The sequence below is a fragment of the Streptomyces sp. WAC06614 genome, from assembly GCF_003949795.1.
In the GTDB taxonomy this organism is placed as follows: Bacteria; Actinomycetota; Actinomycetes; order Streptomycetales; family Streptomycetaceae; genus Streptomyces.
This window is the reverse complement of sequence record NZ_RPRY01000017.1, coordinates 1-47,825: the sequence shown is the minus strand read 5'-3', so window position 1 is coordinate 47,825 and position 47,825 is coordinate 1. Positions and strand designations below refer to the sequence as shown.

At 74.3% G+C, this 47,825-nt stretch carries 43 protein-coding genes; 18 read left to right on the top strand and 25 right to left on the bottom strand.

Features of this window, described 5'->3' with window-relative positions:
• Nucleotides 1–119 precede the first annotated feature (119 nt).
• From EF918_RS04230 to EF918_RS04220, 3 genes are all read left to right on the top strand, one after another.
• On the top strand, nt 120–938 hold the full coding sequence (locus EF918_RS04230) for an IclR family transcriptional regulator (RefSeq protein WP_125640853.1): 819 nt from the start codon (nt 120–122) through the stop codon (nt 936–938).
• Between the two features lie 129 nt (nt 939–1,067).
• A complete protein-coding gene (locus tag EF918_RS04225) occupies nt 1,068–2,753 on the top strand; it encodes a sigma-70 family RNA polymerase sigma factor (protein ID WP_125640850.1) in 1,686 nt (561 codons plus the stop codon).
• Nucleotides 2,754–2,872: 119 nt separating this feature from the next.
• Nucleotides 2,873–5,344 (top strand): DEAD/DEAH box helicase, encoded by a 2,472-nt coding sequence (locus EF918_RS04220; protein ID WP_125640847.1) that lies wholly within the window; start codon nt 2,873–2,875, stop codon nt 5,342–5,344.
• Here the strand turns inward: EF918_RS04220 and EF918_RS04215 are convergent.
• On the bottom strand, nt 5,313–6,704 hold the full coding sequence (locus EF918_RS04215; RefSeq protein WP_125640844.1) for a glutamate decarboxylase: 1,392 nt from the start codon (nt 6,702–6,704) through the stop codon (nt 5,313–5,315). The two genes, EF918_RS04220 and EF918_RS04215, sit on opposite strands and share 32 nt — an antisense overlap.
• A 259-nt stretch (nt 6,705–6,963) precedes the next feature.
• Between EF918_RS04215 and EF918_RS04210 the strand changes: the two genes are divergently transcribed.
• Together EF918_RS04210 and EF918_RS04205 are read left to right on the top strand one after the other, a co-directional pair.
• Entirely contained in the window at nt 6,964–7,350 is a 387-nt protein-coding gene (locus EF918_RS04210) for a tyrosinase cofactor (RefSeq protein WP_125640841.1), read from the top strand.
• Nucleotides 7,347–8,192, top strand: a complete 846-nt coding sequence (locus EF918_RS04205; RefSeq protein ID WP_125640838.1) for a tyrosinase family protein — start codon at nt 7,347–7,349, stop codon at nt 8,190–8,192. Before EF918_RS04210 ends, EF918_RS04205 begins: the two co-directional genes overlap by 4 nt.
• Here the strand turns inward: EF918_RS04205 and EF918_RS04200 are convergent.
• Both EF918_RS04200 and EF918_RS04195 read right to left on the bottom strand, forming a co-directional pair.
• Entirely contained in the window at nt 8,150–8,854 is a 705-nt protein-coding gene (locus EF918_RS04200; RefSeq protein WP_125640834.1) for a response regulator, read from the bottom strand. The two genes, EF918_RS04205 and EF918_RS04200, sit on opposite strands and share 43 nt — an antisense overlap.
• Nucleotides 8,851–10,440, bottom strand: coding sequence for a sensor histidine kinase (locus tag EF918_RS04195; RefSeq protein ID WP_125640831.1), 1,590 nt, complete (start codon nt 10,438–10,440; stop codon nt 8,851–8,853). Before EF918_RS04195 ends, EF918_RS04200 begins: the two co-directional genes overlap by 4 nt.
• 106 nt (nt 10,441–10,546) lie before the next feature.
• Between EF918_RS04195 and EF918_RS04190 the strand changes: the two genes are divergently transcribed.
• Together EF918_RS04190 and EF918_RS04185 are read left to right on the top strand one after the other, a co-directional pair.
• On the top strand, nt 10,547–11,908 hold the full coding sequence (locus EF918_RS04190; RefSeq protein WP_260609753.1) for a cation:dicarboxylase symporter family transporter: 1,362 nt from the start codon (nt 10,547–10,549) through the stop codon (nt 11,906–11,908).
• A gap of 463 nt (nt 11,909–12,371) precedes the next feature.
• On the top strand, nt 12,372–14,147 hold the full coding sequence (locus EF918_RS04185; RefSeq protein WP_125640825.1) for a S8 family serine peptidase: 1,776 nt from the start codon (nt 12,372–12,374) through the stop codon (nt 14,145–14,147).
• Between the two features lie 102 nt (nt 14,148–14,249).
• Here EF918_RS04185 and EF918_RS04180 read toward each other — a convergent pair whose 3' ends face one another.
• Together EF918_RS04180 and EF918_RS04175 are read right to left on the bottom strand one after the other, a co-directional pair.
• Nucleotides 14,250–14,930 carry a (2Fe-2S)-binding protein gene (locus EF918_RS04180; RefSeq protein ID WP_260609752.1) on the bottom strand — a complete coding sequence of 227 codons (681 nt, stop codon included), beginning with the start codon at nt 14,928–14,930 and terminating at the stop codon, nt 14,250–14,252.
• A gap of 120 nt (nt 14,931–15,050) precedes the next feature.
• Nucleotides 15,051–16,307 carry an MFS transporter gene (locus EF918_RS04175; RefSeq protein WP_125640818.1) on the bottom strand — a complete coding sequence of 419 codons (1,257 nt, stop codon included), beginning with the start codon at nt 16,305–16,307 and terminating at the stop codon, nt 15,051–15,053.
• Nucleotides 16,308–16,739: 432 nt separating this feature from the next.
• On the opposite strand from EF918_RS04175, the gene EF918_RS04170 reads away from it, so the two are divergent.
• Entirely contained in the window at nt 16,740–17,423 is a 684-nt protein-coding gene (locus tag EF918_RS04170; RefSeq protein ID WP_125640815.1) for a GNAT family N-acetyltransferase, read from the top strand.
• Nucleotides 17,424–17,501: 78 nt separating this feature from the next.
• On the opposite strand, the gene EF918_RS04165 is transcribed toward EF918_RS04170, so the two are convergent.
• From EF918_RS04165 to EF918_RS04155, 3 genes are read right to left on the bottom strand one after another with little or no spacing between them, the layout of a single operon-like run.
• The gene (locus EF918_RS04165) at nt 17,502–18,530 is read right to left on the bottom strand and encodes a TolB-like translocation protein (RefSeq protein WP_125640812.1); all 1,029 of its coding nucleotides are present in this window, start codon (nt 18,528–18,530) and stop codon (nt 17,502–17,504) included.
• 30 nt (nt 18,531–18,560) lie between these two features.
• On the bottom strand, nt 18,561–19,922 hold the full coding sequence (locus EF918_RS04160; protein WP_125640809.1) for an MFS transporter: 1,362 nt from the start codon (nt 19,920–19,922) through the stop codon (nt 18,561–18,563).
• A gap of 2 nt (nt 19,923–19,924) precedes the next feature.
• Complete coding sequence (locus tag EF918_RS04155; protein ID WP_125640806.1) at nt 19,925–20,818, bottom strand: alkaline phosphatase family protein; 894 nt, start codon at nt 20,816–20,818, stop codon at nt 19,925–19,927.
• 288 nt (nt 20,819–21,106) lie between these two features.
• Between EF918_RS04155 and EF918_RS04150 the strand changes: the two genes are divergently transcribed.
• Nucleotides 21,107–22,339: an alpha/beta hydrolase-fold protein gene (locus tag EF918_RS04150; RefSeq protein WP_312847808.1), complete on the top strand. Its 1,233-nt coding sequence runs from the start codon at nt 21,107–21,109 to the stop codon at nt 22,337–22,339.
• On the opposite strand, the gene EF918_RS04145 is transcribed toward EF918_RS04150, so the two are convergent.
• Nucleotides 22,314–23,789 (bottom strand): carboxylesterase/lipase family protein, encoded by a 1,476-nt coding sequence (locus EF918_RS04145; protein WP_125640803.1) that lies wholly within the window; start codon nt 23,787–23,789, stop codon nt 22,314–22,316. The two genes, EF918_RS04150 and EF918_RS04145, sit on opposite strands and share 26 nt — an antisense overlap.
• A 75-nt stretch (nt 23,790–23,864) precedes the next feature.
• Here EF918_RS04145 and EF918_RS04140 point away from each other — a divergent pair, with 75 nt between their 5' ends.
• Nucleotides 23,865–24,188, top strand: coding sequence for a hypothetical protein (locus EF918_RS04140; protein ID WP_125640800.1), 324 nt, complete (start codon nt 23,865–23,867; stop codon nt 24,186–24,188).
• A 170-nt stretch (nt 24,189–24,358) separates the two neighbouring features.
• Nucleotides 24,359–24,634, top strand: coding sequence for a chaplin (locus tag EF918_RS04135; RefSeq protein ID WP_125640796.1), 276 nt, complete (start codon nt 24,359–24,361; stop codon nt 24,632–24,634).
• Between the two features lie 91 nt (nt 24,635–24,725).
• Here the strand turns inward: EF918_RS04135 and EF918_RS04130 are convergent, their stop codons facing one another.
• From EF918_RS04130 to EF918_RS04105, 6 genes are all read right to left on the bottom strand, one after another.
• Nucleotides 24,726–25,589, bottom strand: a complete 864-nt coding sequence (locus EF918_RS04130) for a tyrosinase family protein (protein WP_125640793.1) — start codon at nt 25,587–25,589, stop codon at nt 24,726–24,728.
• 12 nt (nt 25,590–25,601) lie between these two features.
• Nucleotides 25,602–25,964 carry a tyrosinase family oxidase copper chaperone gene (locus EF918_RS04125; protein WP_125640790.1) on the bottom strand — a complete coding sequence of 121 codons (363 nt, stop codon included), beginning with the start codon at nt 25,962–25,964 and terminating at the stop codon, nt 25,602–25,604.
• Between the two features lie 62 nt (nt 25,965–26,026).
• The gene (locus EF918_RS04120; protein ID WP_125640786.1) at nt 26,027–26,578 is read right to left on the bottom strand and encodes a GNAT family N-acetyltransferase; all 552 of its coding nucleotides are present in this window, start codon (nt 26,576–26,578) and stop codon (nt 26,027–26,029) included.
• Nucleotides 26,579–26,756: 178 nt separating this feature from the next.
• Entirely contained in the window at nt 26,757–27,860 is a 1,104-nt protein-coding gene (locus EF918_RS04115) for an acyl-CoA dehydrogenase family protein (protein WP_125640783.1), read from the bottom strand.
• Nucleotides 27,857–29,050 (bottom strand): acyl-CoA dehydrogenase family protein, encoded by a 1,194-nt coding sequence (locus EF918_RS04110; RefSeq protein WP_125640780.1) that lies wholly within the window; start codon nt 29,048–29,050, stop codon nt 27,857–27,859. Before EF918_RS04110 ends, EF918_RS04115 begins: the two co-directional genes overlap by 4 nt.
• Nucleotides 29,047–30,036, bottom strand: a complete 990-nt coding sequence (locus tag EF918_RS04105; protein ID WP_125640777.1) for an NADPH:quinone oxidoreductase family protein — start codon at nt 30,034–30,036, stop codon at nt 29,047–29,049. Before EF918_RS04105 ends, EF918_RS04110 begins: the two co-directional genes overlap by 4 nt.
• Before the next feature lie 192 nt (nt 30,037–30,228).
• Between EF918_RS04105 and EF918_RS04100 the strand changes: the two genes are divergently transcribed.
• Together EF918_RS04100 and EF918_RS04095 are read left to right on the top strand one after the other, a co-directional pair.
• Complete coding sequence (locus EF918_RS04100) at nt 30,229–31,401, top strand: hypothetical protein (RefSeq protein ID WP_125640774.1); 1,173 nt, start codon at nt 30,229–30,231, stop codon at nt 31,399–31,401.
• 45 nt (nt 31,402–31,446) lie between these two features.
• Complete coding sequence (locus EF918_RS04095; protein WP_125640771.1) at nt 31,447–32,400, top strand: SDR family oxidoreductase; 954 nt, start codon at nt 31,447–31,449, stop codon at nt 32,398–32,400.
• Here the strand turns inward: EF918_RS04095 and EF918_RS04090 are convergent.
• Together EF918_RS04090 and EF918_RS04085 are read right to left on the bottom strand one after the other, a co-directional pair.
• On the bottom strand, nt 32,387–33,220 hold the full coding sequence (locus tag EF918_RS04090; RefSeq protein WP_125640768.1) for an enoyl-CoA hydratase/isomerase family protein: 834 nt from the start codon (nt 33,218–33,220) through the stop codon (nt 32,387–32,389). The genes EF918_RS04095 and EF918_RS04090 overlap by 14 nt on opposite strands.
• A 54-nt stretch (nt 33,221–33,274) precedes the next feature.
• Nucleotides 33,275–34,027 carry a PIG-L deacetylase family protein gene (locus EF918_RS04085; RefSeq protein WP_125640765.1) on the bottom strand — a complete coding sequence of 251 codons (753 nt, stop codon included), beginning with the start codon at nt 34,025–34,027 and terminating at the stop codon, nt 33,275–33,277.
• A 67-nt stretch (nt 34,028–34,094) separates the two neighbouring features.
• On the opposite strand from EF918_RS04085, the gene EF918_RS04080 reads away from it, so the two are divergent.
• Entirely contained in the window at nt 34,095–34,868 is a 774-nt protein-coding gene (locus EF918_RS04080) for an MBL fold metallo-hydrolase (protein ID WP_312847807.1), read from the top strand.
• 207 nt (nt 34,869–35,075) lie between these two features.
• Here the strand turns inward: EF918_RS04080 and EF918_RS04075 are convergent, their stop codons facing one another.
• Nucleotides 35,076–36,161: an S-(hydroxymethyl)mycothiol dehydrogenase gene (locus EF918_RS04075; RefSeq protein WP_125640759.1), complete on the bottom strand. Its 1,086-nt coding sequence runs from the start codon at nt 36,159–36,161 to the stop codon at nt 35,076–35,078.
• A gap of 89 nt (nt 36,162–36,250) precedes the next feature.
• On the bottom strand, nt 36,251–37,180 hold the full coding sequence (locus EF918_RS04070) for a LysR family transcriptional regulator (RefSeq protein WP_125640756.1): 930 nt from the start codon (nt 37,178–37,180) through the stop codon (nt 36,251–36,253).
• A gap of 71 nt (nt 37,181–37,251) precedes the next feature.
• Between EF918_RS04070 and EF918_RS04065 the strand changes: the two genes are divergently transcribed.
• Nucleotides 37,252–38,307, top strand: coding sequence for a dihydrodipicolinate synthase family protein (locus EF918_RS04065; RefSeq protein ID WP_125640753.1), 1,056 nt, complete (start codon nt 37,252–37,254; stop codon nt 38,305–38,307).
• A 336-nt stretch (nt 38,308–38,643) separates the two neighbouring features.
• Nucleotides 38,644–39,411: a transglycosylase SLT domain-containing protein gene (locus EF918_RS04060; RefSeq protein WP_125640750.1), complete on the top strand. Its 768-nt coding sequence runs from the start codon at nt 38,644–38,646 to the stop codon at nt 39,409–39,411.
• Nucleotides 39,412–39,490: 79 nt separating this feature from the next.
• On the opposite strand, the gene EF918_RS04055 is transcribed toward EF918_RS04060, so the two are convergent.
• A complete protein-coding gene (locus EF918_RS04055) occupies nt 39,491–41,113 on the bottom strand; it encodes a peptide-N4-asparagine amidase (protein ID WP_125640745.1) in 1,623 nt (540 codons plus the stop codon).
• A gap of 121 nt (nt 41,114–41,234) precedes the next feature.
• Between EF918_RS04055 and EF918_RS04050 the strand changes: the two genes are divergently transcribed.
• Nucleotides 41,235–42,527, top strand: a complete 1,293-nt coding sequence (locus tag EF918_RS04050; RefSeq protein WP_125640742.1) for a cytochrome P450 — start codon at nt 41,235–41,237, stop codon at nt 42,525–42,527.
• Here the strand turns inward: EF918_RS04050 and EF918_RS04045 are convergent.
• From EF918_RS04045 to EF918_RS04035, 3 genes are all read right to left on the bottom strand, one after another.
• The gene (locus tag EF918_RS04045; RefSeq protein ID WP_125640739.1) at nt 42,506–43,177 is read right to left on the bottom strand and encodes an HAD family acid phosphatase; all 672 of its coding nucleotides are present in this window, start codon (nt 43,175–43,177) and stop codon (nt 42,506–42,508) included. The genes EF918_RS04050 and EF918_RS04045 overlap by 22 nt on opposite strands.
• A gap of 206 nt (nt 43,178–43,383) precedes the next feature.
• Nucleotides 43,384–43,773 carry a VOC family protein gene (locus tag EF918_RS04040; RefSeq protein ID WP_125640736.1) on the bottom strand — a complete coding sequence of 130 codons (390 nt, stop codon included), beginning with the start codon at nt 43,771–43,773 and terminating at the stop codon, nt 43,384–43,386.
• Between the two features lie 48 nt (nt 43,774–43,821).
• On the bottom strand, nt 43,822–44,883 hold the full coding sequence (locus tag EF918_RS04035; protein WP_125640733.1) for an alkene reductase: 1,062 nt from the start codon (nt 44,881–44,883) through the stop codon (nt 43,822–43,824).
• A gap of 194 nt (nt 44,884–45,077) precedes the next feature.
• On the opposite strand from EF918_RS04035, the gene EF918_RS04030 reads away from it, so the two are divergent.
• Nucleotides 45,078–45,599 carry a MarR family winged helix-turn-helix transcriptional regulator gene (locus EF918_RS04030; RefSeq protein ID WP_125640730.1) on the top strand — a complete coding sequence of 174 codons (522 nt, stop codon included), beginning with the start codon at nt 45,078–45,080 and terminating at the stop codon, nt 45,597–45,599.
• 13 nt (nt 45,600–45,612) lie between these two features.
• Here EF918_RS04030 and EF918_RS04025 read toward each other — a convergent pair whose 3' ends face one another.
• Together EF918_RS04025 and EF918_RS04020 are read right to left on the bottom strand one after the other, a co-directional pair.
• Nucleotides 45,613–47,256 carry a glycoside hydrolase family 20 protein gene (locus tag EF918_RS04025; protein WP_125640727.1) on the bottom strand — a complete coding sequence of 548 codons (1,644 nt, stop codon included), beginning with the start codon at nt 47,254–47,256 and terminating at the stop codon, nt 45,613–45,615.
• A 75-nt stretch (nt 47,257–47,331) separates the two neighbouring features.
• On the bottom strand, nt 47,332–47,787 hold the full coding sequence (locus EF918_RS04020) for a heme-binding protein (protein WP_125640724.1): 456 nt from the start codon (nt 47,785–47,787) through the stop codon (nt 47,332–47,334).
• Nucleotides 47,788–47,825 lie beyond the last annotated feature (38 nt).

Sequence of the window (47,825 nt, the reverse complement as noted above, 5' to 3'; positions counted from 1 at the left end):
GCCCCGACCGGTCGACACCACCAGGACCCCACCCCTTCCCACCCCAGCCGTTCCACGTAGTGGAACTCTGTATCGTGTACCGGAACATCCGACCCGACCTTACCCACAAGGGAGTTCGCATGGCAGAGCCCCGGAGCGGCCGGACCTCGGCCGCCGGTACGGCGCTGGAGAAGTCGCTGCGGGTCCTGGAGGCCGTGGCGGCGCCCGGCGGCCCGCACCGGCTGACCGAGGTGACGGCGACGGCCGGGGTCCCCCGGTCGAGCACCCACCGCATCCTGGCCGCGCTGGCCGAACAGGACTACGTCCGCCCCGCCGGGGACGGTCGGTACGGGGTGGGCCCGCGGCTGCGGACCTTGGCGGCGCTGGTGGTCGGCGGCGAACCCCCGAGCGTCGAACGGATCCTGGACGAGCTGCGCGAGCACACCGGCCAGACCGTTCACCTGGCGCTGTACGGCGGCCCGAGCCCGAGCCCGGGCCCCGGCAGCCCCGGCAGCCCCGGCGGCATCAGCCCCGGCAGCATCACGTACGTGCACAAGCGCGAGAGCGACCAGCCGTTCCGCACCGCCTCCCGCGTCGGCATGCGGATGCCGCTGCACACCACGGCGATCGGCAAGAGCGTCCTGGCCGCCCTGCCGCCCGAGGAGGCCCACGAGCTGCTCGCGGCCGGTCCGCTGCCCCGCCGCACGCCGAACTCCCTGGCCACCGTGCCGGAGCTGGTGGCGGAGCTGGCCGCCGTACGGGAGCGGGGGTTCGCCGTGGACGACGAGGAGAACGAGCCCACGATCCGCTGCCTGGGCGCCGCCGTGCTGGACCCCGCGGGCCGGCCGGTCGGCGGGGTGAGCGTCACCACGGTCACGTTCCTGGTCCCGCGCGAGCAGCTGGAGACCTATGCGCCGGCCGTCCGCCAGGCCGCGCGGGCCTTGGCCCCCCTGCTCTGAGCGACCCCCGCCGGGCCCGTACGAAAAACTTGTCGAAGAATCGGTCCACGAAAGTGTTATCGGATCCCGGCTCGACGGTCTCCCAGGTATTGGGCATCATCGACCGGCGGCACGGACAGGGATCATCACATGAGTACAGACCACACGGCAGGGCTCGTCGCGGCGGCCCGGGCGGGCGACGCCCGCGCCCAGGACGAGCTCGTGGCGGCGCACCTGCCGCTCGTCTACAACATCGTCGGACGCGCCCTGAACGGCTCGGTCGACGTGGACGACGTGGTGCAGGACACGATGCTGCGGGCGCTGGACGGCCTGGGCTCCCTGCGCGCGGACGAGAGCTTCCGGTCCTGGCTGGTCGCGATCGCGATGAACCGGGTACGGGCGCACTGGCAGTCCCGGCAGCCCTACGCCGACGGCGGTCTGGACGAGGCGAGCGAGCTGGCCGACCCGGGGGCCGACTTCGTCGACCTGACCGTCGTCCGGCTGCAGCTCGCCGGTCAGCGGCGCGAGACCGCCCGTGCCACGCGCTGGCTGGAGCCCGACGACCGGGCCCTGCTGTCACTGTGGTGGCTGGAGTGCGCCGGGGAGCTGACCCGGGCGGAGGTGGCCCGGGCGCTGGAGCTGCCGGTGCAGCACACGGCGGTGCGGGTGCAGCGGATGAAGGCGCAGCTGGAGTCGGCCCGGGTGGTCGAGCGGGCGCTGGAGGCCAACCCGCCCTGCGCGGAGCTGCGGTCGGTGCTGGGCACGTGGGACGGCCGCCCGTCGGCGCTGTGGCGCAAGCGAATAGCCCGGCACGCCCGGGAGTGCCTGCGCTGCTCGGGGCTGTGGAACGGGCTGATGCCGGCCGAGGGCCTGCTCGCCGGGCTGGCGCTGGTGCCGGTCTCGGCGGCGCTGCTGGCGGGCATCCGTTCGGCCACCGCGCTCGCCCCGGCGGGCGCGGCGTACCCGGCGGACGGCTATGTCGCCGACGGCGGTACGGGCTTCGCCGACGCGGCCACGCAGCTCTCCCCGGTCGTGGCGGCGGGCGGACCGGCCCGGCACCGGGCCGGGGACGCGGCCAGGGACGCGGCCGGCGGGCCGGCCGGTGGCCCCGGGGGCAGCCGCGGGGCGCTGCGCAAGCGGCGGCAGACCCGGCGGCGGGCGGTCGGCGGCGCCGTGGTCGCGGTGTGCGTGGCGGGCGGTGGGCTGTTCTACCTGAGCACCCGGCCCGGCGACCACGGGCCGCAGGCCTCGAAGGGCGCCCAGGCCTCCCCGGTGGCGGCCCTGGACGCGTCGGGGTCCGCGATGCCCTCCGCGCCGGCCTCGCCGTCCGCGTCGGCGTCGCCCTCGGCGTCCGCGTCCCCCTCGGCCTCCGCCTCGCCGTCGGCGAGCCCGTCGAAGAGCCCGAGCCCGAGCCGTACCGCGACCTCCAAGGCGCCGGCTCCGGCGCCGGCCCCGCCGGGTCTGGCGGGCGAGGTCATCGCGCTGGTGAACAAGGAGCGGGCGGCGGCCGGTTGCGGGCCGCTGAAGGAGGACCCGCAGCTGCGGTCGGCCGCGCAGAAGCACTCGGACGACATGGCCTCCCGGAACTTCTTCGACCACACCAACCCCGACGGCGCCAGCCCGGGCGACCGCACCACGGCCGCCGGCTACCGCTGGTCGACGTACGGCGAGAACATCGCGCGCGGGCAGCAGTCGGCGGCGTCCGTGATGGACTCGTGGATGAACAGCTCGGGGCACCGGGCCAACATCCTCAACTGCTCCTTCAAGGACATCGGCGTCGGTATCCACCAGGGCGCGGGCGGCCCGTGGTGGACGCAGAACTTCGGCGCCCGCTGAGACCCGGCCGCGACGACACGCCGCACGACATGCCGCACCACCCGCGCGGATGCTTCAAAATGGTCAGAAGATAGCGGCTGGAGCCGAACGGGCTGATCAGAGCGGGTGGAGCGGCGCACATGCGGAAGAAGGAGCTCCGACCCCATCAGCGGGAGGCCGTGGACGCCGCGGTCCGGGCGCTCCAGCTCCCGCCCGGCGGGCGGGTGCCCGAGGCCGGACTGCGGACCCAGGTGATCATGGCCACGGGTTCCGGCAAGTCGCTGGTGGCGGTGCGCTGCGCGGAGGAGCTGAAGGCCGGGCGGGTGCTGGTCCTGGTGCCCTCGCTGGACCTGCTGGTGCAGACGGTGACGGCCTGGCGGGAGGGCGGCCGGGCCGGGCGGACGGTCGCCGTGTGCTCGCTGCGCGGGGAGGAGGTGGGGGTCGCGGCCACCACCGATCCCGCGGAGCTGGTCGGCTGGTGCCGTGCGGTGGAGCGGGTGACGGTGGTCGCCACCTATGCCTCGCTGGGCCTGGGCATCCTCGAACGGGCCCACCGGGCCGGGCTGCCCGGCTGGGACCTGATCGTGGTCGACGAGGCGCACCGCACCTCCGGCCGGATCGGCAAGCCGTGGGCGGTGGTGCACGACAACACCCGGATCCCGGCCGTCCGCCGGCTGTACATGACCGCGACGCCGCGGGTGTGGCAGGACGGCGAGGAGGAGGGGTCCGCCAAGGGGCACGGCGGGCTGGTGGCCTCCATGGAGGACGATCCGGCGGGCCCGTTCGGCGCCCGCTGCTACACCCTGTCGCTGTCGGAGGCGATCGACCGCGGCATCTGCGCGCCGTACCGGGTGGTGTGCGTGGACGTGACGGACCCGGGGTTCCAGGCGGCGCTGCTGCTGGGCGCCGACGGCCGTTCGGACGCGGTGCGCGGGGCCCGGCTGGCCGCCCTCCAGGCGGCGCTGGTGAAGGCCGCAGCGGAGCAGGGGTTCACCCGGACGCTGGTCTTCCACCACCTGACCAAGGAGGCAGAGGCGTTCGCGGCGGGACTTCCGGCGGTGGCGGAGCGGCTGCGGGCCGCGCAGCGTGCACCGCAGCCGGAGTACCCGCGGACGGTGTGGGCGGACTGGCTGTCCGGGCAGCACTCGGCGGCCCACCGGCGCCGGGTGCTGGAGGCGTTCGCGGCGGACCGGATCGCCGACAAGGCGTTCCTGGGCAGTGTCCGGGTCCTGGGCGAGGGCGTGGACACCAAGGAGTGCGACTCCGTGTACTGGGCCGACGTCCGCGGGTCGATGCCCGACCTGGTGCAGGCCGTGGGACGGGCGCTGCGCATCCGGCCGGGCGAGGGGAAGGTCGCCTCGCTGGTGGTGCCGGTGCTGCTGGGACCCGGGGAGAGCCCGGAGACGATGCTGACCTCGCGGGCGTACGGGTCCCTGGCCCGGCTGCTGGAGGCGCTGCGCGCGCACGACACCCGGATCGTGGAGTCGCTGGCCCAGCCGCAGGCCCCCAGTACGACGCCCAAACCGGCGGCCGGGACCTCGCGGGGGGCCGGCGGGGGGATCAGTACGGCGGCGCAGGGGCTGCTGAGCTTCTCCGTGCCGCGGGACCCGGCGCTGCTGGCCTCGTTCATCCGGCTGCGGGTGCTCAACCCGGAGACGGCGCACTGGCGGCGCGGGGTGGAGGCGGCCCGGATCTACGCGGCCGTGGCCGGGGACCTGAAGGTGCCGTTCGGGTTCAAGGTGCCCGCGGGCGGGGAGCCGTGGCCGCCGGGTCTGGCCCGGTTCCCGCTCGGTCAGTGGATCGCCGACGCCCGGCGTGCCCACCGCCGCGGGCGGCTGGGTGCGGAGCGGGTGGCGCAGCTGGACGCGCTGGGGATGGTGTGGAGCCATTTCGACGTGGCGTTCCGGGACGGGCTGGCGGCGGCCCGCGCCTGGGCGGACGCGCACGGGCACCTGCTGCCGCCGGCGGACGCCACCTGGGAGGGGGCCCCGGTGGGGGTGTGGGTGAAGAACCAGCGGGCCGCCGCCCGCCGGCAGGGGCCGGGGGCGTTGCCGCAGGAGCGCCGGGAGGCGCTGGAGGAGATCGACCCGTCGTGGTGTCCGTCCTGGGAGATCTCCTGGCAGCGCGCGTTCCATCTGACCCGGGTGCATCTGGACGCGGGCGGGCGGCTGCCCGCGCCGGGGGAGGTGGTCGTCCAGGGCGAGGACCTGGGCGCCTGGCTCCGGTCCCAGCGGCTGGGCTGGGACCGGCTGGGCTGGGCGCAGCGGTGGCTGCTGGAGCACACCTTGGGCCTGGCGCCGGCGGCCGCGGAGGAACGGCCCCGGCCGCGGCGCAGCCATGCGGACGCGTGGGCGGCGGGGCTGGCGGCGGCCCGGGCGTTCCACGCGCGCGAAGGGCATCTGAGGGTGCCGCGCGGGCACGTGGAGGCGGTCGGCGGTGAGCCGGTGCGACTCGGCTCGTGGATCGCGAACCAGCGGGCCCGCGCCGCCGCCCTGACGCCCGAGCGCCGTGCCGCCCTGGAGGAGCTCGGCATGCGGTGGTCGGTGCCGGCCCCGGCCCGGGGGCCGGGTCGCCGGGGCGTCAGTGGTGGAATCCCGAGCGCGAGGCGCTGACCGGGGACGGCGGAGCCGGGTTGGCCTTGAAGTGCTCCAGGGCCCGGCGCATGTCCTCCACCAGCAGGGCGATCTGGTCCAGGGTGACCCCGTGGCGGACCAGCACCCGCTGGACGACGGTCCCCTCCTGGTCCGGCGGCATGGGGTACGAGGGGACCTGCCAGCCCCGCATCCGCAGCCGGTCGGAGAGGTCGTAGAGGCTGAAGTCGGCGCCGGCGGGGTCGGTGAGGGTCCAGCACACGGCGGGCAGGGCGCCCTGGCCGTCGTAGAGGAGGGTGAAGGGGCCCATCCCCGCGATCTCGCCGGCGAGGTACTGGGCGGTGTCGGCGCAGCTCTGCTGGACGCGCCGGTACCCGCCGCGGCCGAGGCGGAGGAAGAGGTAGTACTGGGCGATCACCTCGCCGCCGGGGCGGGAGAAGTTCAGGGCGAAGGTGGGCATGTCGCCGCCGAGGTAGTCCACGTGGAAGACGAGGTCCTCGGGCAGGTGCTCGGCGGAGCGCCAGACGATCCAGCCGACGCCGAGCGGGGCGAGCCCGTACTTGTGGCCGGAGGTATTGACCGAGACCACGCGCGGGAGCCGGAAGTCCCAGACCACGTCGGGGTGGAGGAAGGGGGCGACGAAGCCGCCGCTGGCGGCGTCGACGTGCAGCGGGACGTCCCAGCCGTGCTCGGCCTGGATCCGGTCGAGGGCGGCGGAGAGTTCGGCGACCGGCTCGTAGACGCAGGTGTAGGTGACGCCGAGGATGGCGACCACGCCGATGGTGTTCTCGTCGACGTAGGCGTCGAGCTGGTGGGGGCGCAAGCCCGTGGCGCCCGGCTCCAGGGGGACCTGGCGCAGCTCGACGTCGAAGTAGCGGGCGAACTTCTCCCAGCAGACCTGCACCGGCCCGCACACCAGGTTGGGGCGGTCGGTGGACTTGCCCTCGGCCCGGCGGCGGGCCCGCCAGCGCCACTTCAGGGCGAGTCCGCCGAGCATCGCGGCCTCGCTGGAGCCGGTGGTGGAGCAGCCGGTGGCGGCGCCGGGCGGCGCGTTCCAGAGGTCGGCGAGGATGCTGACGCAGCGGGCCTCGATCTCGGCCGTCTGCGGGTACTCGTCCTTGTCGATCATGTTCTTGTCGAGGCACTCGTTCATCAGCCGGTGGACCTCGTCGTCCGACCAGGTGGTGCAGAAGGTGGCGAGGTTCTGGGCCGCGTTGCCGTCGAGGAGCAGTTCGTTGTGGAGCAGCGAATAGACGACCTCGGCGGGCGAGTGATCGTCCGGCATCCGGTGCTTGGGGAGGACCTGGCCGCTGAGCGGGGTGGCGAACACGTCGATGTCGAGGTCGCCCGTGCCGGTGTCCTTCGTCTCATGGAGAGCCATATTCCGGACTATAGGTGACATAGAACCAGACAGCGGGACGTACACCTTCCGGTCGTGTCCACAGGGTGAGCACGCCCACCCCCACCCCGACGGGTGAAAAATTTTTGCGTCGAATAGACTGACGACGAAAGATCTTCCCGTCCGGGCCACTGGAGCCGGCCCGGACGGGAAGATCGACAATCTTGTTCTATGCGCAACTTATCCCTACATGTCGGAATATCGACCTGGGTTGCCGCCTGCGCTGATACCCCTTCGGCCCATGAACAAGATCACCCGCCGCCGGGCGTTGGGGACGACCGCCGGTGCGCTCACCGTCCTCGGCCTCGCCGGCACCGCCGCCCACGCGGCCACCGCACCGACCGCGCAGACCGCGATATCCGACGGCGCCCTGGACGAGGTCTACCAGGGCCGCCGGATCCGGATCGTGCCCGCCCAGGGTGGTGGCCACCACGGCGGCCACCACTCCCCCGGCACCGCCACGGTCCTCATCGACGGCCGCGAGCTGCACGTCATGCGCAACGCCGACGGCAGCTTCATCAGCGTCGTCAACCACTACGAGACCTTCCCCGACCTGCCCTCGCTCGCCCGCGCCGCGGTGCGCGAGCTCCAGGGGTCGGCGCTGCTCCCGTTCGGGGGTGCGGCATGACCGTCCGCAAGAACCAGGCGTCGCTGTCCCCCGAGGAGAAGCGGACCTTCGTCCATGCGCTGCTGGAACTCAAGCGCACGGGCGCCTACGACCGCTTCGTCACCACCCACAACGGCTTCATCATGAGCGACACCGACTCCGGCGACCGGGTCGGCCACCGCTCCCCCTCCTTCCTCCCCTGGCACCGCCGCTTCCTCATCGAGTTCGAACAGGCCCTGCAGAAGGTCGACCCGAAGGTCTCCCTGCCCTACTGGGACTGGACCACGGACCGGACGGCCCGCGCCTCCCTGTGGGCCGCCGACTTCCTCGGCGGCACGGGACGGGCCCGCGACGGCCAGGTGACCGAGGGCCCGTTCGCCTACGGCAGCGGCAAATGGAACATCAACGTCCGCGTCGACGGCCGCTCCTACCTGCGCCGCGCCCTCGGCGAGGGCGTCGCCCAGCTGCCCACCAAGGCCGAGGTGGAGACGGTCCTGGCCATGCCCGTGTACGACACGGCCCCGTGGAACAGCGCCTCCGGCGGCTTCCGCAACCACCTGGAGGGCTGGCGCGGCGCCAACCTCCACAACCGGGTGCACGTCTGGGTCGGCGGCCAGATGGCCACCGGGGTCTCCCCCAACGACCCGGTGTTCTGGATGCACCACGCCTACGTCGACAAGCTCTGGGCCGAGTGGCAGGCGCGGCACCCGCAGGCGACGTACCTGCCGGGCGGCGGCACGCCGGACGTGGTCGACCTGCACGACGTGATGCGGCCGTGGAACGACGTCACCCCGGCCGACATGCTCGACCACCGCAAGTACTACACCTTCGACACCGAACCGGCCGCCGCCAGCCAGCGGTAGTGCAGTTCGGGGCGGCCCACCTGGCCGTACCGCGGCGTCCGGTCCGCACGGCCGGTGTCCACCAGGTGCTCCAGGTAGCGGCGGGCGGTGATCCGGGAGATCCCGGCCGCCTCCGCCGCACCGGCCGCCGTCAGGCCCTCGGGCGCCGACCTCAGCAGGGCGGCGACCCGGTCGAGGGTCGGGGCGCTGAGCCCCTTGGGCAGCTCCGCCGGGCGGGGCGCGCGCAGGGCGGCCAACGCCCGGTCCACGTCGTCCTGGCCCGCCGCCTCCCCCGCCGTCGCACGGAACTCCGCGTACCGCAGGAGCCGTTCGCGCAGGGTGGGGAAGGCGAAGGGCTTCAGGACGTACTGGACCACGCCGAGCGAGACGCTCTCGCGGACCACGGCCAGGTCCCGGGCCGAGGTCACCACGATCACGTCCACGGGATGCCCCGAGGCCCGCAGCCCGCGGGCGAAGCGCAGCCCGTTGCCGTCGGGCAGGCCGAGGTCGAGCAGCAGCAGGTCGACCGGGGTGCGGTCCAGCACCCGGGCGGCCTCGCCGAGCGAGTGGACGGCCCCGACGGCGGTGAACCCGGGCACCCGGCCGACGTAGAGGGCGTGCGCGGCGGCCGCCACCGGGTCGTCCTCGACCACGAGGACCCGCACCTCGGGCGCGGCGCTCATCCGGTCACCTCCCGGCGCAGCGGCAGTCGTACGGTGAACTCCGCGCCGCCGCCCGGAACCTCGGCAGCGGCCACGGTGCCGCCGTGCCGGTGGACGGCCTGGCGGACCAGCGCGAGGCCCAGGCCCCGCCCCTCACCCTTGCCCGACCAGCCGCGCCGGAACACGTCCTCGCCGGCCGGCAGGCCGGGCCCGTTGTCGGCGACCCGCAGCAGCAGCTCCCCGCCGTCCGGGCGGGCGGTGACGGCGATCCGGGCGCCCGGTACCCCGGTCAGGGCGTCCACCGCGTTGTCGATGAGGTTGCCCAGCACCGTGACCAGGTCCCGGGCGGGCGGAGTCGGGCACCCCTCGGCCAGGCTGCGGCTGTCCGGGGTGACGACCAGTTCGACGCCCCGCTCGTGGGCCTGGGCCGCCTTGCCCAGCAGCAGCGCCGCCAGCACCGGTTCGCCCACGGCGGCGACCACCTGGTCGGCCAGGGTCTGGGCGAGCTCCAGTTCGGCGGTGGCGAAGGCCACGGCCTCGTCGGCGCGGCCGAGTTCGATGAGCGAGACCACGGTGTGCAGCCGGTTGGCCGCCTCGTGGGCCTGGGAGCGCAGGGCCTGGGTGAAGCCCCGCTCATGGTCCAGCTCGCCGGTCAGCGCCTGGAGTTCGGTGTGGTCGCGCAGGGTGACCACGGTGCCGCGCCGGCCGCCGCCCGCCACGGGGGCGCTGTTGAGCACCAGCACCCGGTCGGCGGTCAGGTGCACCTCGTCCACCCGCGGCCGGTCGGCGAGCAGCGCCCCGGTCAGCGGCGCGGGCAGGCCCAGGTCGGCGACGCCCGTGCCGCGCACGCCCTCGGCGGGCAGGCCCAGCAGTTCGCGGCCGGCGTCGTTGATGAGGGTGACCCGGCGCCGGCCGTCGAGCATGAGCAGGCCCTCGCGCACGGCGTGCAGGGCGGCCTGGTGGTAGTCGTACATGCGGCTGAGCTCGGTGGCGTTCATGCCGTGGGTGTGCCGGCGCAGCCGGGCGTTGACCACGTAGGTGCCGATGCCGCCGAGCGCCAGGGCGCCGACGGCGACCCACACCAGCGCGGTGAGCTGCCCGGCCAGCCGGTCGCTGATCGCGCGCACGGTGATCCCGGCGCTGACCAGGCCGACGATCCGCCCGTCGGCGTCGCGCAGCGGGGTGACCACGCGGATGGACGGCCCCAGGGTGCCGGTGTACGTCTCGCCGAAGGTCTCCCCGCGCAGGGCGCGTGCGGTGGTGCCCATGTAGTGCTCGCCGATCCGGCGGGGATCGGGGTGGGTCCAGCGGCGCCCGTCGGTGTCCATGATCGTGACGAAGTCGACGCCGGAGCCGCGGCGGACCTGTTCCGCGTACGGCTGGAGGGCGACCGAGGGGTCCGCGGTGCGCACGGCCTCGCGGACGGAGGGCGAGTCGGCGACCGCGTGGGCGACGGCGCCGGCCTGGCGCTGGGCGGCCTCCTCCGCCTGCCGGCGGGCGGTCGCGTACGCGAAGACGGCGCACCCGGCGACCACCACCGCGACCAGCACCACCTGCATGGCGAAGAGCTGGCCGGCGAGGCTGCGCGGACGAGGCAAGCGGAACATGTCGGTCAGTGTGCACCGGTGTGTGAACTCAATGAACGCAAGGGTGACCGGGGTCACAGGCCTGCGTCATGGTCTCCCGGAACGACTTCACCACCCGGGAGGCACAGTGGCCGCCAGGCGCGACAGAACCCACTATCTCTACATCGCGGTCATCGCCGCGGTGCTGCTCGGCATCATCACGGGGTTCGCCGCTCCCGGGACCGCCGTGGAGCTGAAGCCGCTGGGGACCGGCTTCGTCAACCTCATCAAGATGATGATCTCGCCCGTGATCTTCTGCACGATCGTGCTGGGGGTGGGCTCGGTCCGCAAGGCCGCCAAGGTGGGCGCCGTCGGCGGGCTGGCCCTCGGCTACTTCATGGTCATGTCCACGGTCGCGCTGGCGATCGGCCTGCTGGTGGGCAACCTGCTGGAGCCCGGCAGCGGGCTGCACCTGACCGAGGCCGCGGCGAAGGCGGGCGCGGCCCAGGCCAAGGCCGGCGGGGCCGAGTCCACCACCGAGTTCCTGCTGGGGGTCGTCCCGAAGACCCTGGTGTCGGCCTTCACCGAGGGCCAGGTGCTCCAGACGCTGCTGGTGGCGCTGCTGTGCGGGTTCGCGCTCCAGGCGATGGGGGCGGCCGGGGAGCCGGTGCTCCGCGGGATCGGGCACGTGCAGAAGCTGGTGTTCCGCGTGCTGGCGATGATCATGTGGGCCGCACCGGTGGGTGCGTTCGGCGCGATCGCGGCGCTGGTCGGGGCGACCGGCGTGGACGCGCTGAAGTCCCTGGCCGTGATCATGATCGGCTTCTACACCACCTGTCTGCTGTTCGTCTTCCTCGTGCTCGGCACCCTGCTGCGGGTGTGCACCGGGGTGAGCATCTTCGCCCTGCTGCGCTACCTGGGCCGGGAGTTCCTGCTGATCCTGTCCACCTCGTCGTCCGAATCGGCGCTGCCGCGGCTGATCGCGAAGATGGAGCACCTGGGCGTCTCCAAGCCGGTCACCGGCATCACGGTGCCGACCGGGTACTCGTTCAACCTCGACGGGACCGCGATCTACCTCACGATGGCCTCGCTGTTCGTCGCCGAGGCCATGGACAAGCCACTGTCCCTGGGGGAGCAGGCCTCGCTGCTGGTGTTCATGATCATCGCGTCCAAGGGTGCGGCGGGCGTCACCGGCGCGGGCCTGGCCACGCTGGCCGGCGGACTCCAGTCCCACCGCCCCGAACTGGTCGACGGAGTGGGCCTGATCGTGGGCATCGACCGGTTCATGAGCGAGGCGCGCGCGCTGACCAACTTCGCGGGCAACGCGGTGGCGACCGTCCTGGTGGGCACCTGGACCAAGGAGTTCGACAAGGCGCGGGCCGCCGAGGTGCTCGCCGGGCGGCTGCCGTTCGACGAGACCACGCTGGTGGACGACGGCCACGGCGAGGCCCCCGCGGCGCCGGTGCCGGCCCAGCCGGCGGACGGCAAGGACACCGTCCCGGCGGCCTGACCCCGTATCACCCGAGACGCTCCGCCGCCCGGCCGGCCCACCCACCCGGCCCCGGCGGAGCCCGCCGCACCGCCCGCTCGCGAGGGGCGGAGCGGCGGGAACCGGCGGGCCGGGGCACGCCCCCATGGTGCCCTGCCCGCCCGGCCCGGGCCCGGCGGCCGACCCTCCCGGCTGCCGGGCCTCTTCGGTCGCGCCTCTTCGGTCGTGTCTCTTCGGTCGCGTCTCTGGCCGTTGTGCCCCGCCCGGCTCCGCAGCCGCTCCGAGGAGCGGACAGCGAGGGTCGATTTTCGGCCACATCACCGATAACCGAGGTGCGCCGAAAGGTACTTCCCTCCCCCGGTCCGTGTCTGACATCTTGCGTCCACCACTCGTTTCGTACGCCCCGGTAGGTGTCACCAGCACCACCGGGGCCTCGGAGGACGCATTGATACCCCACATATCGGGCCGACCCCGACGTGTCCTGGTGACGGCCGCCGCCCTCGGCGCCGCGCTGACGTTCGCCTCTCCGTCGGCGTTCGCCACCGCCGGACCGACGAACCACTCCGCGAAGGCCCCCCGGGCCGCCGCACTCGCCACCACCGCCGACGCCGCTGCTGCCGCTTCCCAGAGTGCGACCTGGGCCGCCGGCACCCGCGCCTACCTGGTGATCACCGCCCCCGGTGACACCTCCGCCGTGCGGGCGGCCGTGGCCGCCAACGGCGGTTCGGTCTTCTCGTACTTCGACGCCATCGGCGTCATCGTGGCCCATTCCACCTCCAGCTCCTTCGCCGCCACCCTGCGCGGCGTCAGCGGGGTGCAGAAGGTGGGCGCCACCCGTACCTCGGACGTTCCGGCCGACGCCTACAACCCGGCGCTGCCGAACAACCCGGCCCAGGCGGCCCCGCCGACCACCGAGCCGGTCCGCTCCGACATGAGCCAGATCAAGGCCGACCAGGCCTGGGCCGTCAACCCCGGTTCGGCGTCGGTCAAGGTCGGCATCCTCGACACCGGCGTCGACGACCAGCACCAGGACCTCGCACCGAACTTCAACGCGGCCGACTCCGTCTCCTGCGCCTACGGCAAGCCCGACACCCGCCCCGGCGCCTGGCGCGACGTCGACGAGCACGGCACGCACGTGGCCGGCACCGTCGCCGCCGCCAAGAACGGCAAGGGCGCGGTCGGCGTGGCCCCGGGCGTGAAGATCTCCTCGGTCCGCATCGCCGAGCCGGGCACCACGCTGTTCTTCCCCGAGAACACCATCTGCGGTCTCGTCTGGGCCGGTGACCACGGCTTCAAGGTGACCAACAACAGCTACTACACGGACCCGTGGCAGTTCGTCTGCCCGAACGACCTGGACCAGGCCGCCATCCTCGAAGGCGTCGGCCGCGCCCAGCAGTACGCCGACGGCAAGGGCTCGCTCCAGGTCGCCGCGGCCGGCAACGAGAACTACAACCTGGCCGCCAAGACCACCGACTCGGCGAGCCCGAACGACTCGACGCCGGTCACCCGCACCGTCACCAACGACTGCAAGGACATCCCGGCCGAGCTGCCGGGCGTCGTGACGGTGGCGGCCAACGGGACCAACGGCACCTCGAAGGCCTCGTTCTCCAACTTCGGCCGCGACATCATCGAGGTCTCCGCCCCCGGCGAGTCGGTCTACAGCACCGTCCCCGGCGGCAAGTACGCCTCGCTGAGCGGTACGTCGATGGCCTCGCCGCACGTCGCGGGCGTGGCGGCGCTGCTCGCCAGCGCCAACCCCGGGTACACCCCGGCGGACATCCGCGCCAAGCTGGCGCAGCAGGCCACCGACCTGGCCTGCCCGGCGGACAGCCGCTGCACCGGTACGACCGCCAACAACAGCTTCTTCGGCGAGGGCCGGGTCGACGCGCTGAAGGCGGTCGGGACCACCCCGCCGCCCGGGAAGTTCTTCGAGAACCTGACGGACGTCACCGTCAACGACAACGCCACCGCCGAGAGCGCGATCACCGTCAGCGGGGTCACCGGCAACGCGCCGGCCGCGCTCAAGGTCGGCGTGGACATCAAGCACACCTACATCGGTGACCTGAAGGTCGACCTGGTGGCGCCGGACGGCACCGTCTACACCCTGCACAACCGCAGCGGCGGCAGCACCGACAACATCGTCCAGACCTACTCGGTGGACGCCTCGTCCGAGGTGGCCAACGGGACCTGGAAGCTGCGCGTGAACGACAACGCCAGCGCGGACACCGGCAAGATCGACTCCTGGAACCTCACCTTCTGAGGATCCGGTCCGTCGTCGCGGGCCCTTCGGTGAGCGGCACGACCGCTCACCGAAGGGCCCGTTCTCTTGGACATCCGGTCACCCGGTCGTCCGGTCGTCCGGTCACCGCGTCCGCAGGACGCAGTCCCCGCACAGGCCGCCCCCGGTCGGCACCCGGTAGTACAGGCAGCAGCTTCGGCGCACGAAGGCCACGCCCAGGCCCTCCTCGTGCACGAACGTGCCCGTGCCCGCCAGGGGACCGTCGTCGGCCAGCAGCCCGGCGACCACCGGCACCGGCGGGTACGGCGGACCGGGCAGCCGGCCCATCAGCACCCGCAGCGCCCCGACGAGGGCGGAGGCGGCGTTCCCGCGCAGGATCCGCGGCGAGAGCCCGAACCGGTCCCGCACCGCCCGGTCCAGCACGGCCAGGTTCCCGTCGAGCACCGTCCGCGCGAGCTCCCCGCCCGGCAGGGCGACCGGCTCCGGCAGCCACAGCTGGAGCGACCCGGCGGGCGGCAGCCGCCACCGGACCCGGTCGGGCGCGAGGTCCGGGACCTGCCCGGACAGCACCGCGCAGCCGAGCCCCAGGGACCACATCCGGGAGGCGATCCCGAGCTGCGCGGTCGAGGCGGCCACCCGCGGGTCCGCGCTGCCCAGCCGCCGCCCGACCTCGGCGACGTATCCGCCGAGCCCCTCCCCGTACAGCTCGCCGAGCGGCCGGAACCCGTCCCCCGGCGGCCGGTCCCCCACCGGCACGTCGAAGAACGGCCCCACCCGCGCCAGCTCCCGCAGCACCTCCCGCACGTCAGGCTCCTTATCCGTGCGGGCCCGCGGAGCGGGCCGTCTCGCGTGCGACATCCATGGGTGGATCATCTCAGGCGCCGTTCCGGGGGCTCCCGTGCTCCAAGGCCCTGCCCGCCGGGGTCAGGGGGCGCTCTGCGTCAGAGGCGTCGAGGACGGTTCGGGGGCAGGTGATGCCTGGCTGGTGCGTTCGGCCCAGCGGACGGCCGGGCCCATCGCCCAGGAGGCCGCCAGCAGCAGGCCGCCCAGCAGGAGCCAACCGGGGATGCCCCACAGCAGCAGCAGGGAGGTCAGCAGGAGGGGCCCGAGGGTGCGGGCGACCGGGACGCCGGTGCCGAAGAAGCCCTGGTACTGGCCGATCTTCTCGGCCGGGGCGAGCGAGAAGCTGATCTGCCAGGACCCCGCCGACTGCCGCATCTCGCCGATCAGCTGGAGCACGGCGCCGACGACCAGGGCCGCCCCGGCGGCCCAGGCCGCCGTGGGGAGCGCCGACAGGGCGAAGACCACGCAGGAGGCGGCCATCACCAGTCCGGAGCTCCAGACGGCCGCCCGGGCCGTCCGCAGGTCGGTCACGGGGCGGGCGGTACGGACCTGGAAGAGCATCACCCCGACCGTGTTGAGCACGAACAGCGCTGAGACCAGCCAGCCGGGCGCCTGCGTGCGCTCCACGATCCACAGCGGGATCGCCAGGCTGAGCAGCGGCATCCGCAGCAGCAGGACCGCGTTCAGCACGGTGACCAGCGCGTACGGCCGGTCCCGCAGCACGGCCAGGCGCGGCTCGCCGGCCGCCGGCCGCTCCACCGGGGCCACCACGGGCAGCCGCAGCAGCACCGCGGCGCACACCAGGAAGCTCACCGCGTCCAGGGCGAACACGGCGCGGTAGGCGCCTGCGGTGTCGGCGCTGAGGGCGAGCCCGCCGAGGGTGGCGCCCAGGGCCAGCCCCGCGTTCAGCAGGGACTGCAGGTGCGCCAGCACCCCGGTGCGTTCCCGGGGCTCCACCAGCCCCGCCAGCAGCGCCTGCCGGGCGGCGGCGAGCCCGCACTGGGCGGTGGCGTACAGGCAGGCGGCGAGCAGGAACGGCCAGAAGGACCGGATGACGAGGAACGAGGCCACGGCCGCGGCCGTGGACAGGGCGAGCAGCACCGAGGTGCCGCGCGGCCCGCGGCGGTCGGCGAACGCGCCCAGGGGCACCCCGGCGACCGAGCCGACGGCCCAGGCGACGGTCAGGCCGAGGCCGATCTGGGCGGGCGAGAGGCCGACCACCCGGGTGAAATAGAGGGCCGAACACACGTAGTACGCACCGTCACCGACGGAGTTGCTCAGCTGCGCGGCAGCCAGTCGGCGCGGTGCTCCGGGCGGGGGCAGGATGCGTGACGTCATCGCACCATGAGAACAGTCACGGTGGCCCGTCCGGCAGGTCCAATCGGCGCCGGTCCGGTTGGGCCAATTCCCCCGTGCCCCCGCCCCTCGTCGACGATGCCTGATCGTAGTACATCATCGCAGGTCAGGAGGGGTGGAACGGGGTCCTGGGAAGGGCCCCGGACGGCGGTGCGGAGCGGTCCGCGAGGTGCGCGGAGCGCCGGGTCCGTGAACCATGAGCTCTCCCGGCTCGTACTCCTGGTCGAGGCCGCCGGAAAACAGTGTCGCGCCATACCTGTCAAGGGGGTTCATCGGATCCCGGTAACGAGCTACATTGAGCCACTCATCGCGTTCACCTGACCGCCCGTTGCCTTTCATTCGTGTTTTGCCCACGCAGCGACGTCCGGGGCGCAGACTGTGCCACCACCCATCTTCCGAAGGACCGAAGGCTCCGTGCCCGTACCCGTACTCCTCGCCGGCCGCTTCGTGCGGCTCGAGCCCCTCGCCCCCCACCACACCGAGGCCCTGGCCGTGGCCGGGGCCGAGGATCGTACGACTTACGCCTTCACCCCCGTACCCCACGGTGTGGAGGCGGCCCTCGAGTACATCGACCGCGCCCTCGCCGATCAGGCGGCGGGCCGCTCGCTGCCGTTCGCCATCGTCAGACGGCGGGACGGGCGGGTGGTCGGTTCCACCCGGTTCCTGGAACTGGACTATTGGCAGGGCCCGCTGGTCTGGCCTTCCGTGCCCGGCGTCCCGTACGGCGATCCGCTGACCGCGATCCCCGACGCCGCCGAGATCGGCAACACCTGGCTCTCGCCGGCGGCCCAGGGCACCGGGATCAACACCGAGGCGAAGCTGCTCATGCTGCGCCACGCCTTCGAGACCTGGGGCGTGCGGCGCATCTCACTGCGCGCGGACGCCCGGAACACCCGCTCGCGGGTGGCCATGGAGAAGCTGGGCTTCACCAGTGAAGGGGTCCGCCGGGCCCATTCGCGGGGCCTGGACGGTGTGGTCCGCAGCACGGCCTTCTACTCGATCCTCGACGAGGAGTGGCCGACCGTGCGCTCGATCATCGAGCTGCGGCTGTCGGCGCGGAGCCCGCGCCGACGGCGCAAGACGCTGGTTCCGGCGTAACGGTCCTGCGGGGCGGTGGCACGGCCGCCGCCCCGCTGGTCCCGGCCCGTTCCGCCCCGGCCCTCGGTCCGGTCCTCCTCAGCCGAGGAGGGCCGGGGCGAGGGCCGAATCCATGAGGCGGGCCGGGCTCCCGCTGCCGTCGGCCGGTACGGAGTACAGGTCGGCGCCGAAGTCGCCGGGCAGCGCGTAGGCGACGGTCCGGTCGTCCAGCCACACCGCCTGGTCGTCGACGCTGCGCTCCTCGGCGAGCGGGGTCTCGGTGCCTGTGGCCAGGTCCAGGGCGTGCAGCTGCCAGGGAGCTTCGGCGGGGCGGCCTTCCACCCGCTTCTTGAAGACGATCCGGGTGCCGTCGGGCGACAGCGAGGGACACTCGACGTTCTCCCGCAGCGTGGTCACCGTGCGCGCGTCCAGGTCGCCGCGGACCAGGTACGTCTTCCCGCCGGTGGCCAGGGTGGCGTAGAAGCCCTTCTCGTCGGGGGTGAAGGTGACCCCCCAGAAGTTCACGTCGGCCGCCTTGTGGTCATGGCCGTCCTTGCGGATCGTGAAGTCCTCCAGCGAGGCCTCCAGCCGGCCGGTGCGCAGGTCGAGCACCGAGGTCCGGGTGGAGAAGTCCGTGCCGGCGTAGCTGTCGCCGCCGACGAAGACGGTCCAGGCGGTCAGGTGCCCGCCGGGCGAGACCCGGGCGCGGGTCGGGATGCCCGCCAGGGGGTGGGCGGAGACCTCCCGCAGGGACGCGTCGAGGACCACGGCCCGGTAGCTGTCCTGGACGCCGCCCTTGACCGCCTGGAGGCAGATGCCGGTGCCCGCGGCCGCGTACAGGCGCAGGCAGCTCACGCCCGAGGCGGTCCGGGGCGCGTCCGGGTGGTCGGCGGGGACGGTGGCCAGCTCGTCGCGGTGGGGGCCCCAGGCCATGTTGCGGAAGACGAGCCGGCGCCCGCCGGCGTCGGGGGCGAGCGAGACCCGGCCGGGGGTGACCCGGGGCCCGCCGGCCTGCTCCTGGTTCTTCTCGTCGGCCCGGGCCCCGGCCCGCAGGACGGCGGCCGCGGCCACGCCGCCGAGGACGACGACGGCCACGAGCAGGATCAGGAGACGGCGTTGGAGGGTCATGGAGGCCTTTCCGGGCGGGGACGGTGGGAGTCAGGCGTCGGCGGGGCGCAAGGCCGTGGCCGCGGCGGCGGCCACGGCCAGCAGCACCCCGGCGACGGCGAGGGCGGGGCGGGGGCCCCAGGCGGTCCAGGCGGCGCCGAAGGCGAGGGAGCAGCAGAACCGGGCCAGGGCCTGGCCGGTCTGGACGAGGGCCAGGCCGCTGCCGCGGTGCTCGTCGGGCACGGTGGCGGAGGCCGCGGCCATGAGCACGCCGTCGGTGGCCGCGTAGAAGGCCCCGTGCAGCAGCAGGACCGCGTACGGCAGGGCGGGGTGGCCGCCGCCGGCCAGCAGGAGGCCGTAGCACAGGAGCAGGGCCAGGTGGCCGCCGAGGAAGACCCGCCAGCGGCCGATCCGGTCGGCGAGGCGGCCCAGCGGCAGGGCGAGCAGGAAGAACGCGGCGGCGGTGCCGAGCGGCAGCAGCGGGAACCAGCGGTCGGCGAGGCCGGTGGACCGCTGGAGCAGCAGGAAGACGAAGGCGTCGCTGACGGTGCACAGCCCCAGCAGCAGCGCGCAGAGGCTGATCCGCCGCAGGTCGGGCAGCCGCAGCAGCCCGAGCGAGCCCCGGAGCGACGGCCGGCCGGGCCCGCCCCCGCCCCCGGCCGGTCCGGAGGCCGACGCGCCCGCGGCCGGGTCCGCGGCGGGCCCGGAGGACCGCCCGTCGCCCGCGGCCCCGGACGCAGCCTTCGGCCCGCCGGGCGGGCGGCCCGGTACGAACAGCACCAGGACGAGGACGCCCAGGGCCGCCACGCAGGAGCTGACGGTGAAGACGGCGTCGTAGCCGTCGGCGGCGCCGCGCAGGACCAGGTAGGCGGCCAGCGGGCCGATGAGGGCGCCGGCCGTGTCCATGGCGCGGTGGACGCCGAAGGCCCGGCCGCGCTCCTCCGGGGCGCTGGCCAGCGAGATCAGCGCGTCGCGCGGGGCCGTGCGCAGGCCCTTGCCGGTCCGGTCCAGGGCCAGGACGGCCCCGACGGCCGGCAGCGAGTGCGCCAGGAGCAGCAGCGGCTTGCACAGGGCGGAGAGGCCGTAGCCGAGCCCGGCGAAGACCTTGTGCCGCCCGGTCCGGTCGCCGAGGTGCCCGCCGAGCAGCCGGACGAGCGCGCCGACCCCCTGGTAGAGGCCGTCGAGCAGGCCGAAGCCGAGCGGGGAGAGGCCGAGTCCGGCCACGAGGTAGAGGGGGAGCACGGCCGTGACCATCTCCGAGGAGATGTCGGTGATCAGGCTGACCGTGCCGAGGGCCAGCACCGTGGGGGCGAGGGCGGCGCGCCGCCCCGGGCGCGGGGCACCCGGGGCGGCGGCCGCTTCGGCGGTCACGGCGGGCGTCGCGGGGGTCCCGCGGCTGTCCGCAACGTACATGGTCAGCTCGCCCAGATCCCCGTGATGTCCTTCGCGGTGGCGGCGTTGCCGGCGTGGCTGGTCAGGCCCGCCAGGCCTTCCAGGGTCCGCAGCATGTCGTAGTGGTTGTAGGTGGTGGTCGTGGAGCTGCCGGGGATCACCGGCTGGCCGTACAGGACGGTCGGGATCCGGTTGCCGGCGAGCCGGTTGTCCTCGTCGAAGGTGACCACGAGCAGGCTGTTGTGGGTCCTGGCCCAGTCCGCGTAGCCCTTGAGCTTGTTCTTGATCCAGGTGTCACCGGTGCCGACGGAGCAGTCGTGCATGTCGTTGCACAGGTCGGGGACGACGAAGGACACCTTGGGCAGGGTGGTGTAGTCCGTCGGGAACTGCGTCATGGTCCTGGCCGTGCCGGTGGGCACGTTGGAGAAGGCGAACCACGGGTTGTGCTTGCGTGCGTACCTGCCGCTGCTGCACGTGGTGGAGCCCTGGCTGGGCAGGCCCTCGTTGTAGCTGGCCCAGGTCTTGCCGGCGGCTATCAGCTCGGAGGCCAGGTTGGGCGCGGAGCTGAAGCCGGGGGTGTAACAGCTGTCCCCGGTGACGCCCTGGTGGGAGCCGGAGAAGAGCTGGAGGTAGTTCGGCTGGCTGGGGTGGGTGATGCCGTAGGACTGGGTCAGGACGGCTCCGCCGGCCTTCAGCGAGTTGATGTACGGGGCGCTGGAACTGCCGATGACCTGGTTGTAGGCGTGGTTCTCCATGACCACGACGACGATGTGGTCGGGCGCGGGCAGACCGGCCGCGTGCGCCGGCTGGGCCGCTCCGAGACCGCTCCAGAGGGCGGCGGCGGCGACGGTGAGCCCGAAGGCCGAGGCGAGTGCGGTGGTACGGCGGCGGGACCGCGGCAGGGACAGGCCGAACACGGGGGTTACCTCCGGTACATGGGGGTCGGGGTGGCGGCGCGGAGGCACCTTACTGACCGACGTGTGCAGGGGCCAGACATCGTGGGGGAACTCCGTGCGAACAGGCGCTGCACAGCAGGGACCGGATGCCCGCCGGACCCGTGACCGGCGGCGGAACGGGCAAGGAGCAGCCCCAGGAAGTCCCAAGAGAAGGAAAAATTAGGAACTCGGGAGGTGTTTCGTTCATCCTTCGAACGGAAGAGACCACCCGCGCCCCCCGGGGCAGCAGCAGCCGGAGACCACACGCTCATGTCGTACACACCCGCCGGGCAGCACCCGCCGTACCGGCCCCAGGGCCCCCACGACGGGCCCCAGCCGCCCACCGGGCAGTACCAGCAGGCGTACCAGGAGGGCTACCGGCAGGGCTACGAGGACGGGTGGGCGCAGTCGCAGCAGGAGGGCGACGGCTACGAGGAGGAGCGCCGCCCGCGCAAGGGGCGCCGCTGGATCATCGCGGGTGTCACCGTGCTCGTCCTGGGCGGCATCGCCGCCGGGACCATGGCCTACTTCGAGATCCCGCCGTTCACGGACAAGGGCTCGTCGGTCTCCTTCGGCGGCGGTGCGGGCGACGGCGGTGGTCAGGGGGGCGGCGCCGCGCAGTCGGCGAACTCCAAGGTGCTGATGCCGACGGGTCCGGCGGCCGACTTCAAGAACTCCATGACGCTGGGCGACGGCACCCATGTCGCGGTGGCCACGGTGAGCGGCAAGAAGTCCGGGTTCACGGGCAAGGTGTGGGTGTGGGCGCCCAAGGAGTACGGCGACCCCAAGTTCGCCAAGAGCGGCTTCCCGGTGCTCATAGCCCTGCCCGGTGGCGCCGGCTATCCGAGCAACTACTGGATGGGCACCGACCTGGGTCTCCAGACCAGCATCAGCAAGTGGTACCACGAGGGCAAGAGCAAGCCCTTCATCCTCGTCATGCCGGTGCTCAACCCGCAGCCGGACGACAAGGGCATCTACTGGGACGGCTCCGACATCCCCGGCCAGCCCAAGATGGGCACCTGGCTCACCGAGGACGTCCCGGACTTCGCCAAGGCCAACTTCCGCACCATCAAGTCACGTGAGGGCTGGGCCTTCATGGGCTCCTCCACCGGCGGTTTCGCGGGCATGAAGGCGGTGCTCAAGCACCCGGACAAGTTCATCGCCGCGATCGCCTCCGGCCCGGACATCGTGCCGGACTCGCCCTTGTGGAAGGGCTACGACAAGGAGAAGGCGGAGAACAACCCCGAGGTGCTGGCCAAGCAGCTCATCGAGAAGAAGAGCCCGGACGTCTACCTCGCGTTCCAGGTCGGCACCAACGAGAGCAACAAGAACACCCTGCCGAACGTGCAGAAGTTCATCGCCACCTACGGCAAGGGCCCCGTCCACACCAGCCTGCGCGTGATCGAGGGCGGCCAGCACAACGCCAAGACCTACGTCCCGAACATGGGCGAGGGTCCGATCCAGTTCATCAGCAAGGTCATGGAAGGACCCGTGTCGGACTGACCGGTTCCCCTTCCGGACCCGCCTGCGGGTGCCCGACGCGCGCCGGCCCGCCGAACTCCTTCGGCCGGCCGGCGCCGTCGTACGGGGCCCAGCCGGGGTCGCCGCAGGTCGCGTACGCCACCCAGGCCGCGTGCATCTCGTCCGCCAGGGCCTGGGGCGCGTCGGGGCCGGCCAGCCAGGAGCTCTCCGGGACGGCCAGGGTGTCGAAGACGAAACCGATTTCCAGGGCGTGGCAGGCGCCGAGTCCCGGCACCCCGGAGCGCCAGCCGAACTCGTACAGGTGCACCGGTGCCGGGCGGTCGGCCGCGGCCAGCGCCCGCAGCGGGTCCCGCAGCAGCCGGTCGGTGAAGAGCTGCCCGGCGAGCTCCGCGGGCCCGGCTCCGGGCAGCGCGGCGCGCAGCGCCCGTACGGCCGCCCGGTCCTTGCCGGTACGCCGCCGGGCCAGGGACACGGCCACCGGCCCGAGCCGGTCGAGCCGGCGCATCGCCCCGGTCGGGGCGAGCCAGAGCCGGTACTCCTCGGTGGTCCAGCCCATCAGCAGCGGCACCTCGGCCGAGGCCCGCCCGTGCACGAGGGCGTCCAGCGGATCCTCCGGGAGCGTGTCCGGGTCGGTGACCAGGCCGAACGCGGGGCCGCCGAGCAGCGGGCCGGACCGGCGCAGCACCGTGTCCTGGGCGGCGAGCAGGGTCCTCCGGTCGACGTCGGCGAAGGCGCGGGCGGTCGCCGGGACCTTGAGCAGGGAGGCCATCCGGCGGACCACCGTGCGGACCCGGTCGCGCGGCAGTGCCTCGGGGGCGCCGCTCTGCAGCACGGCCCGGGTGAACAGTCCGGTGGCGCGCGGGGCGGCCAGCAGGGCGCCGATGCTGATCGCTCCGGCGGACTCGCCGAAGACGGTGACCCGGGCGGGGTCGCCCCCGAAGGCCCGTATGTGGTCACGCACCCATTCCAGCGCGGCGATCTGGTCCCGCAGGCCCCGGTTGGCCGGGGCGTCGGGGAAGAGCCCGTAGCCGAGGACGCCGAGCCGGTAGTTGACCGAGACCAGGACCACCCCGTCGCGGGCGAAGGCCGCGCCGTCGTAGACCGGGCAGGCGGAGGAGCCGCGGGTCAGCGCCCCGCCGTGCAGCCAGACCAGGACCGGCAGCCCGGCGCCGGGGGCCGGGTCGGGGGTCCAGACGTTGAGGTTGAGGCAGTCGTCGCCGGGGACCTCGGGATCGGACAGCAGGGTGGCGAACGGTCCGGCGTAAGGCACCTTGGGCGAGGTCGGGCCGAAGGCGCCCGCGTCCCGTACGCCGTCCCAGGGCGCGAGCGGCGCGGGCGCCGCGAACGCGGCCGGGCCCACCGGGGGCGCGGCGTAGGGGATGCCGCGGAAGACGGCGATCCCCCGTTCGGTGCGGCCCTCGACCACCCCGTGCGCGGTCCTGACCTGCGGTCGTGCGTCCTTGGCGTTCACCGGCACCACCGTGGCACAGCCTCCTACGGGTGACAAGCCGTGACCCGGGCGGGGCGGGGCCGGGTTGTTCCCGTCATGCGTATCAACGACACCCTCCGGGCCGCCGCGGCTCCCGCCCTGCTGCTGGCGGCGGCCGTCGCCGGGCCGGCGCAGGCGGCCGGGGCGGACTTCCAGTACCTGGGCCAGGACGACCGGCCGCACGCGATCACGGACCCGCGGGGCTGCGTCGCCGCCGCGGGCAAGGGCGGGGGCCTGACCGGGGCAGTGGTCAACCACACCGGGAAGACGGCCACGCTGTACCGGGAGCCGGGCTGCAAGGGGCCCGCCCTGCTGGTCGTCGGACCGCGGGCCAGTGCGCCGGTGGGACCGTACTTCGCGTCGGTCCGCTTCACGCCCTGACCGCGGCCGGGCCGTCCCCCGACAGGGGGCGCGGCGGTGGTCCGTCCGCCGGGACGGCGGAATTCCCGCACCGGAAGGATCAGTGGCCGTGACCCCGGCCCGCTCCCCGCGTTGTATGCCATGTCAAATGCCGCACCAGTGCGGCTTCCCCGTCTCATGAGGAGATCTTGATGTCGCGTATCGCGAAGGCAGTCGCCGTCACCGCAGCGGCCGGCAGCGCCCTGGCCGCCGGCGCCGGGCTGGCCGTCGCCGACGCCGGAGCGCACGGTGCGGCGGTCGGCTCCCCCGGTGTCGCCTCGGGCAACCTGCTGCAGGTTCCCGTTCACGTCCCGGTCAACGTCTGCGGCAACACCGTGAACGTCATCGCCCTCCTGAACCCGGCGTTCGGCAACACCTGCATCAACCAGTCCGGCGGTGAGCACCACACCGAGGGCTACGGCGGCTGACGCCGAGGCACCTAGGACACCGGAAGGGGCCCCCGCCGTACGGCGGGGGCCCTTCCCCGTCCCCGGGGCCCGTCCCGCGGGCCCCGGGGGGTCAGACCTCGTAGCGGTAGAGGCCCTGGTGGCCGAGCATCTCGCGCGGGGTGACGTCCCACGGCGGCATCGGCTCGTCCAGGGAGATCACCCGGCCGCGCTGGAGGTCGCCGAGCGGAAGGGGCCGGTCGGGCAGGTAGCCGGCCTCGGGGTGGCGCTGCTGCCAGCGGTCCCAGAGCAGGTCCACGAAGGCGTGGTGGAGCCAGAACGCGGGGTCGTTGGGGGCCGCGCCGCCGGTCATGTGGCCGCCGATCCACTGGTGCACCTTGTTGTGGTTGCGCCACTTCTCGCTGCGCGGGGCGGACCAGCCCTCCAGCCGGTTGCGGAAGCCGTCGGGTGCGGTGGAGTCCCAGGGGTCGGCGTCGTAGAGCCGGGCGTCGAGCGCCCATTGCAGCTCGGCAGGGGTGGGCAGCGTGATCGGGTTCTGCGGGCGGCCGAGGTTCCGCGTGAGGTAACTGGCCTCGCTGGTGCGGACGTTGACGGTCCAGTTGCCGCGGTCGTAGGCGAACGGGCCGGTCATGACGCGGCGGTCGCCCTCGCGGCCGGTGCCGCCGAGGAAGTCCTCGGCCCAGAGGGAGGACACCGGGCTGTTGTCGGCGGTCCAGTCCCAGTACGGGATGGACACGCCGGGGTCGAGGGCGCGCAGGCGGTTCTCGAACTCCAGCAGGTAGCGCCGGTGCCAGGGGAAGAACGACGGCGACATGTGCCCTACGCGGAGCTTGCTGTCCCGGTCGGGCACGAAGTAGCGGTCGTGCACGCGGACGAACTCGTCGTAGGTGCCGTCGCGTTTGAGTTCCAGCACGGCGGCGACGAAGCGCCTCTTCTGGGTGCTGGTGAGGTCCTTCTGGTTCTGCCGGGTGTGCACGGGCTCCTCCGCTCAGCCGTGGTGGGGCGCGGCGGCCAGGGCCAGCTGGGCGGTGCCCAGCTCGTCGACGGCGGCGCGGGCGAGGTCCAGGGGCGTGGCGAAGGACTCGAAGTGGTTGATCCCGCTGAGGTAGCTGCCGTCGGCCCGGCGCATGACGTGCAGCGGCCGGCCGTCGATCCACACCTGGGAGCGGCGCACGGCGATGTGCCGGCCGCGGTACGTCTCCTCGGCGAGCGGCGCGGGGGCGGTGACCGGCCGGGGCCGGCGGGCGCGCAGCACCGGGGCCAGGGCGGCGGCCGTACCGGCGAGGACGGCCGCGGTGAAGGCCGTGCGCAGCACCGTGCGGCGGGTGGGCGGGACGAGGACTGCGTCCATGCGGACTCCCTGGCTCGGCGGAACGGTGGGCTACGGGGACTAACGCCGCGCCGCCGACGAGGTCACCTCGGCCGCTGGGGATGCTTGTGGAAGAGGGTGGTGGGACGGAGCCGGCCCGCGGGGTCGGTGGCGTAGTCGGGGATGGTCCCGGCCTCGGTCCAGCCGGCGGAGCGGTAGAGGTGCTCGGCGCCGCTGCCGGTCTCGGTGTCGAGGAACAGCAGCACCACACCGGCCGCGGCGGCGGCCGCCTCCGCCTCGGCGAGCAGGGCCCGCGCGGTGCCGCGGCCGCGGGCCTCCGGGTGCACCATCAGCTTGCGCAGCTCGGCGCGGTGGCGGCCGTTGGGCTTGGTCTCGCGGCACCAGCCGACGGTGCCGTCGAGGCGGCCGTCGGTGCGGGAGACCCAGAGGGCGAGGGTGCCGTCCTCGACGCCGGGCAGCAGGGAGTCCCACCAGTCGGCGGCCTCCTGGTGGGTGAGGCCGGCGAGGAAGCCGAGGGAGGCGCCGGCCGCGACGATGTCCACGAGCAGCGCGGCGAGTTCGGCGCGGCTCGTGCGCAGGGCGTCGGCGGTGAGCCGGGTGACGGTGGTGACCGGGGCGGCCGGGGAGGTGGTCATGGCGTTCAGGGTAGGGAGCCCGCGCCGGCGCTCCTGCGCCGGGGGCGGGTCGGCCTCCGGGGCCGAGTGGGCGCCCGGGGCCGAGCGCCGCCCGGGGCCGAGCGCCGCCCGGGGCCGAGCGCCGCCCGGGGCCGAGCGCCGCCCGGGGCCGGGCCGAGCCCGGCCCCGGGGGGCCGGGTCAAGCCGGTGGGGCCGGGAGGTCGGCCTGGGTGGCCAGGAGGGTGCGGTGGTGGGCGGCGGTGCCCAGGGTCAGGGAGGCGGCCTTGGCCCGCTTCAGGTAGACGTGGGCCGGGTGCTCCCAGGTCATGCCGATCCCGCCGTGCAGCTGGACGCACTCCTCGGCGGCGCGGACGGCGACGCCCGAGCAGTACGCCTGGGCCACGGACACCAGCAGGGGTGCGTCCGCCGCGGCCGTGGCCAGGGCGTCGGCGGCGGCCCGGGCCGCCGCGCGGGCCGAGGCCACGTCGAGCCAGAGCCGGGCGAGGCGGTGCTTGAGGGCCTGGAAGGAGCCCAGGGGGCGGTTGAACTGGTGCCGGGTCTTCAGGTGGGCGACCGTCCCGGTCAAGCACCACTCGGCCAGGCCCACCTGCTCCGAGGCCAGCAGCCCGGCGCCGGCCCGGAGGGCTCCCTGCAGGGCCGCCTCCGCCCCGGCCGGACCGGCCAGGCGCTGCCCCGGGGCGTCGTCGAGCCGTACGCGGGCCAGCGGGCGGGTCAGGTCCAGCGGGACCTGCGGGGTCAGCCGGGCCTGCGCGGCCGGGACCGCGTACAGGCCGGTGTCGGCGTGGACCAGCAGGGTGTCGGCGGCGGTCGCGTCGGCCACCGCCGCGACCGTGCCGGTGAGCCGGCCCCCGCCCCCGTCCCGTACGGCCACGGCCGGCAGCGCCCCCGGTGCGGCGGTCAGCGGCAGGGCCAGGACGCAGAGGCTCTCCCCGGCGGCCAGCGGTCCCAGCAGCGCCTCGGCCGCCGGGCCCGGGCAGCCGAGCAGGGCCTCGGTGGCGAGGACCGCGCTGGTCAGGTACGGCAGCGGGGCCACGGTCCGGCCCAGTTCCTCCAGGACCACCGCGGCCTCGCGGTGGCTCGCGCCCTGCCCGCCCAGTTTCACCGGGACCAGCAGCCCTGCCGCGCCGATGTCCCGGGCCAGGGTCCGCCACAGCGCGGGGTCGTGCGGCCGTCCTGCCTCGGCCCGGGCGAGGGAGGCCGCCGGGTCGAGCCGGTCGCCGAGCAGCGACCGTACGGCGGCGCGGAGTTCGTCCTCCGTGTCGGTGTAGAGCAGATCGGTCATCGGGCCAGGTCCTTCCAGGCGAGGTCCTTGTCGTCGCGCGGTTCGGCCGGCAGGCCGAGCACCCGCTCCGCCACGATGTTCAGCAGCACCTCGCTGGTGCCGCCCTCGATGGAGTTGCCCTTGGCGCGCAGGTAGCGGTAGCCGGCGTCACGGCCGGTGAAGTCGACCAGTTCGGGCCGGCGCATGGTCCAGTCCTCGTAGAGCAGGCCGTCCTCCGCCAGGAGTTCCACCTCCAGGGCGCTGATCTCCTGGTTCAGCCGGGCGAAGGAGAGCTTCATCCCCGAGCCCTCGGGGCCGGGCTGTCCGGCGGCGAGCTGCTGGCGCAGCCGGTCGGCGGTGAGCCGGGCGACCTCGGCCTCCACCCACAGGGTGAGCAGCCGCTGGTGCAGGTCGTGCGTGCGCAGCTCCGGCCGGGCCCGCCAGGCGGCGGCGACCGGCCCGATCATGCCGCCCTCGCGGGGCAGCCGCATGCCGCCGATGGACACGCGCTCGTTCATCAGGGTGGTCCGGGCGACCTCCCAGCCCTGGCCGACCTCGCCCAGCCGGTGCGCGTCGGGGATGCGGACGCCGGTGAGGAAGACCTCGTTGAACTCGGCCTCGCCGGTGAGCTGGCGCAGCGGCCGGACCTCGACGCCGGGGTCGGTCATGTCGCACAGGAAGTAGGTGATGCCCCGGTGCTTGGGCAGGTCCGGGTCGGTGCGGGCGATGAGGATGGCCCAGCGGGCGGTGTGCGCGCTGGAGGTCCACACCTTCTGGCCGGTGACGGTCCAGTCCCCGTCGGCGTCGCGGACCGCGCGGGTGCCGAGCGCGGCGAGGTCGGAGCCGGCGCCGGGCTCGCTGAAGAGCTGGCACCAGACCTCCTCCCCCAGCCACAGCGGCCGCAGGAACCGGCTCTTCTGCTCCCGGGTGCCGTACGCGAGGATCGTCGGGGCGGCCATGCCCAGGCCGATGCCGATCCGACGGGGGTCGTTGTCGGGGGCGCCGGCCGCCTCCAGTTCGGCGTCCACGACGGCCTGGAGGGTGCGCGGGGCGCCGAGTCCGCCCAGGCCCTCGGGGTAGTGCACCCAGGCGAGTCCGGCGTCGAAACGGGCGGCCAGGAACGCGGCCCGCGGGGTGGTGGCGGGCGGGTGGGCGGCGAGCAGGGCCCGGGTGCGGGCCCGCAGGTCCTCGGCGGTGGGTGGCGTGCTCATCGGGTCTCCTCCTCGGGCGCGCCGGCCGCCGCGCCCGGTACGACGACCACGCGGCCGGTGGTGGTGCCGTCGGCCACGCGCTGGACGGCGTCGGCCGCCCCGGCGAGCGGGACGCGTTCGCTGACCAGGGGCTTGATCGCGCCCTCGGTGGCGAGCCGGGTCAGTTCGGTGTGGCAGGCGAGGACGGAGGCGGGGTCCTTGGTGGCGTACAGGCCCCAGTGCAGGCCGAGGATCGCGTAGTTCTTGACCAGGGCGTGGTTGAGGGCCGGCGTGGGAACGGTGCCGCCGGCGAAGCCGACGACGACGATCCGGCCCTCGAAGGCCACGCACTTGGCGGAGGCGGCGTAGGCGTCCCCGCCGACCGGGTCGTAGACCACGTCGGCGCCGCGGCCGCCGGTGAACTCCTTGACCCGGGCCACGACGTCCTCGGAGCGGCGGTCCACGACGAGGTCGCAGCCCAGCTCCTCGGCGGTGCGCGCCTTGGCCTTGCCGCCGACGACCCCGACGACGGTGGCTCCGGCGGCCTTGCCGAGCTGGACGGCGGCGCTGCCGACGCCGCCCGCGGCGGCGTGCACCAGCAGGGTCTCGCCGGCCTGGAGGCGGGCGCGGCGGTGCAGGCCGAACCAGCCGGTCTGGTAGCCGATGTGGAGGGCGGCGGCCTCGGCGTCGTCGAGGGCGTCCGGGGCCGGGAGCAGGGCGGCCGCGGGCGCGGTGACGTACTCGGCGAAGCCGCCGTGCGGCAGGGCGGGGTTGGCGATGACGCGGCGGCCGTCCTCGGTCTCGCCGCAGATCTCGACGCCGGGGGTGAAGGGCAGCGGCGGCCGGATCTGGTACTGGCCGCGGCAGAGCAGGGCGTCGGGGAAGTTGACGTTCGCGGCGAGCACCCGCAGCTTCACCTCGCCCTCCCCCGGCCGGGGTTCGGGGACCTCGTCGAGGCGCATGGCCTCCCGGGGTTCGCCGTGGGTGTGGACTCGCCATGCCTGCATCGGGGCCTCCAGCCGCCGTCGAGGGTTCACGCTCGGCCGCATACTAAGCGGTCGCTTGCCCCTCTGGGAACCAGGCGGAGACCTTCCGTCAGCCCTTGATCGAAAACCGGTATGCACCATTCCGGGTCGATCCGCCCGGATGTCGTGCAGGATGTGGCTGCACCGCACACATCACCTGGGGGGAACCACCACATGCGCACCACCCTGCACAGGAGCACCACCGTGCTCGCCGCCACCGCCGCGACCGCCGCCCTGGCCGGCCTGCTCGCGGCCGCCGGCCCCGCGGGGGCGGCCACCGCCGGTACCCCGGCGGAGTGCCGGCCGGAGATCCGGACCCTGCCGGCCCTGCCGGCCGACGCCAACGGCCTGACCCCGGGCTCGGTGAAGGCGTTCGGGCCGGGGGACCTGGCCGCCGGGTCCAGCGTCGGCCGGCCCGCGTACTGGACCGGGGGCGCGGTGCACGCCGTACCGCTGCCGGAGGGCTTCCGCGACGGCGAGGTCACCGGCGTCAACGCCAAGGGCCTGATGGTCGGCACGGTCCAGCGGACCTCCGACCGGGCGTACGCCGTGTTCAGCTACCGGCTCGGGGACGCCGAGGCCCGGCTGCTCACCGACGCGTCCGCCACCGGGACGGGGGCGGCGTACGTGAACGACGCCGGCCAGGTCGTCGCGCTCGACCGCGGCACGGTCCGGCAGTGGGTCGACGGCGTCCCGTCGGCGCGTACGTTCCCGCTGCCGGCCGACGCCCGTCCCGGCACGGAGATCGTCTCGGTCAGCGGCATCAACCGGCGCGGTGACGTCCTCGGCACCGCGTACCTCTCGTACGTGGACCCGGAGACGGACGAACTGCACCGCACCCGCTACCCGGTGGTCTGGCCGGCCGGCGGCTACCCTCCCGCCGGCCTGCCGGTGTGGACCACCGACGACCGCACGGTGCAGACCGTGGCCGGCGGAATCGACAACCGCGGCCGGGTCGTCGGCTACGAGAAGGAGAGCTACCGCGACCTCCAGCGGCGCACCCCGGCCGTGTGGAAGCAGCCGTACGACGCGCTGCCCGCCGACCCGGGACGGCTGACCGGCCAGGAGCAGGCGCAGCTGGAGGCGATCAGCCCCAGCACCAACGTCACGGTCGGTACGGCGAACACGTTCGTCGACGGCTACGAGAACTACGCCCAGGCCCTGTACTGGCCGGGCAGCGGCCCGCTCCTGGCGCTGCCCCGCCCCGGCACGGACTGGCGCAGCTGGGCCCACGCCGTCTCCGACGACGACCGGGTGGGCGGCGAGATGGTGGACAACTCCACGCTGCGGGTCACGCCGGTGATCTGGACGTGCGCGAGCAAGCAGGCGTTCCTGCCGAAGCGCTGACCCGTAGGTCTGGTGGTCCGAGGGCCCGTGCGCTATCGATGCTCCATGGACGACCTGGAGAACGCCCGGTCCGGACCCGCCGCGCCGACCGGACTGCCCACGCCGGCCGGACTGCCCGCGCCGCCGCCGCTCGGGGCCGCCGCCCTGCCCCCGGACACGTACCGGGGGCGGGTGGTTCTGGTGACCGGGGGCGGCAGCGGGCTCGGCCGGGCCATGGCCGTGGAGTTCGCCCGGGTCGGGGCGGACGTGCTGGTCGCGGGACGGCGGGCCGACCGGCTGGACGACGCGGTGCGGGAGCTGAAGGCCGTCCCGGGCGCGGGCCGGGTGGCGTCCGCGGTCTGCGACATCCGCGATCCGGAGCGGGTGACGGAGGTCTTCGAGGCCGCGCAGAGCGCGCTGGGCCTGCCGGACGTGCTGGTCAACAACGCGGCGGCCAACTTCCCCTGCCCCGCCGAGGACCTCTCCCCCCGCGCCTGGCGCGCCGTGCTCGACACCACGCTGACCGGGACCTGGTTCATGACGCGCGAGTTCGCCCGCCGCCGTCTGGCCGACGGCACCCCCGGCTCGATCCTCTGCGTGGGCGCCTCCTACGCCTGGACGGGCGGCCCCGGCTTCGCCCACAGCGCCGCCGCCAAGGCCGGGGTGAAGAACCTGGTGGAGACCCTGGCCGTGGAGTGGGGCCCGTACGGCATCCAGGTCAACGGGCTGGTACCGGGGCTGTTCCCGCACGCCGACATGACCGGGGACATCCGCGGCGGCCTGGACCGGGCGGCGCCCGAGGCCGCGGGCCTCGCGGACCGGCAGCCGGCGCTGCGGGTCGGGCTGCCCCGCGAACTGGGCTGGGCGGCGACCTTCCTGGCCTCCCCCTACGCCCGGTTCATCACCGGGCACACCCTGGTGGTGGACGGGGCGAACTGGCAGCGGCGGGCGCTGGTGAACCCGCCGGTGGTCCCGGTGCGCGAGCAGCTCGGGCGCGGACCGTTCGTCAGTCCCCCGTGAACCGGGGCGGGCGGCGGGCCGCCTGCGCCGCGTAGCCCTCCCGGCAGTCCTGCGAGGTCAGGGTCAGGGCCGCGGTCAGGGCCACCCGGTCCAGGGCCGCGGGCAGGGCGGCGTCCGCGTACGCGTCCACCGCGCGTTTGATGCCCTGGACGGCCAGCGGGGCGTTGGCGGCGATCTCCGCCGCCAGGTCCCGGGCCGTGCCGTCGAGGGCGTCCGGGGCGACCACCTGGTGGACGAGGTGCAGGCGTTCGGCCGTGGCCGCGTCGATCCGGCGGCCGGTCAGCGCCAGCAGCTTGGCCCAGCCGGCGCCCGCCTCGCGGGCGATCCGCAGATCGCCGCCGGCGTCCACGGCCACGCCGAGCCGGGCCTCGGGCAGGGCGAAGACGGCGTCCTGCGCGGCGATCCGGATGTCGGCCATCAGCGCCAGCTCGAAGCCGAAGCCGAGGCAGTGGCCCTGCACCGCGGCGATCACCGGCTGCGGGAGCCGGGAGAGGACCGCGAACCGCTCGTGCACCCAGCGGATGCCCTCGTAGTAGTTGCGGGTGCGCCGGGCGGGCGTGTCCCCGGTGATCGCCCCGCCGGGGGCGGTGACGTCGATGCCCGCGCAGAAGGCCCGCCCCTCGGCGCGCAGCAGGACGGCCCGTACGGTCTCGTCGAAGCGGATGCGGTCGGCGAGCAGGCCGAGCTGGCGGCTGGACTCCCAGCTCCAGCCGTTGAGCGTGGCCGGGCGGCACAGGGTGAGGACCGCGATACCGTCCTCCACCTCCAGACGGATGCGTTCCTCACCCTCCGCGATGCCGGTCGTCACGGTGTCGATCACGGCCGCCGCCCCTCCCCGGATGACTGACGAGTCGTCAGATTACGGGTGCGGCCGTCACCTCGGGAAGACCTCGAACGCCACCGCCGGCCGGCCGCCGAACCGGGCGCCGGTCTGTTCGGCGTTACGGGTGAGGAAGCCGCGGGCGTAGGTCTCGCAGTCCTCGTCGGTCAACGCCTCGATGTAGGCCTTGTGGGCCATCAGGGACTTCACCGAACGCTCCAGCCCCGGCCCGGCGTCGGCGGCGTGCGTGGGCGTGCTGGAGCCGGCGACCGCGACCCAGCGCACACCGTTCCAGGGCTCCAGGCCCTGCTCGGAGATCAGCTCCGGGAAGATCCAGCGGTTGCCGGCGTCGGCGGCGGCGTCCAGCGTGGCGCGGCCGACGGCGCGGTGGTCGGGGGTGTTCCAGAAGCCGCCGGGGCCGGGGCCCCAGATGTCGCGGTGGTTGAGCGTGATCACCAGCTCGGGGCGGTGCCGGCGGATCGCCGCCGCGATGTCCCGGCGCAGGTCCAGGCCGTACTGGAGCACCCCGTCCCGGTGGTCGAGGAACTCCACCGTGGAGACACCGACGACCGCCGCACCGGCCCGCTGCTCGGCCTCGCGCACCGGGGCGCACGCGGCCGGGGCCAGGGTGTCGATGCCGGCCTCGCCGCGGGTGGCGAGCAGGTAGACGACCTCGCGGCCGCCGTCCGTCCAGTCCGCGACGGCCGCCGCGCAGCCGTACTCCAGGTCGTCGGGGTGGGCCACCACGGCGAGGGCGCGCTGCCAGTCGGTGGGCATGGGCTGCAGCTGTTCCAGGGGCTCGGTCATACTGCGCAGCCTAGGTCAAGGACGGGATCACCGAGGGGTGCCACGGATGGAACGGGTGGGCGGCGTAATGGCGTTGCTCGACGCGCGGGGGGACTTCTTCGAGCCCGCCCGCACCGCCTTCCCGGGGGCGAGCGAGGCCGACTGGGTGCGGGCGGCGGCGCTGGACCCCGCCACGGTCGGCCCGGACGGCGGCTGGCGGCTGCCGTTCCGCTGCTTCGCCGTGGCCCGGCCCGGCGGGCGCTGGGTGCTGGTGGACGCCGGGGTGGGGCCGGCCGACGCACCGGGCGCGGCCTGGTGCCCGGTGCCCGGGCGGCTGCCGGGGCTGCTCGACGAGGCGGGGATCGGGGTGACGGACGTCGAGACGGTGGTGCTCACGCACCTGCACACGGACCACGTGGGCTGGTCGGTGTCGTCGGCCGGACAGCCGTTCTTCCCGGCGGCGCGGTACGTCGTCCAGCGCGCGGAGACCGAGGCGCTGGGCCCCGCGGACCCGGTGCGGGAGCGGGTCGTGGCGCCGCTGCGGGCCGCCGGACAGCTCCAGGAGGTGACCGGGCGGCACCGGCTCGGGCCCGGGCTGACCCTGCTGCCGACGCCCGGGCACACCCCTGGCCACCAGTCGGTCCTGGTGGAGCAGCCGGGCGGGCGGGACGTGGTGGTCACCGGGGACGTGCTGGTGCACGCCGTCCAGTGGCACGACCCGGCCGTCGGCTATGCGCACGAGGTCGATCGGGCTGCCGCCCGGGCGTCGCGGGAGCGGGTGGTCGCCGAGGCGGCGGAGCGGGGGGCCGTCCTGGCCACGGCCCACCTCGGCCCCGCCTTCGTCCCGCCGGTCCCCGCCTAGGGCCTCCGGCGGACCAGGGCCGACCGCCGGCCCTGGCGGCGCGGCCGCCGCCCGACCTTGCCGGGGCGGCCCCCCTTCCCCGGGCGCGTACTGCCGTACCGGGACCGGCCGCCGTCCGTGGCCGCTCGCGCAGTTCCCCGCGCCCCTGGAGGGCCAGGCCCTGGCGAAGGCGCGTCCGACCCCGGGGGGCCAGGCCCTGGTGGGGTGTCAGAGGTGGACGACCGAGCGGAGGACCTTGCCTTGGTCCATGCGGGTGAAGGCCTCTTCCACGCCGTCGAGGGGGATGGTCTCCGAGACGAAGGCGTCGAGGTCCAGGCGGCCCTGGAGGTAGAGGTCGATCAACATCGGGAAGTCGCGTTCCGGGAGGCAGTCGCCGTACCAGGAGGACTTCAGTGAGCCGCCGCGGCCGAACACGTCGAGGAGCGGCAGCTCCAGCTTCATCTCGGGGGTCGGGACGCCCACCAGGACCACCGTGCCGGCCAGGTCGCGGGCGTAGAAGGCCTGCCGGTAGGTCTCGGGACGGCCGACGGCCTCGATCACCACGTCCGCGCCGTGGCCGTCCGTCAGCGCCTGGATCGCCTTGACCACGTCCTCCGTACGGCCGTTGACGGTGTGGGTGGCGCCCAGCCCCTTCGCCCACTCGAGCTTGCGGTCGTCCAGGTCCACCGCGATGATCTTCGCGGCCCCGGCCAGCCGGGCACCGGCCACCGCGGCGTTGCCCACTCCCCCGCAACCGATCACGGCGACGGAGTCCCCGCGGCCGACGTTGCCGGTGTTCAGCGCGGCGCCCAGGCCCGCCATCACCCCACAGCCCAGCAGTCCGGCCGCGGCCGGCGAGGCGGCCGGGTCCACCTTGGTGCACTGGCCGGCGGCGACCAGCGTCTTCTCGGCGAAGGCGCCGATGCCCAGCGCCGGGGACAGCGGGGTGCCGTCCTCCAGGGTCATGGGCTGCGTGGCGTTGTGGGTGGCGAAGCAGTACCAGGGGCGGCCGCGCCGGCAGGCCCGGCAGTTCCCGCACACGGCACGCCAGTTGAGCACCACGAAGTCACCGGGTGCGACCCCGGTGACGTCCGGGCCGACGGCCTCGACCACACCGGCCGCCTCGTGGCCCAGGAGGAAGGGGAACTCGTCGTTGATGCCCCCCTCGCGGTAGTGCAGGTCGGTGTGGCACACCCCGCAGGCCTGGACCTGCACGAGGGCCTCGCCGGGGCCCGGGTCGGGGACGAGGATCGTGGTCGTCTCCACCGGTGCGCCCTTGCTCCGCGCGATGACCCCTCGTACGCGATGCGTCACGTCGTACCCCAATCCTCGCTGGTCCGTCCCGGGGCGGCCGTCCCGGGTGATCGAACGTACACGGGCGCGGCGCCGGACGGGAGTTGGCGTCACCGGCCGGGCGGGGTGAGCTCCGGTGGTACGGCCTCCCGGACGGCGACGCCGAAGGCGGCCACGGCCGGGTGGCCGCCCGCCCCGCTCCGGAAGGCGATCTTCGTACGGCGCTGCATCGGCAGGCGGGTGAGCGTGACCCCGGACCCCTCGCACCCGGCGGACCGGTCGACGCCCAGCTGCGGGACGACCGCCACCCCCTGGCCCGCGGCGACCAGGGCGAGCACGGTGGGGAACTCGTCCACCTGGTGGCGCACCCGCGGGCTGAACCCGGCCGCCTGGCAGGCCCGTACGGTCATGGCGTGGCAGAGGGTGCCGGGGGTGGCCGTGATCCACGGGGTGTCGCGGTGGGCCCGGAGTACGGCGCCCTGGTCGGGGCCGGGGTCCGGTCCGGCACCGGCGGGGGACGCGAGGTACATGGACTCGCTGTAGAGGGGTTCGGTGTCCAGGCCCGGTTCGTGGGGTTCGGGGACGAAGTCGTACTCGTGGACGAGGGCCACGTCGAGGTCTCCGGCGCGCAGGGCGTGCGCGACGGCCGCGGGGTCGGTCTCGCAGACCATCGGCTCCAGCCGGGGGTGGCGGCGGGCGAGGGTGACCAGCGCGGCGGGGACGATGGCCCGGGTGGCGGTGGGGAACGCGCCGATGCGCAGGGCGCCGGCCAGGCCCTGGCGGGCCTCGGCCAGGTCGGCGTCGGCCTGTTCGAGGCGTTCGAGGACGGCCTCGGCGTGGCCGACGAGGTGCTGCCCGGCCGGGGTGAGCCGGACCCGGCGGCCGGTGCGTTCGAGCAGGGGCAGGCCGGCCTCGCGTTCCAGGGCGGCGAGTTGCTGGGACACGGCCGAAGGGCTGAACGAGAGCGCCTCGGCGACGGCGGCGATGGTGCCGCGGCGGGCGAGTTCGCGCAGCAGGCGCAGGCGACGGACGTCGAGCATCGGCTCAGCTTACGCTTCGGGTAAGAAATGCGAACTGGACCTGGCGCTCGGGCCGTACGAGCCTCGTACCCATGGCACAGGACACCGCACCCGCACCCACCGCATCCGTTCCCCCCGCCGACGCGCACGTCGGCGTCGGCGTCGGCGTCGACGCCGCCGGCGCCGGCGCCGCCGGAGCATCGGCCTGGCCGCTGAGCGGCATTCACGTACCGCTCGTGACTCCCTTCGCCGCGTCCGGGGAGCCGGCCGTCGAGGCCCTCGAAGGGCTCGCCCACGAGGTGCTCGACGCGGGCGCGGCGGGGGTCGTCGCGCTCGGCACCACGGCGGAGGCCGCCGCGCTGGACCCGGCCGAGCGGGAGCGGGTGACCGACGTGTGCGCCCGGGTCTGCGCGGAGCGGGGCGCGGTGCTGACGGTCGGGGCCGGCAGCTCCGACACGCGGTCGAGCGAGGCGGCGCTGGGCGCACTGGCGCGGTGGCCGCAGGTGCGGGCGGCGCTGGTGACCGTGCCCGCCTTCGTCCGCCCGTCGGCGGCGGGCGTGCTGGCGCACTTCGCCCGGCTGGCCGAGGTGAGCCCGGTGCCCCTGGTCGTCTACCACATCCCCTACCGGACGGGGCTGACACTGGACGCGGCGACGCTGCGGGCGCTCGGGGAGCTGCCGGGTGTGGCGGGGGTCAAGTACGCGGCCGGCGGGATCGACCAGGAGACGGTGGCCCTGCTGGGCGCGCTGCCGCCCGGCTTCGCGGTGCTGGCCGGCGACGACGTCCACCTCTCGGCGATGCTGGCGCTGGGGGCGACGGGCGGGATCCTCGCCTCCGCCCATCTGGCCACGGCGCGGTTCGTGGAGCTGGCCACGGCCTGGCGGGCGGGGGACGTGGCCCGGGCCCGGCCGCTCGGCCACGCCCTGGCGCGGCTCTCCGCGGCCGCCTTCGCCGAGCCGAACCCGGTGGTGGTCAAGGCCGTGCTGCACGCCCAGGGGCGCATCCCGACCCCGGACGTCCGGCTGCCGCTGCTGCCGGCGGCCGGGGCGTCGGTGGAGGCCGCGCTACGGGCGCTGGAGGCGGTGGGCGGGACAACGGCCACGGCGGGAGCGGCGGAAACCTCGCACCACATGTCCGTTTTGGCGTAAATAGACACTCGGATCGGCATTTAGCGGCGTACGCAAATAACGCCCTTCTCGACCCCAACGGCAGACCTTGCCCGGTTATGAAAGAGGGGCATTACCGGGGCCGTCCCGCGTGATGTGAGTCACCCGGGGCGGCCCAACATCATTCTTTTCCCGACGGCAGTCCTCAAGGGGGAAAAGGCGAGTTGGCATTTACGGAGATCCCTCCAGGAAGGTCATTGAGGGACCCGATCGGCATGGACGATCACATCGGGAATTTCAAGGGTTGTTCCCATGCTTCCGACTCGCTTACGGTCGCCCCGATTCCCCTCCCGCACCCCCCATGTGAGGAATTCGCCCATGCGCGCCAAAGGTAGGCACCGTCGCCCCAAGAACAACGCGATCACCCGTCGGATCGCCGTCGCCGGTACCGGCGGCGCAGCCCTGGCGATGCCGCTGATCGGCGCCACCAGCGCCGACGCGCAGCCGGTCGCCACCGCACAGGCCCCGCAGGTCAAGGCCGTGGTCGCGGCCGCGGTCGCGACCCCGGCCAAGGTCCCGGCGAAGGCCCCGACCGCGGCGGTGGTCTATTCCGTGGTCAGCGGCGACACGCTGTCCAAGATCGCCGAGAGCCATTCCGTCAGCGGGGGCTGGCAGCAGATCTACGCGGACAACAAAGCGGCCATCGGCAGCGATCCGTCCGTGATCCGACCGGGCCTGAAGCTGACGATCGGCGGTGCGGCGAAGGCATCGGCCTCCGAGGCCGTCCGGGCCGCCGTTCCGGCCGCCACCCCGGCCAGGACCTACGCGAACAACCTCGACGGATGGATCCGCGAGTCCCTGGACGTCATGGCCAAGCACGGAATTCCCGGGACGTACAACGGGATTCACCGCAATGTGATGCGCGAGTCCTCGGGCAACCCGCGGGCCATCAACCTCTGGGACTCCAACGCCGCCGCCGGCATCCCCTCCAAGGGCCTGCTCCAGGTCATCGACCCGACCTTCCGCGCCTATCACGTCCCGGGCACGTCCTCGGACTCGTACGACCCGGTCGCCAACATCACGGCGGCCTGCAACTACGCGGCCGCCCGCTACGGTTCGATCGACAACGTCCACGGCGCCTACTGATCCTCCGTCAGGGCCGGGCGCGAACCGCCCGGCCCAGGAGCCGCACCCCCTCGGGGGCGCAGCGTGGCACAGCGTGCGCTCAGCAGCGGCGGCGGTCCTCGGTGATCGTGCCCTGGACCGTGGTGATCGCGCGGTCGTGGCAGGTGGACGGGGAGTACAGGCGGTAGTGGTCCGTCGTGGTGGCGGTGGCGTGGCGTTGGTCGCGCGGGACGCCCGTCGTGTACGACGCGTCGCCCGTGTAGGTGTGGTCCAGGAAGGTCCGGGCCGGGAGGCGGCCGGGACGGGTGGCGCGGGTCTCGGCCCGGTCGCCCAGGGACAGGACCGTGCGCAGGCGGGCGTCGGGGCCGACGGTCGTCTCACCGTCCATCGTGTACGTGCGCTCCGTGCGGACGGTGGCGCGGCCCGAGGTCACCGACTCCTCGTCGGTCCAGGTGGCCTGCAGCGCGTCCCGGTCCTCACCCTCGGTCCAGCGGTGGACCGAGGTGTTCCGTACGGACCGGGTGACCGTGGTGGTGACCCGGCCGTGGGAGGTGTCGAGGTAGCCGGCGACCGTCAGCCGGTGGCCGCCCTCGGTGTCGAGCCGGTGCTCCTGCGGACCGGGGGTCCAGCGGCTGGAGTTGGCCGGTTCGCCCTGCTCGTGCCGGGTCAGCCCGCCGGTGACCACGGCGCGGCCGGCGTCCTGCCACAGCAGCAGGTTGGTGGGCGTGCTCCAGCCGCTCTGCCCGGCCGGCAGCCCGGCGACGGAGACCTCGACCCGGTGCGGGCGGCCGTCGTTGAACAGCGCCGCGAACGGCGTGAGGTCGTACACCACCGGCTGGACGTCGAAGGCCCGCGGACCGGGCGAGACGTACCACAGGAACGGGTTCGACCAGCCGCCCGTCCACACCGTCGGGAACGGCGCGGCGATCCCGGCGAGGGTCCCGTCCACCCGGATCTGCACCTCGCGGTAGGGGCCGTCGGCCGCCTTGCACGAGTACGGGGCCGCGTCCGGGGTGGTCAGGTACCAGTACTCCTCGCAGCCGCCGCCCGACCCGGTGGCGTACACCTCGGCCAGGATCCGTTCGGTGTTGCGCGGGGTGGTCGGCGCCGTGCCGGGGGTGACGGGCAGGACCCGGTCGGGCACCTGGGTGCGGTCGGCGGGGCGGGTGCCTCCCTCGGCGGCGTAGAAGGTGAGGGTCACCTTGACGTCGATGACGCCCGTGTAGGTGTCGTTGACGACGTTGCCGATCAGCATCTCGACCGGCTGCGGCCGGCGGAGGGTGTCCGCGTACCGGGTGACGTCCTTCTCCACCGACCACTGGATCCCGTCCGGGGACGGCTCCGGGGTGGACGTGCGCAGGATTTCGACCCCGCCCATCGTCAGATACCCCAGCCGGTCGTACTGGCGGCCCTTGACCTTGCCGTCGAGCCGGAGCACCACCCGGTTCCAGGGGCCTGCGCAGCCGGGGGGCGGTGCGTAGCTGCCGGTGTACGGGGTGAAGTCGCGGAACTGCGCCTCGGCGACCGTGACCTGGCAGGACCGGGTCGCGGGCCGTTCGACCGGCGGGTCGGCGGTCAGCGGGTCGTGCCAGTCCGTGCCGAACTCGGCCGGCGGGACCGGCCCGGTGGCGGATGCGGCTGCCGCGGCCGGGCCGGCCGCCGCCAGGGCGCCGACGGCCAGCAGCAGCGCGCCGAGCGCGCTCGTGATCCTGCTACGTGTCATGGCCCCGCAGTGAAGCGTGCCCGGGCACCCTCCCGCCAGGGTCCGGATCGGGCCCTGGCGCGATCCCACCGTCGGCAGCGGAGGGGGTGTGGGCACGGATGACCGGGGTAGCCGCGGGGACATGAGACCTCTCCTCGACAGCACGGTCCCGCTGCTGCTGCGGGGCTACACCTGGCTGCCCGCGAAGCAGCGCCGCACCGCCGACGGCCACGGCCCCGGCGAGGCGCCGCCGGTGCGGGCCCGGCTGCTGGGACGGCCCGCCGTCTTCCTCTCCGGCCCCGAGGCGGTGTCCTTCTTCTACGACGAACAGCACGTGCGGCGGGCCGGCGCCCTGCCCGACCCAGTGCTGGACACGCTGTTCGGGCAGGGCGCCGTCCACACCCTCGACGGGGATCCGCACCGGGCCCGCAAGGCCCTGTTCACCGGCCTGCTGATGGAGCCGGAGGCCGTCGCCGAGCTCACCGACACCGTCGTGCAGCACTGGCGGGCGGCCGTGGAACGGTGGCCGGACCGCGGCCGGGTCACCCTGTTCGACGAGGTGGCCGTGGTGCTGGCCGAGGCCGTGTGCGCCTGGGCCGGGCTGCCCCACACGGGCCGGGCCGCGGCCCGTACCGCCCGTGACTGCGTGGCCATGGTCGACGGCTTCGCCACGCCCGGCCCGCGGCACTGGCGGGCCCGCCGGGCCCGGGCGCGGCAGGAACGGGTGCTGGCGCGGACCGTCGAGCGGGCCCGCGCCAAGGGGGCGCGCGGGAAGGTGCTGCAGCGGGTGGCCGGCCACCGGGACGCCGACGGGGAGCTGCTGCCCGCCCGGACCGCGGCCGTGGAACTGCTGAACATCGTCCGCCCGACGGTCGCCCTCGCCTGGTTCGTCACCTTCGGCGCGCACGCGCTGCACCGGGACCCGGCGCTGCGCGAGGAGCTGCGGGTGGCGCAGGAGCCTTCGTTCGAGCGGGCGTTCGCCCACGAGGTGCGCCGGTTCTACCCGTTCGCGCCGTTCGTCGGCGGGCTCGCCGTCACCGATCTGACCTGGCGCGGCGAACCGATCGCGGCGGGCTCCATGGTGCTGCTCGACCTGTACGGGCAGAACCACGACCCCGGTCTGTGGCACGAGCCGTACCGATTCGACCCCGGCCGGTTCCTGGGCCGCCCGCCCGGGCGCGACGAGCTGGTCCCGCAGGGCGGCGGGGACGCGCACCACGGCCACCGCTGCCCGGGCGAGGACATCGCCGTGGCCGTGGTGGGGGCGCTGTGCACGGAGCTGGCCCGGCTGGAGTTCGAGGTGCCGCCGGAGCAGGACCTGCGGATCCCGCTGCACCGGATGCCGACCCGGCCGCGCAGCGGCTTCGTCATCGCGACGGGGCCGAGGGCGCGGACCGGGTCGGAGGTGCCTGCCTACGACAGCTTGCCGTCGTAGTCCGGGAGCTTGACCGTGCGCTCGGCGTGGCCGCCGACCAGGTCGCTCCGGTTGTTGCCGATGTTGGCGATGATCGTGTAGCCGCGGGCCTCGATCTCGGCGCGCTTGGCCGTCTTGTAGGTGCTGACCTCGTGGAAGAGGTCCGGCAGGTCCCGGACGTAGAGGCCGTCCACCGGGTACCCGACCTGCTTGAGGTTGTACATCGTGAGCGAGTGGATGATGCCGGGGCGGGCGGTGACGAAGAAGACGGCGACGCCGCGGGAGTGAGCGTACTGGACCAGGGACCGGACCTTGGCGATGGCCGGCGTGGGGAAGGTCCAGAAGTAGTGGAAGTCCGTCTCCAGCGAGGAGTTGTCGATGTCCAGCACCAGGGCCGGCTTCTCGCCCGGCTTCGCGGAGGCGATGCGCTGCTCGATCTGCGGGCGGGCCTCGTCGATGACGGCGGCCACGTCCCGCTGCCAGGTCGCGTAGTCGATGCCGAGGATGGCCGCGTTGCCGCCGGGCGCGGAGGCCTGTGCGGTCGCCGCCGGGGCGGGGGCGGGCACGGTCGCGGCCTGCGCGGCGGCCGCCGGGACCAGGGTGAGCACGGCGGTGGCGGCGGCCACGGCGGCGGCGGAACGGGAGGTCCGGCTACGGGAGGGGTTCGGCATGCGGGGGGCTCCTCGGGGCGGCACGGTGCCGTGCCGCGCACGGGACACGCAGCACGGCACTCTTTGGCATGAACGCAACCAAGGATCAGCATGATCCGGCCAGGAATCTACCGGTGAGTAGGGAATTTTTCGTGGCCGTGAAATGAACCGACGCCCCTTCGGGGCAGGCGATTTCCGGACGGAACCGCCCTTCTCGGGGGGACGGATCAGGACGGGCGGTAACGCAAGGGATGGTCGGCCGGCACCTCGACCAGCACGATCCGTACGCCGTCCGGATCGGCGATCCACATCTCGACGAGCCCCCAGGGTTCCTGCCGGGGCGGGCGCAGGACCTCCACACCGCGCTCGCGCAGCTCCGCGTACGCCGCCTGCGCGTCGGCGACCTGGAGCCACAGCCGCATCCCGGGGGCGGGGGCGGTGGTGGCGCGGCCGGAGAGCTCCAGGAAGCCCCCGCCGAGGAAGTAGACCGTGCCGCGGTCGGGGCCGGTGCCGAACTCCCGGAAGACGGCGAGGCCGAGGGCCTCGCCGTAGAACGCGCGGGAGCGTTCGGGGTCGGTGGGACACAGCAGGACACGACTGCCCAGGACATGCACCATGTCCCCAACCTAGCCCGAACGCCTCCCGCTCCGCCGGGACCGACGCCCTTACAGGGCCGGGTAGTCGGTGTAGCCGCGGGCGTCGCCACCGTAGAAGGTGGAGGTGTCCGGGGTGTTGTACGGGCCCTCCGCGCGCAGCCGGGCCGGCAGGTCGGGGTTGGCGAGGAAGAGGCTGCCGAAGGCGATGACATCGGCCACGCCCTGGTCGAGCAGGGCGAGGGCGCGGTGGTCGGTGGGGCCCTCGGTGGCGGGGTTGAGGATCAGCCGACCGGAGAACTGCTCGCGCAGGGCGAGGGTGATCTCCCGGGTGCCGGCGGGCTCCATGATGTGCAGGTACGCCAGGCCCAGCTCGTCGATCTCCTTGACCAGCGCCTCGTAGGTCGGCCGCGGGTCGGGCTCGTCGATGTCGTTGAACGTGTTCCCGGGCGAGATGCGCAGGGCGGTGCGGTCGGCGCCGATCTCGGCGGCGACGGCCCGGACGACCTCGACGGCGAAGCGGATGCGGTTCTCGACGGTGCCGCCCCACTCGTCGGTGCGGCGGTTGCTGCCGGGGGCCAGGAACTGGTGGATCAGATAGCCGTTGGCGCCGTGGAGTTCGACGCCGTCGAAACCGGCCTCGACGGCGTTGCGGGCCGCGGTCGCGTAGTCGGCGACGGTCCGGCGCACCTCGGCGGCGGTCAGTTCGCGCGGCGTGACGAAGTCCTGGGGGCCCTCGGCGGTGAAGACCTGGCCCTGGGCCGCGACGGGCGAGGCGCCGACCGGTACCAGACCCTCCGGCAGCAGGGACGGGTGGCCGATCCGGCCGGTGTGCATGAGCTGCGCGAAGATCCGGCCGCCGGCTTCGTGCACGGCGTCGGTGACCCGGCGCCAGCCGGCGACCTGCTCGGCACTGTGCAGACCGGGCGTGAACGGGTACCCCTGCCCCACGACCGAGGGCTGGATCCCCTCGGTGATGACGAGCCCGGCCGAGGCGCGCTGGGCGTAGTACTCGGCGGTGAGCTCCGTCGGGACCCCGCCCGCGGCGGCGCGGCTCCGGGTCATCGGAGCCATGGCGATGCGGTTGGCGAGCGCGGTGCCGCCGAGGTCGATGGGGTCGAACGCACTGGTCATGACTGCCCTCACAGGAATTAATTGGTCGGCCAATGATTTACCTCGACGCCCACGATACACCCATTCATTGGTCGGCCAAGTTAAAATCTTGGGAGACACCGCGACACAATCTCCTCAGGACGCCGAACGACACCGGGACGCCCGGCACGGGTCACGGGTCACGGGTCACGGGTCACGGGAACAGGAGCCGGACGATGACGACAGACCTCACCTCGGAGGGGCGCGGGAACGCCGCGCCGCACGGCTGTCCGGCGCCGCCGAGCGCGGTACTGGAGGGGCCGGTCAGCCATGCCGTGAGCCGGGTGGCCCGGCTCCACCGGATAGCCGCCGGCCGCCTGCTGCGGGAGCTGGGCCTGCACCCGGGGCAGGAGTTCGTGATGATGCACCTGTGGGACAACGGACCGGTCCGCCAGTCGGAGCTGATCAAGAGCCTGGGCCTGGACCCCTCGACCGTGACCAAGATGCTCCAGCGCCTGGAGCAGACGGGCCATGTCCGCCGCAGCCCGGACCCTTCCGACCGCAGGGCCTCCCTGGTCGAGGCGACCGAGACCAGTTGCGGGCTGCTCCAGCAGGTCCGGTCCGCCTGGGCCGCACTGGAACGGCTGACGCTGGCCGGCCTGGACGAGGCCGAGGGCGCGGAACTGCTGCGGTTGCTCCAGAAGGTGGAGGCCGGCCTGTGTCCCCGGGTCGCGGCGGAGGCGGCGGAGGACTGCTGAGGGCGGATGGGGTTCAGCCGGCGGCGCGCAGCTGGTCCGCCAAGGCCGCGAAGGCCGTCCAGGGCTGCTGCGGGGGCCGCGGGTCCCAGGTCTTCTGGGCGAGGGCGGCCAGCGGCCGGGCGATCCCGGCGGCCACCTGGGCCTGCGTCTGGGCGTTGGCGAGGTCGCACCAGACGGCGAGGCGGGCGCCGAGTATCTGGTCGGCGTACTGCGCCGGGACCGGTGTGGTGCCGCGCAGCACGAGCGGGGTCCACTGTTCGTAGATCCGGCGGCCGGTGGGGTACGTGAACTGGTGGGGCTCGCCCAGCACGTAGTACAGGTACTCGTCGTTGAGGTTCACCACGGGGCGGCCCTCGCTCAGGTACGGCAGGGGCGGGCGGGCCCCGATCTCCTTGCCCGTCCAGTACTCGACCTGGATGTCCTTGGCGGGGGTGACGACCCCGTCCGCGAAGAAGCCGTCGTTCCAGGCCTTGGGCTGCCGGCCGGCGGCGCGGACCACGGCGGCCCGGTCGTCGAGCCAGCCGGTCGCCAGGTCGGCGACCTTGGCCCCGCTGCCGTAGCGCTGCCGGGCCGCCTGCGCGAGCTGCGGGAACGAGACCTGCGGGTTCTTGACCACCAGGGCCTGGTACTCGTCCGCACCCAGGTGCCACGGGCTGCCCGGGAACAGCGGCGTGTACTCGCGCAGCAGGTCGTCGACGAGCCGCGCGGAAGCGGGGTTCGCGATGTCCACCGCACCCTTGACCGGGCTGCCGCTGACATTGCGGAGCTGGAGTTCGGGGTGGGCACGCAGCACGGCACCGAGGTGTCCGGGCGAGTCGATCTCCGGGACGACCGTGATGTGCAGGCTCCGGGCGAGATCGACGATCCGGCGCACCTCGGCCTTGCTCAGGTGCGGGGTGGAGACGATCTCCGGGTGGCTGTCGGAGGCGATCCGGAAGGCCTGGTCGTCGGAGAAGTGCAGGCCGAGCTGGTTCAGCTTCAGGTCGCCCATCTCGCGGAGCCGGGCCTCGATCCAGTCCGGGGTGAAGTACTTGCGGGCGATGTCCAGGTGGAGTCCGCGCTGCGGCTTGTCGGGCCGGTCGGTGACGGTGCCCTCGCCGATCGCACCGGTCCCGCGGACGGCCTGCTTGAGCGTGCGGGTGCCGTAGAAGACGCCGGCCTCGTCGGCCCCGGTGATCCGGACGCCGCCGTTCTGCACGGCGAGGGTGTAGGACTCCGGAGCGGCCGGCGCCGATCCGGCGGCGCCGAGGGCGAGCTGGACGTCGCCGGGCTGCGGGGCGACCCCTTGGGCGTAGCCGATCCCCAGCTCCCGGGAGAGCAGCTTTCCCTCGTCGCCGAGCGCCGGGGCGTCGGCCTGCGCGACGACCACCCGCGCACCGTCGGCGGGCTTCCAGCCGGGACCGCGGGCCGGCTCGAAGGCACGGACCGCGGGGACCGTTCGCGGCGCCGTGGACAGCCGGTACGTCGGCGACGGCGGCGGTGTCGGCTCGGCGTCGCCCGCCGCGCTCGTGGCGGAGCCGGGGACCGGGGCGTCCGGGGCGCCCCGGTCCCGGCCGGCGTCCTGCGGGGTGCCCGCGCAGGCGGTGAGGCCGAGCGAGAGCGCCGCGGCGGCGATCGCCGTCGCGGCGCTCCTGGCCCGCGTCCTCGGCTTCGGCATCCGCTCACCCCATCCCCCCACCAACCTCGCATCGACGGCGGGGACGCGCGACCCGGGCCGGCGCGGGCGCCCGGGTCAGGCGCCGGCGGCCGGGGCGCTGAGGGACGCGAGGGCGGCGAGTGCCTCCACGCCGAAGGCGTGGTCCTGGTCGGGGGCGCCGCCGCCGAGGCCTATGGCCCCGATCAGCCGGCCGTCACGGTGCACCGGCAGCCCGCCGGCGAGGAACAGCAGCGGCCGGTCGAGGGCGGTGGGCAGCGTGTGGAACAGCCCGTCGGGCCGTACGGCCTCGACCAGGTCGGCGGTCGGGGCGTCGAGCTGGAGGGCGGTGAAGGCCTTGCGGGTGCTGGTCTCGCCGGAGATCAGCACGGCCCGGTCGTCCCGCCGGAAGGCGAGCAGATGCCCACCGGCGTCGACCACGCTGACACTGACACGCACCCCGTCCCGCTCGGCCGCCGCCACGGCGGCGGCCACGAGCAGCTCGGCATCGGCGGTGGTGAGCGGGGTGACGGTGGGGGCGGCGGTGAGGGACATGGGGGTGCTCCTTGGAGGGGTGGGCTGAGGTGTGCGGT

Coding starts and splice junctions, on each gene's coding strand:
- EF918_RS04045 (WP_125640739.1), bottom strand. CDS start 43,177: ATGCCGAACCCCTCCCGTAGCCGGACCTCCCGTTCCGCCGCCGCCGTG.
- EF918_RS04215 (WP_125640844.1), bottom strand. CDS start 6,704: ATGGCTCTCCATGAGACGAAGGACACCGGCACGGGCGACCTCGACATC.
- EF918_RS04110 (WP_125640780.1), bottom strand. CDS start 29,050: ATGAGCACGCCACCCACCGCCGAGGACCTGCGGGCCCGCACCCGGGCC.
- EF918_RS04085 (WP_125640765.1), bottom strand. CDS start 34,027: ATGACCGAGCCCCTGGAACAGCTGCAGCCCATGCCCACCGACTGGCAG.
- EF918_RS04035 (WP_125640733.1), bottom strand. CDS start 44,883: ATGACCAGTGCGTTCGACCCCATCGACCTCGGCGGCACCGCGCTCGCC.
- EF918_RS04125 (WP_125640790.1), bottom strand. CDS start 25,964: ATGGACGCAGTCCTCGTCCCGCCCACCCGCCGCACGGTGCTGCGCACG.
- EF918_RS04070 (WP_125640756.1), bottom strand. CDS start 37,180: ATGCTCGACGTCCGTCGCCTGCGCCTGCTGCGCGAACTCGCCCGCCGC.
- EF918_RS04150 (WP_312847808.1), top strand. CDS start 21,107: ATGTCGTACACACCCGCCGGGCAGCACCCGCCGTACCGGCCCCAGGGC.
- EF918_RS04165 (WP_125640812.1), bottom strand. CDS start 18,530: ATGACCCTCCAACGCCGTCTCCTGATCCTGCTCGTGGCCGTCGTCGTC.
- EF918_RS04040 (WP_125640736.1), bottom strand. CDS start 43,773: ATGGTGCATGTCCTGGGCAGTCGTGTCCTGCTGTGTCCCACCGACCCC.
- EF918_RS04210 (WP_125640841.1), top strand. CDS start 6,964: ATGAACAAGATCACCCGCCGCCGGGCGTTGGGGACGACCGCCGGTGCG.
- EF918_RS04020 (WP_125640724.1), bottom strand. CDS start 47,787: ATGTCCCTCACCGCCGCCCCCACCGTCACCCCGCTCACCACCGCCGAT.
- EF918_RS04030 (WP_125640730.1), top strand. CDS start 45,078: ATGACGACAGACCTCACCTCGGAGGGGCGCGGGAACGCCGCGCCGCAC.
- EF918_RS04120 (WP_125640786.1), bottom strand. CDS start 26,578: ATGACCACCTCCCCGGCCGCCCCGGTCACCACCGTCACCCGGCTCACC.
- EF918_RS04200 (WP_125640834.1), bottom strand. CDS start 8,854: ATGAGCGCCGCGCCCGAGGTGCGGGTCCTCGTGGTCGAGGACGACCCG.
- EF918_RS04025 (WP_125640727.1), bottom strand. CDS start 47,256: ATGCCGAAGCCGAGGACGCGGGCCAGGAGCGCCGCGACGGCGATCGCC.
- EF918_RS04080 (WP_312847807.1), top strand. CDS start 34,095: ATGGCGTTGCTCGACGCGCGGGGGGACTTCTTCGAGCCCGCCCGCACC.
- EF918_RS04065 (WP_125640753.1), top strand. CDS start 37,252: ATGGCACAGGACACCGCACCCGCACCCACCGCATCCGTTCCCCCCGCC.
- EF918_RS04100 (WP_125640774.1), top strand. CDS start 30,229: ATGCGCACCACCCTGCACAGGAGCACCACCGTGCTCGCCGCCACCGCC.
- EF918_RS04115 (WP_125640783.1), bottom strand. CDS start 27,860: ATGACCGATCTGCTCTACACCGACACGGAGGACGAACTCCGCGCCGCC.
- EF918_RS04135 (WP_125640796.1), top strand. CDS start 24,359: ATGTCGCGTATCGCGAAGGCAGTCGCCGTCACCGCAGCGGCCGGCAGC.
- EF918_RS04230 (WP_125640853.1), top strand. CDS start 120: ATGGCAGAGCCCCGGAGCGGCCGGACCTCGGCCGCCGGTACGGCGCTG.
- EF918_RS04055 (WP_125640745.1), bottom strand. CDS start 41,113: ATGACACGTAGCAGGATCACGAGCGCGCTCGGCGCGCTGCTGCTGGCC.
- EF918_RS04195 (WP_125640831.1), bottom strand. CDS start 10,440: ATGTTCCGCTTGCCTCGTCCGCGCAGCCTCGCCGGCCAGCTCTTCGCC.
- EF918_RS04175 (WP_125640818.1), bottom strand. CDS start 16,307: ATGACGTCACGCATCCTGCCCCCGCCCGGAGCACCGCGCCGACTGGCT.
- EF918_RS04205 (WP_125640838.1), top strand. CDS start 7,347: ATGACCGTCCGCAAGAACCAGGCGTCGCTGTCCCCCGAGGAGAAGCGG.
- EF918_RS04140 (WP_125640800.1), top strand. CDS start 23,865: ATGCGTATCAACGACACCCTCCGGGCCGCCGCGGCTCCCGCCCTGCTG.
- EF918_RS04095 (WP_125640771.1), top strand. CDS start 31,447: ATGGACGACCTGGAGAACGCCCGGTCCGGACCCGCCGCGCCGACCGGA.
- EF918_RS04220 (WP_125640847.1), top strand. CDS start 2,873: ATGCGGAAGAAGGAGCTCCGACCCCATCAGCGGGAGGCCGTGGACGCC.
- EF918_RS04050 (WP_125640742.1), top strand. CDS start 41,235: ATGAGACCTCTCCTCGACAGCACGGTCCCGCTGCTGCTGCGGGGCTAC.
- EF918_RS04105 (WP_125640777.1), bottom strand. CDS start 30,036: ATGCAGGCATGGCGAGTCCACACCCACGGCGAACCCCGGGAGGCCATG.
- EF918_RS04225 (WP_125640850.1), top strand. CDS start 1,068: ATGAGTACAGACCACACGGCAGGGCTCGTCGCGGCGGCCCGGGCGGGC.
- EF918_RS04060 (WP_125640750.1), top strand. CDS start 38,644: ATGCGCGCCAAAGGTAGGCACCGTCGCCCCAAGAACAACGCGATCACC.
- EF918_RS04160 (WP_125640809.1), bottom strand. CDS start 19,922: ATGTACGTTGCGGACAGCCGCGGGACCCCCGCGACGCCCGCCGTGACC.